We start from the raw sequence: 57,494 nt of genomic DNA on the forward strand, positions 1-57,494 counted from the left end.
TCACATTCGGGCAATCCACCACCATAATGCGGTCATATACCCATTTGCCGTCATCTCCCCCGAACTTCGGCAGCCGGTTCATGCAGAACCACAGCAATCCATTAAATGTAAATTCAAATGCCTGCTGTCCTTTAAATTCTGCAAAAAGGCTGTCCCCGCCTGTCATTTTCTTGAATGTTTTCAGTTCATCCACAGACAAAAAACTCATATCCGAACTTCCTGCAAGCCTTGTTCCATACACTGCCCCTGTTCCAAACCGGGATTCAATTTCTTTCAGATCAATGCCTATAAAGTTGCCCCTGCCAAGCAGACGCTCCACAAGACTTTTAAGCTGTGACTTTCCTGTATCTCCCTGCCCTACAAGAAATAATGCTTTTTTCATTCGCCAGCCTTTCACATTGGAAATACAGACACCAATAAATTCCATCAACAGCTGCTTTACCATCTCATCTCCGTTGGTAAGCGTGTCCATATAAGAATCAAATACAGGTGTATCAATATACTCATCCGACCATTCACAAGGAAGTTGTATAGTGGAAAGTATATCTGCTGAATGTGGTATCAGTTCTGTATCAGTTGCAGTAATCTTCAAAATTCCATTCTGGAAATTGATGATATCCTCATCTGCATTCAATGCATCCTGACTTACATATGTAAGATCTGTGGTAATATGCAAAAGCACCTCATTGACCTTACTCATCTTCACAAGTTCCTCATCATAATCAGCAATATACTTCTTTATGATTCCAAGCAGCATATTATCTGCATAAAGCCTGTAACATCCACCTTCATATACATATTTCAAAAGTCCCTGTTTACCATTGTCACGGACTAAAATATATTGCAGATGTTCTCTTACATATTTTGCAAGAAGCGGTACACTCACATATGGTTCTCCTGTCTGTTCATTAAACTTTATGAAATCAGGATGTTCCATTTTCGACCTGTGAAATACACCATTACAGGCTGAAATTCCTGCATTGATTGTATTTTCCCTGTAATCGTTCCTTTCCCATTTGCTTCGATATAAAGCAGAGCTGCGAAACACTTCATCAATCGCATCCGGGTCTGCTCCTGTCCTAAATGCTATCAAAGCACAAAGGGCAGCATCCGCCTCAGACTGGGAACCATATTCACTGAAATCACCTTTATCATAAAGCCGGATGAACTTATCTCCGTTCTTCTGCTTACGAAGATCACAGACAATATCAAATACTGCCCTATCTCCATCACGCTTTGCACTGTACTTCGCTTTCGGCTTTTTTCTCATTTCCTTATCCAAGGTGGTAAGAACCGCCTGTGTACAGTCAGCTATTGGCAGACTGTTAATCGTATTTCCTGTAAAAGTGCCATATCGGTTTGTAATATCACCGATATAAAGTTCCAATCCAATATCAGAACGTTTCTGATAATATTCACTGTCCAGCACAAGTTTCTTCCTTCTGTCATCAAAATGTACCGGAAGTTTTGTAATATCACACTGACCAATAATATGAATCCCTTTGCCACTTGGAGATACTTCTGCATAGGAAGAAAACCGAGATAACATAAGCTGTGCAAATGGATCTGAAATAACCTTATGGTCTATATCTAATAAGAAGAAGCCTTTCGGAATCTTCAAGCCAAGCCCCGATGCCTGAAACTGATTTCTGGCTGATTCTGCATCATCAAAAGATACCCATGTACCCTTATGTGCATCATCTGTTCCTGTAGCTCCTCCGTTTGCTGCGAATGGAACTTTGGTAACTTTCCCATTCCTGCCGGATTTTGCTGACCATAAAAACCACAGCTTTTTATCCTTTAATTCATCCACTGTCATATCTCCCATCCTGTTCACCTCCTCCTTTTCTGCAATCCTGTTTAATGATTAATAGATGTTCTTACAAGCCATTCTTTATAGGCTTCAATCGGAATCAGAATTCTTGCTCCGATTCGTATTGTCGGAAATCCCGGTGTCTTTACCAGTTCATATGCCTTTGGCAGGCTGATTCCCATCTGTGCAGATAATTCCTGTACACTCATAGTTGTTTTCTCCATAAGATGTTGCTCCTTCCGTAGAGTTGGTTATGTCCGTCTCTTCAATAATTGTTTCTCTGCTACCGCTCATGGCGGCTACCAGTCCCCGCAGTAACAAAGGCTTGTTCATTGAGAACGGGATGAAATTGTCAAGGTACAAATCCGTTACAGCATTTTGTGTAACTTTTTATTGTTTTCATGAATATTTTAAGCTATAATGTAACCGAAGTCAAAAAACTGACGGTAACGCTAACGGTTACGAATTAACGATTGGAATGAGGTATGATATGCCATTAAACTGGAATGATGAAACGATTCCATCAGAAGCAGATAAAACAACAGATATATTAGGATTTAAAGAAATCGGTGGTATCGGGCAACTGATTTACCACCCTTTCCGATTCAAGAAATATGAACTTGATATTGATAAAAGCGATGATTATTGTGCAACACCATTTTGCCGCCCCGGATATGAACCCATCTTTCCTAAAGAAGATTTTCTTTCCGGACAGGGACTGCTTACCAGCCTTTGCAATCTGGCAATGCAGATAAACAGCTTTGATAATAAAATTCCATATACACAGCTTATCATGGAATGGTGTACAAATAATATGCATCCATATAATATTGATTTCATTTATTCTGAATTGAATGAATCGCTTGATATAAATAGCTTCGATGCAGAAATGGTAGAAAAAGACGGAACATTCGAGATTAACAACTTCTTAGATGACCTCGGGAAATTATATAATGCAGTCATGTTTTATGTTGCTCTCGAAGGTGTCTGTATTGCCGATGACGAAGCTGCATATGATTTATCCAAAGAAGGAAAATACTTTGAGGGCTACTCTTTCTTTGATAAATATAAGCATCCTATCGTTGCAATACCGGATGACTTAGATTATGGGGAGGCAAAAGGAAATCTCATAGAAGAAATGCGAATTGATAATGAGTACATTAAAAATCATCCGGCAGAAAAACCTCCAACCGGAGAATTTGCTACTACACCATATGACGATTACGATGAATTGCGGAATGCGCTTATTGACATCATTCCGGAATTTACCATAAAATTAAAGGTAGATCCCCGCACTAACCGATTAGAATTTTCTACCGATATTAATTCTGTATTTGATATTGCATGGTTGACACTTGCAAGAATGCTTTCCGAGGATCCTGCACCAGAAGATAAAGGGAAATCAGATAATCGTCCAGAAGGCATTATGATTCGTTGTCGGAACTGTGGTAAATTCATAATACGCAAGAGCAACCGACAGGAGTTTTGTGATGCTGAAGAATGCCAGAAGGCTCGGAATGCCCGAAAGCAAAAAGCCTATCGTGAGCGAAAAGCTATTGAAAAGACTCAAAAAAGCAAGAAAAAAGCACATTAATTTATATGATTTGGCGAAAAGACAAATAAAACATTGTATCTAATATTAGCCAGTTATATGCAATTATGTGCTATGATATTATATTAAATATGTTAAAAGACACTGGGATTCCCCCTATGCAATTTCGCGAAAAAACGTGTTTGAGTGGGCATCGGTCTTTATGATAAAAAGACACAGAGATAATACTCCCCCTTGGGATAACTATAGATATAAAAAGGAGTTTTTGTTTTGACAACAGATTATACAGAACAGATTCAAAACTTTGTACTCAACTCTATACAATTGATAAATATACAATTACAAAAATTGACAGGACAAAATTCAATCACAATCAGTAATGTATACCCTCTTTCATTTGAAACAACATTCCAAAAATCAAATAATCTACATATCGATTCTTCAGATAATCTTTTTGATGCATTAGGTAAATTATATGAGAGTACGCTTCCTAAAAACTTGCGCAAAGATTTAGGACAATTCTATACTAGAGATGATTCACTTATAACTCAAATGATTTCAGACTCTGAACTGTTCAAAGGATTGATTTTAGAACCTTCGTGCGGTTCTGGTTTGTTTATGGTACATATAGCAAACAGAATTATTGCAATTATGAAAAAAGAGGGAAATACAAGTGAAGAAATATTGACATATATACAAAAGAATCTGTATGGGAATGATAATGACTTGCTCGCGCTACAAATCACTGAAATAAACCTACTTACAACTTTATTGCCTCTGATTGCAGATGCACTTAATACCAACCCATTTTTTAAATTAAATAAGTTAAACTTGACATCATTCGACTTTACACAAAGAGATGTTTTTTCAAAAAAATTCTCTTTAGTAATCGGCAACCCCCCATTTATTACGATGTACGGAAAAAGAAGTCGAAATATGACAGAAGAAAAAAGAGCATACTTCAATACATTTGATTTCGTACAAAATAGAAATGGAAATAATAAGTTTAATATATCCATGTTCTTTGTCGAAAATGGCTTAAAACAACTTGAACCAAATGGACAGCTTATATTTATACTGGATATAGCATTTTTTGAAACGGCTTATATAGATTTAAGAAAATACATCATTGAAAATTATTATATAAATAGCATCACGAAAGGCCTACAGGCATTTGAAGATGTTGCTAGTGGTCAAATCATAATAAATATAAGTAACCGTAAAGAATCCAATGATTCAGTAATATTTAAAGATATTGAAAATAATATTTCTTGCCAAATCAATCAAGCCATTTGGGACGATTCAAAAAACAAGTATAAAATTTTCATTCCTTTAGTTCATCAAGCAAAAGATATCAACGATAAAGTAATGAAGTATCCTCGTCTGGATACCTATTACCCTGGAAAGGCTCTACGAACATGTTGTGCACTTACTGGTAAAACAGAGGAATTTGTTGTTAATCCACTTATCGAAAAAAAGCATTTGGTATTCCCATATATCGAAGGTTCTAAAGGATTAAAATGTAAATTTGGGGAATTAACACCAACATGCCATATCAAATATGATTATGAGCTTCAACTAGCCATTTCTGAAGAGTTCAAAAAAGAATTAGAATTAGCTGGTGTAAAGAATAAAAAAAGAGTAACTCTCGGAGATAAAGATGCTTATTTGTCACCAAAGATTTTTATACGTCAAAGTGCGACAGAAATAATTGCAACTTATACTGAAGATCCTTTTGCCGCCAACAATAGCATCTATGTATTGAGTAACAAATCTAACGCCAAGCAAGATACCGACATGCTTAAATATGTTTGTGGAATATTAAATTCCGAATTAATAACATATTTCTGTCGAATAAATAAAATAATACGTGTAGAAAAAGGTAAAACTCCGCAGATAAAAACCTCAGATTTAAAAGAAATACGTATTTGTATATCAGATGAATATTATTACCCAATAATTGATTTAGTTGAAAAGCTATTGGAATGTCAAAATTCAACATATTATAACACTCTAAACAATTATATTTATTCCATTTACAATATAACAACTGATGAACAAAAATTTATAAAAACATATCTATATGCTTAAAAAGAAAAGGCTTCATCCCAATGAGAGACGAAGTCTTTTCTTTTTACATTAATCCTGCGTATAATATTCATTAATTTGATTTTCCAAAGAAGCAAAAATATCTGGCAATTCTTTTTGTTTTTTCTTCTGTTTTTCTAAATTACGCTTCACAGATTCCATATATTTTTTATAAAACAACTTGACAAACTCTTCTCTGGTTCTATATTCTTCCTGCTCAGTAATATTTGCTTGAAATTGGGGTTTAGGATTAATTCTAAATTTCCCCATATCTTTCAAGAAAACACAATGCACATATTTTTCGTCATCAAATTTAATTAATTGGATATATCCATCTTTAGTTGGCTTATACTTCACCAAAACATATAGTATGTAAAAATGACCATCCTTAATAAAATCAATCACCTTTTTAGGAGTTCCCAAATCTGGATTGCTTCCTGCACCAGTACTTTTTATTGCTTTTATATCACCCCAAACTAGATCATCAAAATCATGATATTCTTCATTCTTATAGTTAAAGCAAAAATCAAACGAATTTTTCGTATTCTCCTTTGGAGCACCCTGAGGATTATATATTCTATCATGTGGATGTTCCAACACATATCCAACAAACCAATCCTCCAAATAGTCGCTTACCTCTGCTCCTGCTCTTGCGTGGGCACTAATGGGCAACGTATAATTATGTTCTGATAAAAATGAATTAAAAATATGCTCTATATCGTCTTTCATCTTCGTTTCAAATTCAACAACCTGCATATTTATTATCTCCTTTTATTGTTTTCCTTCAGTAATTTTCTTTGCATATATGAGTAATCTTTTTCCCAAATCATCAAATCTGCTATCCAATTCAGCTTTTTTCTTTGTCTGTTTTTCAATAATACGATCTATAGACTCTTGGTATTTAACATAAAATAGTTCAAGAAACTCTTCTCTAGTTCTATACTCTTCTGGCTCATTAATATTTACTTGGAACTGTGGTTTCGGATTTATCCTTACAGTGTGATTAATATCCTTTAAAAATTGACAATGAACATATCTACCATCATCAAACGGTCTGAACTTTGTCTGATTATCTTCAGTCGCGTCATATTCCAAAAAAACAAACATTAAATAAAAATGTCCATCCATAATAAACTTAATTATTTTTTCTGGAGTTCCTAAATCCGGATTACTATCCGCATATGAAAATTTTGTTGCTTTAATATCTCCCCAAATCAAATCGTCATAGTTGTACTCTTCACACTTATAATTAAAGCAAAAGTCATATGGATTTTTAGTTGCCCCCTTAGGAGCACCTTTGGGATTATATATCCTAATATGAGGATGATTATTTAGATATTCAACAAAGCTGTCCTCTAAATAATCACTTATTTCTGCTCCACTTCTCGATCGTGCACTTATAGGAAATAAATAATTATGTTCAGCTAAAATATTAGTAAACACCTCTTCAATATCTGACTTCATTATATTTTCAAATTCTCTGACATCCATCTTTAATTTCTCCCTCAATACTTATTGTTCCTCTACCACGACAAAAAGAGCTGAAACTGACATTCCAAATCCCTCTGCTATCTTACAAATATTCTGAAGAGATATATTTCTTTTCCCAGCTTCAACAGAAGCATAATATGTTCTATCCATACCAATGGATAACGCAAATTTTTCTTGGCTAAGTCCTGTTTCTTCTCTCAATTTTTTCAAGGCAATTCCAAATTTTTTTTGCATATCAAAAAATACCTCCATATAATATTATATTTTTTGTGTGTTTTTAAGACAACGGATTATAAGTCACAAGCGAAAGCATAAAAAGAACCACAATGCTGATAGTCTCCCTACCAACGATTGTGGCTTTTTATGTTCAAAGTTTTGTATATGTGCCATCGCTTAGTAGTCCATTACTACTAAGGATTTCTCCCAACACGTTTGCATTTATCTCGATTCCGCCCATGAGCCTTAGTAGTCGAAACCGTAGTAATTCCAAGTCTTTCCACCATATTCTGCCCCATGTTGCCCCAGTCTGCGAAGGTATGCATTATCATAAAACTGGAGTGCCGTGACAGATGAATAATACTTTTATCATAGTTTTGATTTACTCCTTTTTTCCCTAAAACGCCTTGATTTGCAAGGGTTTTAGGGGATTTTGTTAAACGCTCTGAAATTACGGATTGTGGCAAATCAGATCAGAACTGAGCATGTTGTTACTACCTGTTAGTAGTAAAATTGGTAGTAAAACGGAAAGAGTTACTACTAAGAATTTTGCTCTTGATTTTGAAGTTTCTCAATCATCTGTCGAAAAACATTCATAGGAAGTACACAATCTTCATCAAGATGCTTTTCTAACTTTATCCAATCTAAGTGCTCATCCATTACATAATTTTTAACATCGTCAGAAACATTTACTCCAATCACCTCTAACACAGCAATGACTCAAATCCATTTCTTCTGAGAATATTCCGTAACCTGCTCGACATTTCAATATCATCATAATTTGTTTTTTCAGCGTACATAAAAGTTCCCTTTTGTCATTTTATTTGTCATATAACTTATCAACTTCTGCTTCATATACTGATTCAGTATGAGTATCAAACAGCACCCATTCCACCAAATCAAAGCTGTCCGGATTATCCTGCAAGAACCCGTTTACTGTATGTACTGCAATCTTTGCTGCCAACTCAACCGGAAAACTATATACTCCCGTTGATATAGAAGGAAATGCAATAGACCTGATTCCATTATCCATTGCCAGCTTCATGGAATTAAAATAGCAGTTAGCAAGAAGTTCCTCTTCTCTATTCCTTCCACCATTCCATATCGGTCCTACAGTATGTATCACATAATCACATGGCAGATTATAGGCTTTTGTTATCTTTGCTTCTCCAGTCTCACATCCGTGAAGTGTCCTGCACTCCGCCAGAAGCTCCGATCCTGCTGCTCTATGAATCGCACCATCTACACCGCCTCCACCAAGAAGAGAGTTGTTTGCTGCATTCACGATTGCCTGCACCTCTGTTACTTTTGTTATGTCTCCCATTAAAGTCTTAATTAAGTACATTTAGTTCCATCCTTTCCAGATATCCGGCTGATAACCAAGTGTTGATTGCTTTCCGTTTCTTACTACTGGTGTTTTAATTACCTGTGGATTCTCAAGCACCTTGTCGAGCTTATCTTCATCTGCGATATACTTAATAAGAGCAAGTAAATCCTTGTCCTTGCCACCCCTATTAACCATATTTTCTAATCCACCATTTGCCTGAGCTACTGAATTAAATTCTCCTTTGCTCATACCTTTTTCTTTCATATCAATGAACTGATACTTTATGCCCCGCTCCTTGAAAAAACGCTCCGCCTTCTTAGTATCATTGCATTTCTTTGTTCCAAATATCTGTATATTCATATCAGTATTCCTTCTCTATCTCTCCATTTATTCCATACATTTTCTTGAATGCATCAAGGTCCGCCTGGTTCTTAATCAGCATAATCTCTTCTATCTTACCTGTATGTATGTCCTTAAAGCCTGCAACCTGCTCGCCATTACATATGCTCGCTTTGATTACTGGTTTCTTATTTTCTTTATCATATGTCTTTGTAACTATCTTTTTCTTAAATAGTCCCACTCTGAGTACCTTCTTTTGACTTTGCCATCAGTATAAGTTTTTCAAAGGACTGTGCAAAGCGTACATTATCTTCTTCTGTACGCTTTCTCGGTCCTTTCATATGATTCTTATGAGAGCTACGCCTTGCCTTCTTGTTAAGATGTCGCTCCATAAGCATCTGATCTATGTTCTCATTCGTGTACCACTTGCCTGATTGGTGAATAGCATATGCACCTTTTCCAAGAGCCATAGCAGCGACACCATAATCCTGAGATACTACTACATCCCCTTTATGGCAAATACTAATCAGCTTATAATCTACAGCATCTGCTCCTGCACCTACTACAATCACCTCGCTGTAATCAGAATACAAAATATGATTCGTATCACACAGCAATGTGGTGGAAATATTGTATTTTCCTGCTATTGTCTCAACAATGTCCACTACCGGACACGCATCTGCATCTACAAATATCTGCATATTTTTCCTCAAATCCACATCATATCAGTTGTGATTAACTGGTGTTCGTACTTCTATAAGATTTCCTGATGGATCATAAAATCTTACAAGCTTCTGTCCACCTTCAAGTTCCATTAATTCCGTAACATAACTTACAACATACTTGCCAGACTCCAGTTTTTCAATAATACCTTCTATATCATTATCTTCAAAATAAAGTTCTGTCATATTGTTATGTGGAGTTGTAGGTATTTCTGTACTGTCATACCATACATCTACATCCTGTAATACAAGCCCCTCAGACATTATTACATTACCTTCCAGCCTTGTAATCACACGCAATCCAAACAGTTCTTCATAAAAATCAATTGATTCGTCAATATTATCAACAATGATCAATACATTTTTCAAACTCATATTTTTTGTTCCTGCCTCTCCATTTCTCGTTGAATCCATGTCATAATTACATCTACAAGGTAATCCTGCTGCACCTGACTCAATTCCTTGCCTGGCTGCATTTTATGCCACTTTCGTATGCACTCCCTACAACATGTTGCCGTTGCGTGCTGAGCAATAAATACTGGGTGACCTTTCATCGGTGTTTGTTTACCATCATTCGCTATATATGCGGGAGCTTCTCTCTTTGCAATAAATTCCTTTACATGTTGCCGGATTGTATCCAACCCTTTTTCATGTATGTAATCAATATCTTTCTGTTTCAGATAAAAACTGCTTCGGAACTTTGAATTATCCAGTCGCTCAAATAACTGCCTGTACCATTCATCCTTAGTCATTAAAACTTCACTACTTCCAGCTCATGGGATGGACCGGTTGTGACACTGCCGCTCGACGCTTCCCCCTCCTTTGAGATCGGCATCGCCGCCCCCGTACGGGAAATGCAGTCGCCTGCGGCAGCAGAACTGATGAAATTTATGCAGAAGGATCTGATTCATGCCTTCGAGTAATCTATACGAAAATCCGCTTTTTATACATTACTCGTCCTTCTTCACCTGCCGCAGCACCTCCTCCGGCACCGAATCCAGCAGATAATTTTTATGTCCGCTATGCGGTCGGTTGGTATGCTCACGTGTCTGATTCTTCACACGGTCTACCTCTTCCTCAAAATCCCGCGCCGAATACAGCCCGCAGCCCTGCCCACGGATGATGATCTGTTCCAGACGGTCGGAGGTCGCTACCATCACCGTATATTTCCGCCCATTTTCATGGGCAAATTTCTCGATGTACTGGTCAGCTGTCTCCGCCTCTTTCGTAAAGACTACATGAATGTTGTGGTAATCCGTCACCTCCGTCCGGTGTCCCTGCACCCGGTAGGCGTCGAACACCGCTATCACCTCGATACCGCGGCTTCCCTGATAATCGCAGAGAATATCCAGCAGCTTACCACGGGCGCTATCAATGTTGATCTTCGCCAGCTCATTTAACTCATCCCAGGAGAAAATAATGTTGTAGCCATCTACCAGCAAGTATTCCCGTACCGCCGATGCCATTTTCCCTTTGGAGCCGCCGGTTCTGCTGCCCGCTCCGCCACTTTCCGGCGCTTTGCCTGCATGTTCCAATTTTCCTGCATTTCCAGCCACAGAACTTCCCGATTTTCCTTCACTTCCAGATGCCAAAGTTTCAGCTGTCCCGACTTTCGAATCGCTCTTCTGTCTCACCGCTTCCTGCCTCCGCGCCGTCTCTCCGTACACTCCGGCACCATAGGTTTCCGCCGGGCGTTTGCTCTTTCCGCCCCACCGGCGTTTTCCGCCGTCTTCCTTTTTATTTGCATGGTAGGTGCGAGCGAGAATCGCATCGACCTCGTCCGTTCCGATCCACATTTCTTCCGAAGCGCCGCCGCCCTGTCCATCCGAGGAGCGCGCACCCAGCTCAGAGATCGCATCCATCCGCCGTTTTCCATTGGAATCGCCCAGGCAGCTTTCCAGATGCATGTAATCTTTGACCTCATCCCAGTTGACGACAAATCCCGCTCCGTGCGTACAGAAAACAGATCCGCTCGGGTTTGCCAAATCCGCATCCGCATCATACCCGGCTGCCGCAATGATTTCTTCTTCATTGTGGCATGGTCCGTAGCCATCGAGCGTGCAGATCATCTGTCCCAATCCGCCCGTGTACGCCGTCACCTCCGTCTGATATCCATCGAGCGCCGATACCGGGGCACGTCCGGTTAATATTGCCTCCCCGTCCTCCAGCACCGGTCCCTCAAAAACGGCAAACCGACGCTCCAGATCGGTCATCGCACGTCCTACCATCTTGTCCGGTATCGTCAAATGAAAAGCATAAAACGGTTCCAACAACACCGAATGCGCCTGCATCAACCCCTGACGAACCGCCCGATACACGGACTGTCGGAAATCGCCGCCTTCTGTATGTTTCACATGGGCACGTCCCGATTTCAGCGTAATTTTCATATCCGTGATCGGCGCCCCGATCAGAACGCCCCGGTGTACCTTTTCTTCCAGATGCGTCAGCACCAGCCGCTGCCAGTTTTTACTTAAAATATCTTCGCTGCAATCGGTATCAAACACCAGCCCGCTGCCCGGCTCTCCCGGTTCCAGAAGCAGATGTACCTCCGCATAATGGCGCAGCGGCTCAAAATGACCGACGCCCTCCACCGTATCGGTGATAGTCTCTTTGTATACAATACTGCGTCCGCCAAAGCGCACCTCGACTCCAAACCGCTCCGCAATCAGGCTTTTTAAGATCTCCATCTGGATCTCGCCCATGATCTGGGCGTGGATCTCCTTTTTCTCCTCTTCCCACACGATATGCAGCTCCGGCTCTTCCTCCTCCAGCTGCAGAAGCTTCGGAAGCATAGCCGCCGCATCTACATCATACGGAAGTTCCACCCGGTAGGTAAGAACCGGCTCCAGCACTGGTTCTGCTCCCATCTCACAGCTTCCAAGCCCCTCGCCCGGTTTCGTGTGCAAAAGTCCCGTTGCCGCACAGATCATGCCCGCCGGTGCCTCGCTCACCGCCTCATACTTATCGCCTGAATACAGGCGGAGCTGATTTACCTTTTCCTCGCCGATCCGGTCTTTGACATGCAGCACGCCGCCCGTGATCTTCATATAAGTCAGGCGTTCGCCCTGGTTGTCGCGCACAATTTTAAATATTTTCGCCCCAAATTCGTCCGGATACACTGGTTCCAGCATATACTCTTCCAAACCGCGCATAAATTCTTCCACACCCGTATTTTTAAGCGCCGAACCAAAATAACACGGAAACAGATCCCGGCTGGCAATCCGGCTGCGGATCGCATCTTTAGACACCTGTCCCGTCTCCAGAAATTCCTCCAATTCCGCTTCGCCGCTGACTGCTGCCTCTTCATAGAAACTTTCCGTCCCGTCCGCACCAAAATCAACGAAGTTGCCGCCCAGCGACTCTTTTAGGTCGCGCAGGATCTCCTGTTCCCGTCCCAGCGCCAGATCCATTTTATTGATAAAAAGGAACGCCGGAATCTGGTAGCGCGCCAGCAGCCGCCACAGCGTCCTTGTATGCCCCTGCACGCCGTCTGAACCGCTGATGACCAGCACCGCATAGTCCAGCACCTGAAGCACCCGCTCCATTTCCGCTGAAAAATCCACATGTCCCGGCGTGTCCAAGAGCGTCACATCCATATCATCCCATGCAAGCCGCGCCTGCTTGGAAAAAATCGTGATTCCGCGCTTTTTCTCCAATTCATATGTGTCCAGGAACGCATCGCCCTTGTCCACCCGCCCCAGATGGCGGATCATGCCGCCCGCATAGAGCATCGCCTCTGATAATGTTGTCTTCCCCGCATCTACGTGCGCCAGGATTCCCACCGCCAGTCTCTTCATGTATGTTACCCTCATTTCCGTTCTATATAAAAATCACTTTATCTGTTATGATACCATGTATGTCACTGATTGTAAAATACCGCGTGCTGACCAGCCCGCTTCTATATCACAAAAAAAAGTGCCTCTATTTTACTTTTTTTCGTGATTTTTCGGATTGCCAATTTTATGTATTTCTTATAAAATCTACTCTCAGAGTTTTATAATCGTTTTTTAGAAAGGATGGTTTTTCCATGAGCCGCTCTTCGCAACGCTCTACCATAAAAGATATGACAAACGGGAGCCCGGCAAAGCTGATTCTGGGCTTTGCGGTTCCGATGCTGATGGGACTTTTATTCCAGCAGTTTTACAGCATGGTCGATACGATCATAGTTGGAAAATTTCTCGGCGTTGATGCGCTGGCTTCGGTCGGTTCCACCTCTGCCATCAACTTTATGATTAACGGTTTCGTCATCGGCGTCTGCACCGGCTTTTCCATTCCGGTTGCACAGCGGTTCGGCGCACAGGATTACAAGGATATGCGCCGTTTCGTCGCCAATGCCGGATGGGTCGCCTCCTGTTTTGCCGTGATCATGACCGTGATCGTCTGCCTGATGACACGCCAGATTCTCGTCTGGATGCAGACGCCGGACAATATCATCGACGGCGCGTACAGCTACATTTTCTTCGTATTTGCAGGCATCCCGGCGACCTACCTGTACAATACGCTGGCGGGCATCATCCGTGCGCTCGGCGACTCCAAAACGCCGGTCTATTTCCTGATTTTATCCAGCCTTTTAAACATTGCGCTGGATCTGCTTTTCATCGTACAGATCGGAACCGGCACCGCCGGAGCTGCCTATGCAACTGTTATCTCTCAGGCAGTATCCGGTATTCTCTGCCTGATCTATATGAAGAAAAAATTTGAAATCCTGCATATGCACCGTGAGGAAACGCGCATCAGCGGCAGACACATTTACATTCTCTGCAAAATGGGTGTGCCGATGGGACTCCAGTATTCGATTACCGCGATCGGCTCGGTTGTCATCCAGACTGCCATCAACTCCTTAGGTTCCATCGCGGTTGCCTCCGTCACCGCAGGTCAGAAGATCGGCATGTTCTTCTGCTGCCCGTTTGACGCGCTGGGCGGCACGATGGCAACCTACGCCGGACAGAACGCCGGTGCCGGAAAGGTAGACCGCATCCGCCAGGGCGTCCGGTCCGCGACTCTCATCGGCGGCATCTACTCCATTGCGGCGTGCATCGTGCTGACCGTGTTTGGCGGCGTGATTCCGCTTCTCTTCGTCGATGCCTCGGAAACAGTTGTAATCCATCAGGCGCACCTGTTCCTGACCTTCAACTCCCTGTTCTACATACCTCTGACAATCGTCAATGTATGGCGTTTCACGATTCAGGGAATGGGCTACAGCCTGCTCGCCATCCTGGCAGGTGTCTGCGAAATGATCGCCCGCGCCATGGTCGGCTTCCTGCTGGTACCGATCTTTGGCTACATCATCATCTGTTTTGCCTCGCCGCTTGCATGGCTGCTCGCCGATGCATTTCTGATTCCGGCATTCTTCTATTGCCAGAAACATTTGCTGTCTGAGAAAGCACGGATGGACTAAAACAAAATAAATAATACAACTCAAAAAAACTCCTCAGAAAGCTTTCATTTTGACCACTTTCTGAGGAAATTTTTGATTACAGATTCTTATTTTGGGCTTTCGCCAATTTGATTTTCAAAGATTTTTATTGTTCCGTCTATCCTTACACAAGCACAGTTCTATGCAAATGATTTCATTTTTGTACAGACAGAGTTCACGCATTTTCACTTTCCTCCGGCTCATTCTCACTCCACTTATCCCGCATTTCTATCTCTTCTATTTCCCTCTTCTCATCCCGCACGTCCCTATAAAATGCCGCAAATGCCGCCTCCTCATATGGGCGCAGAAACAGATAGCCAATATTGAGCGGTCCCATCAGCCCTACCAGAAACAGCACGGTCACACCGCTGAGCCTTCCCTGTGTATACAAAAGAACCGCTGGTATTATATATTGAATGCTGCAGATCAGCCGCCAGCCGATAAAGCTAAAGGTCAGGCAGAATAAATTCCATTTTTTCCCATCCATCAGGCGGCGCGACTCGGTGATCGCCTCGTTGGCGGAATATTCTGGATGTTCCATCAGCACATATGGTGTCATCGCATAGCTGTACGTCTTTATGAAACCCGGAACGAAAAACAGGCAGGTCCAGCAAAATATATAAAAGCCGCGCACAAATACCATCGCCACGCCATCTGTGATCCGCGAAAGCTGGGAAAATAAATCAGAAAAGGATGCTTCCTTTTTCTCTGCCAGATTCAGATGGAAACGGGCGTATCCCATCTGCCCCGCACCTCCAATAATAACCACCATCAAGCCCCAGATAAGCAAAAGCACCAAGGGCAGAAGCATGCTGCGCATCAGAAATACCTGCGTCAGCACATTCTTCACTTCCGGTCGTGCCTGTATCACTTTTTGCAGCTCTGATATTCCATTTGGCGCCGTATCGGCAATCTCCGCACCAATCAGGGACGCTGCTAATCCCGTTCCCATCGCAAGTTTCCAGTTTCCGCGCAGTGTCTCACGCGCCATTTGCCTAAATTCAGATGCACTTCTCATGCTTTTGCCCCCTTTCTTTCTGAAATCATTGTATCATTTTTCCATTTTGACCGTCAATATGCCACTTCAAACCGTAAATAATTTGTAATAAGGTCGTAATGATTCTACTGTCGTCAAAGGAAAATTCAGAATGCCGGAATCACTCTCCCAGCATTCTGGGAGCTGATTGAGCTGGCGATCCGCTGGCACTTCTCATCTTCCAAATCTGCCCTGCTTCCCGCAATCTTCAACTGAAATTTTTAGCCTGCATCACAGACAGGTTGTTTTCATTTTCCCCTACTTCACATACCCGCGCAGCTTCACATATTCCTTGATCAGCTCCGCCGTCTCGTCCAGTCCGAGGCGGGTCGTATTGATCGGAAGATCGTAGTTCTTCATGTTTTTCCAGTCATTTCCAGTAAAATATTTATAATAATTCTTCCGCTCATTCTCAATCTTCCGGATGCGCTTCTTCGCTCTTTCTTCACTGATGCAGTCTACTTCCATAACGCGCTGCACGCGGCGCACACGGTCGGCATAGACAAAGATGCGGACCAGATTTTCGATCTCCTCGTCCTGATCCAGCACATAGCCAGCCGCACGGCCCACAAATACGCACGGTTCCTGTTCTGCCAGCTCCCGCATCACCATCGCCTGGAATTTAAACAGGTTATCCGGCGATGTCACATCGCCTTTCAGGGACGGCTTTCCGAACACATCTGCCTTCTTCGCGCCAGCCAGACGGTGAAGCAGGTTGTTTCCCGCTTTCTCATCCGCTAAACGGAAAAATTCCTCTCCGACCGCACTCTTCTCCGACGCCATCTTTAAGATCTCATCGTCATAGAAATGAAGCCCCAGCTCCTCTGCCAGCTTGCGTCCCACAATACGTCCGCCGCTTCCATACTCCCTCTCGATTGTGATAATCAAATTTTTATTTCCCATAAACTCCACCGCCTTTCCAGGTCCCAATTTTTAGATGCGCTCGCTCACGCAGATCGCGCCGTGCGGGCGGATGCTCATGCGGTATACATTGCCCTCTCCGATCGCATTTTCAATGTATTCTGTATACTCGTCCACCAGATCGTTCGGAATCATCGCCATGATAACACCGGCAAAGCCGCCGCCATGAACCCGGCACGCGCCGCGTCCTTTTTTCGCGATAAACAATTCCGTCAGCGCCAGTGCAATGCTGATGCCCTGCTCCTGCACGTCTGCAGTCGTGTATACATTCTGAAGCCATTTCCAGGAAGAATTGCCCGAAGCTGTGATTCCCTCCAAAAAGGCAGCAAAATCATTTTCCCGAAGGGCCTTTACTTCCTGCTCCACTCTCTTATTTTCCTCAAAGAAATGGAACGCACGCATCACGGAACGGTCTCCCGCAAATGCACGCACTTTCGCCAGGTTTGCGATCACCTCTTCCTCGGAAATCTCCGCGCAGACCTCTTTGCCAAAGTACTGCGCTACTTTTTTCATCTCGTTTGGAACGGAAGAATAATCTGCGCTCAGATCCGCGTGGCCTTTTCCCGTATTTACAATCATCAGGCTGTGATCCTGCGCGCCGAAATCAAAATCAATCTTCTCCACAACCGGCGCTTCCGGATTTTTAAAATCGATCGTAATCAGACCGCCGACCGCGCATGCCATCTGATCGAGCAGACCCGACGCCTTGTTCCAGAACTTGTTTTCTGCATATTTTCCGATGTGGGCGTAGGTGACAACATCCATCTTTCCCTCGTTAAACATCGTATTTAACATAGAGCAGATCAGCATCTCATAGGAAGCCGAAGAGCTGACGCCCGCCGCGCTGATAACATTGCTGGTAATGTATGCGTCAAATCCGCCGACCTTGTATCCTCTCTCCTCAAAGCCCTTTAAAATGCCCTTTGTCAGGTCGATGGTGCCGCTCATACCCGTGCTCGGTTTCAGGTCGCTTAAATGGATGCTGAAATTTTGATGAAATGTCTCACTTAATATGCGGATCGTGTCGGTTCCGTTCGGTGCCGCCGCGCCGACGCAGTCCAGGTTGATACTGCCCGCCAGCACCTTGCCATGATTGTGATCGGTGTGGTTGCCGCTGATCTCCGTCCGTCCCGGGGAAGTAAACAGCTTGATATCACGTTCCCCATATGTTTTCTCAAAGCGCTCTGCCACATAGCGGTAACGCGCCCGGTTCTCCTCCGCTTTCTCTGCCCCGTATAATTCTGCCATCAGCACTTTCGTTTTCTCAGATTCCAGCTGTTTCAGTGTTTCTTTGACTGACATATCCCTTCTCCTTTTCCCCAAATTGTTTGTTACTGTTCATGCATACGCGCCCAGTAACGGAATTTGCCGTGGCTTCGCATATTAATACGGCAAATTCCTGCTGCCACCACGTTTTCTTACGGCACTTTCGGTTCCAAAAGTGCCTACCCGTGAACAATTGTTTCCTTTATATGATTATGATTTCAGATATTTTGATTTAATCTGACTTCTTGTATGTATTATATCATAACTCACGAACCCGCGCTATCGCGCTCTACCGCCCTGCTTCGCATGGCTGTTCGTTCGTTAATGGCGCAAGAAAAGAATATGTCTGCTTCGCAGCCGCATTCTTTTCTTCTGCGCTCATTATATCATTTTCCTCAAAATGCCTCAATACGATATTCTTTCGTGTATTTACAAAATGCTGTGGTTCTGGTAAGCTTTCATTTATATAGTAAAACACAGGAGTCCGTATGAAGCAAACCACTCAAACATACCTATCATTACCCGAAACATTCCATCCTGCATCCACCACCTCCGGCAAACAGCCGGATTCCTCCATGCCCCGCTGCTACTCCGACGGTCGTCCCTACTATTCGTTAAACGCATGGCTGAAAGACCAATTTGGGCAGAAAATCTACAAGCTGGCGCTCGACGGCGGCATGACCTGTCCCAACCGGGACGGTACGCTGGGAACGGGCGGCTGCATTTTCTGCAGCCACGGCGGTTCCGGCGATTTTGCAGAGCCGGCTCACACCTCCGTGACCGAACAGATCGAAGCGGCAAAGGCGCGTGTCGCAAATAAAATAAAGGGTGGAAAATATGTCGCATATTTCCAGTCCTACACAAATACCTATGCGCCTGTCTCCTATCTGGAGCCGCTTTTTTCCGAAGCAATCGCCCACCCGGATGTGTCTGCTCTGTCCATCGGAACTCGCCCGGACTGCCTGCCGCCGGATGTCATGGAGCTTCTCGCCCGCTTAAACCGTCGAAAACCGGTCTGGGTGGAACTGGGACTTCAGACCATCCATGAGGAAAGTGCCGCGCGCATCCAGCGCGGTTATTCCCTCCCGGTCTTTGAAAATGCCGTCCGTGAACTGAAAGCCGCCGGTCTGACCGTCATCGTCCATGTCATTCTGGGGCTGCCTGATGAAACGAAAGCCCAGATGCTCGATACCGTCCGCTATCTGGCCGATTTCCAGCCCGCCATCGACGGCATCAAACTTCAGCTTCTCCACATTTTACGCGGCACGAAGCTGGCAGAGCTCTACGAACAAGCACCTTTTCCGGTCTTTTCAATGGACGAATACATTGAGCTGCTGATCGAATGTATCCGCCTGCTGCCGCCCGATATGGTCATCCACCGGATCAGCGGCGATGGACCGAAAAAATTGCTGGTCGCACCGGAATGGAGTGGAAATAAGCGGGCGTTTTTGAATGCGTTTTCCAAGGCACTGCGGGAAAGCGGGTGTTTTCAGGGGCAGGATTTCACGAATTGATTTTACTGCACCTGCACCTTTCCATTCTCATCAATCTGCACGCCGTCCGAAAGCCCCTGTATCTTCTGGTAAAACGCCTCTTTCTTCCCCACGTCCAGCTCTCTCGTATATCCGGCAGATGAAGTTGCAGGCACAATTGAAAGCGCCGTCTCTCCCTGTGCATCTACCGACGCCTGCACCAGCATTGTCTCCGGAATCGAGCTTCCGAACACAAAATTTCCCAGACTGTACAGAATCCATTTTCCATGATACAGCTCAATCCCCTGCAGCACATGTGGATGGCTGCCAACCACCAGATCAGCGCCCGCGTCGATGTACTGATGTCCCATCTCCCGCTGGTACGCCTCTGGCTGCGTGTTCCGCTCGATACCCCAGTGGACATAGACAACCAGATAATCACACTCTTTCTTTACCTTCTGGATCTCCTGCACGACCGAAGCCGTGTCATACGCCGAAAACATACCCGGATGCGACGATCCTGCCGCCCATCCGCCCGTCGGAAAGACGCGCGACGCGCCCAGAAAACCGATCTTTTTTCCATTTTTCTCAATGATCTGCGGCTGTTTCGCCTCTTCCAGATTTTTTCCCGCCCCAACATGCAAAATCCCGGCACTGTCCAGCGTATCGCACGTGTCCAGCAGTGCGTCCGTGCCGTAATCTAGCGCATGGTTGTTCGCCACCGTCACGATGTCTGGTCCGATCTCCTGTAAAATAGACACGCGGGACGGCGATACCCGGAACGTAAACTGTTTATCCGCCGCCTGTGTTCCCCGGTCGCTGAACGGAAATTCCAGGTTTGCCATAAAAATATCAGACTCCGCGATCGTCTCCCGCAAGCTCTCTCCGAGGACGCCACCGATACCTCCCATACGGTCGTAGGCATTTAAAACATGGTTGGAAAAATAGATATCTCCGGCAAACAGAAGCGAACACTCATTTGAATCATTTTCTCCCGGTTCTGACTCAAGTTTGCCAGATTCGTCCTGCCCCTGCATTTCCACCCCCAGTTCCGCGCCATCTACCTGTTCTGACTCCACCTGCCTGTCTATATCTGTTTCCGGATCAAGCGTTTCTTCCGATACCGTTTTGTCTTTTGGCTCCAATGAGATTGTCTCTTTCCATATGGAACCTCCCGCCTGGCATCCGCCAAGCAAAAGCGTCATTCCTGCCAAAATTGTCAAATTTCCAATTCTGGATAAAAGAAATGCCGTCCGGTATCTGAACGGCATTTTCGTGCATGTACTAAAAAATGTATGCTTCATTTTTCCTCAATCAATCGCAGCTGTCCAGCGTTTTCCACCTTTCCAGCTGTCATCACCCACTCTTTCTCCCTACAGTGTCATAATGATTCCGCCGTCGCCCGCATACACGGTTGCAACGCCAGCCGTATTCGTGATCACTACCTCACGGAAGTTTGCCCGTTTACACATGATCTCTTTCACGTGCTCAGCACGTTCCGGGTTATTACAGTGTGCGATCACCAGACGTTTGCTTGCGGTATCGCCGCCCTCTTTGCACGCAATCTCCGCCATCCGGTCGAGCGCCCGGGTCATGCCGCGCGCCTGATCAAGCTTGATGATCGTACCGCTGTCCGCGCCCATAACCGGCTTGATATTCAGCGCCGACGCGATAAAAGCCGTCAAACCGGTCAGACGGCCATTTTTCTTTAAGAAATCAAGCGTCTCAATGACGAAATACGTGTTCATCGAATCCCGATATGCCTCCGTCTGCCTGCAGATCTCCTCAAACGGAAGACCTTTCTCGCACAGATCCCGGATGAACAGCGCAATATTTAACTCGCCCGCCGACGCCGACAGGGAATCAATGACTGCAATCTTCTTCCCGTCCGTTCCGTTCTCTTCCTCATAAAGGCGTTTTGCCAAAGCCGCCGAATTGTAGCAGCCGCTCAGATGGTTCGAAAGCGTTACCACGAAAATATATTCTGCCTCGCCCTCAAATGCTTCCTTGAAGCTCTCCGGCGATGGACACGCCGTCTTCGGGCACTCGGGACTTGCCTTTACCTTTGCCAGAAACTCCTTCTGGTTAAATGTCTCATCATCCGTTACCTTGTAATCCCCTATCTGCAGGGTCAGCGGAATCATCTGAAAATGCGGATCCAATTTCAGTTCCTCCGTCAAATCCATGCAGCTGTCACCAATAATTTTATATAACATAACGTCCTCCCGTTACGCAATTCACATCACGTAGTATTCATTACTATTTATTATAGTAATCACACAGTAGGAAGTCAAGCAGAATCCCGTGAAATACATGCTGAAATACATGACAAACACATGAACAGTGTTATTGTTCACGCACACGTGCTCAGTAACAGATTTTACCGTGGCTTCGCATTTAAATACAACAAATTCCTGCTGCCACCACGTTATCTTACGGCACTTTCACTTCCAAAAGTGCCTGCTTGTGAACAGCAGCTGACCACCACATCATCTCGACAAGAAAAACGCCATCGTAATCAAACTTACCAGAATAAATGCCACTGTTCCGAGATTCCCATACATTGCCCCACATATATTGCGGAATTTCACTCCCTCTGGGAGTGCCCCATCGGACAGCTGGATTTTCCGGAAATTGAAAATCAGCAGAACAAACGCCCCGATGATCGTGCAGCCCATAAACCCGGTCATCAGAAACGTGATAAACAGCGGCAGCAGCGTATCCTGTGTTCCAAGCATCGCTATCACTAACGACCAGCTGTTGATCAGAATATGCAGCAGACAGTTATAACGCATCCGTCCCGTCTTCACCGCCACATATCCCAGAACCACGCCAATCACCGCCGCATAGAGAAACTGCGTCACATTTCCGTGCATCAGACCAAACATCAGCGCCGTGTAGGTGATCGCCGCCTTATCGCCAAAACGGCGCAATCGGTTTAAAAGTTTCCATCGAAAGATATATTCCTCAATAATTGGTCCTAAAAACCCTACATATAAAATCATTACCGGCGAGAGCGAATCCAGCATCTCGTTGACCGGGTTCATCGCGGATGCATCGCCGCCGCTACTTGCCGCCACCGCATCATTGATTGCATTTCCCAGCAGGTTAAAGATAGTTCCAAATCCCTGTGCCAAAATAAAAAACATACAGAACTGCAGGAAACTAATCTTCATTTTCTCTGCCCGTTCTTCCGGGACAAGGCGCAGAATTAAAAATACGAATGGAAGAACCAGCGCATAGATGACCAGCGTGCTTCCGCCGTCCTCATACCACGCTGCATTTACCATCCGGTTCAAAAACGTACTGATCACGCCTCCGTCCGCCCATACGTTGCCAGCCACTTCCAGAAGTATGCTGACAAGCACCGTCATCACGCTGAAAAATGCCAACGCCCAGCCGAGGACATTGCAGACACGGCGCACCTCGCGGCGGCAGGTTTTTCGGATTTGTTTCGGACTCTGAACCGCATTCTGCAGCTCAGGTTCCGTTTGCAGACCATTTTCATCTGCCTCCCACTGCCAAAGATCCGATTCGTTCCAGTTTCCCTCTCCCATTTTCTCTCCTTCGTCATTCAGGCCTTTCATTCCCAGAAAATACCTGTTTTATCTTCCGGCGCTTTCTATCACACGGCGCGCCTTTTCCTCCTCTGCTTTCTGCACATAAAACAGATATTCCCGTTCCGATGCCGCATTTTCTCCCGCACTTCCCAGCCTCGCCCGCTGATTGCCGGAAAGCACGCCCGATTTCAGACGGTTCTGCACCTTGACCTGATACTCAATTCCCGCCTGTTCCAGCTGCTCCCGGATCGCCGCCTGCCGTTTCATATCAAACGTCGCGCCAACCTGTTTCCATCCTCCGATTCCAAACATACACGCACCTCCCCGTCAAATCTGAAAAAACCTTGCTAAGTGCTCCTATTCTATCATAAATAGTAAATTCGTGAAATAGTGAATCCCATTTGCTCTCTTACGACAGGTAATAAAAGAGCTGCCACATTTACGTGCAGCAGCTCCGTTATTATATCATATATGATATTTTAACATATTTTCCTATATAAAACAGTCCTAAACCAGACGCCCTTAGTTCAGCATCATACCCATAATCTCATTCGACCGTGCGATAAACTTCGTCATGCGCTCCGGTGTCAGGGAACCGTGGCTGAGCTGTGCCAGGTCGTAGAGCTGTTCGCAGATCTTCGGCGTATTCTCGCTATCCGTGTGCTCTAAGACGTACTGAACGAGCTTGTTGTTCGCGTTGAGTACCAGCACCTGACCGCTGCCGCCGAACATCGACGCGTCCATGCCCATGTTGTACATCTTCATCATATCCTGCATACGGCGTGTTTCCTCCGACAGGGTGATCATCGAAGAAATCTCAGCATCCTTCAGCTTCTCAACCTTTACCTGCAGCTTATCATCGCCCAGTGCTTTCTTGAAGGTCTCTGTCAACGTCTCTTCCTGTTTCTTGAGCGCTTCCTTGTCCTCTTCCTTCACTTCCTCGCGCAGCGTGTCATTGACATCGGCATCAATACGCAGGAATTTCAGGTTCTCATGCTTCTGCTCTTCCTGGCTGATGAATGGATTATCAATGCTGTGAGACATGATGATCGCATCCTGTCCGTTTGCCTTGAACATGTTGATGTACTGGCTCTGCTCTTTCTCATTTGTTACATAGTAGATCTGGTTCTCATGACCTTCCTCTTTCGCCTTATCCATGCAGTCTTTCAACGTCAGATATTTTCCGTCCAGATTCTTGTAAATGATGTAGTCATCCATCTTCTCAGCAAATTTCTGATCCTTTAAGCAGCCAAATTTGATAAATGGAGCGATATCGTCCCAATATTTCTCATAGGTCTCACGGTCTGTCTTGCACATACCGGTCAGCTTGTCCGCTACCTTCTTGGTGATGTAATCGGAAATCTTCTTTACAAATCCATCATTCTGCAGCGCACTTCTCGATACATTCAACGGCAGATCCGGGCAGTCGATCACGCCCTTTAAGAGCATCAGGAACTCCGGAATAACTTCCTTGATATTATCCGCGATAAATACCTGGTTGTTGTACAGCTTGATAGTGCCCTCAATGCTCTCGTACTCCATGTTGATCTTCGGGAAGTACAGAATACCTTTCAGGTTGAACGGATAATCCATGTTCAGATGAATCCAGAACAGCGGTTCCTTGTAATCCATAAATACCTTGCGGTAAAATTCTTTGTATTCTTCCTCGGTACACTCGTTCGGATGCTTGTTCCACAGCGGGTGAATGTCATTCAGTGCCACCGGACGTTTCAGGATCTTATATTTCTCGGTTCTCGGAGATACCTCCACGGTCTCTTTTGTGCCGTCCTCTTTCTCCTTTTCCTCGGTCTTTGCTTCCTCGACCACCGTCTCAACGATGGTGTCCTTGTCGGTCAGCTGATCCTTCTCGATCGTCTCATACTCCGGCTCTGCCGTTGCATTTTTCAGGTAAATCTCAACCGGCATGAAAGAGCAGTACTTCTGGATGACTTCACGTGCGCGATACTCATTACAGAACTCAGTGCTGTCTTCATTTAAATAAAGGACAATCTTGGTACCATTGCCTTCCTTATCGCCCTTATCCATCGCAAACTCAGTGCCGCCCTCAGACTCCCAGTGAACCGGCTCTGCGTCTTTCTTATAAGAAAGAGTATCGATCGTAACCTTGTCCGCTACCATGAATGCAGAATAGAAACCCAAACCGAAATGACCGATGATCTGGTCTTCGTTTGCTTTGTCCTTATATTTTGCCAGGAAATCCTGTGCACCGGAAAATGCGATCTGGTTAATGTACTCTTCCACTTCCTCGGCAGTCATACCGATACCATTATCCTCGACGGTGATCGTCTTGTCCTCAGAATTAACGGTAACCTGAATCTTATACTCCGTCTCTCCCGGCTCCTCATACTCGCCCATCAGCGCCAGCTTTTTCAGCTTCGTGATCGCGTCGCATCCGTTGGAAATCAGCTCACGATAGAAAATATCATGATCGGAATAAAGCCATTTCTTAATGATCGGGAAAATATTCTCGCTGTTGATTGATAAACTTCCTGTTTTTGCTGCCATATCTATACACTCCTTTTGATTGCAAAATACAGTGGATATCCGCTCCCGGAAATGGAGTCTGGCAGTTTCACTCTGCCGCGTCCAATCCTGCTATCCAGCTACATAAATATACGCTTGTAAAATTCTTTTTTTTGTGATTTTCCATCACCGTGACTCTTATTTTAATACCAGCGTTCCAAGATGTCAATAGAAAATTAGCACTCATTTTTGTTGAGTGCTAATAAAATTTTAAAATTCTCCGTCTTGCCAATAAGAAGTCACTTGCGTCCCCCTCCCGCCTGCGATAAAATAGAATCTACGTTATTGTTTCTACATTACACAGAAAATAACGAATTTACCATCTCAGCGAGGACACATATGATTGCCTGCAATATCTGTGATATAAAATTATTTACCAAGAAACTGTTCATCGGAGAGACATTTGACCGCTTTCTGCTCAAGGAAGCGGAGATCGTAACGTTCAACACCTTCTCCATCGACGGACGCGTCCATAAAAGCTTTTATTCCGAAGAAGAGCGTGCCGAGGGGCAGATTGAAGAATATTCAACCTGGAAAACTCTGCGCCCGTTCTGTTTTTCCCTCATAAAAGGAAAAAAGCTTCCGGAGCGCTTCTCCATCATTTTGAAGCTTCCGAAGGCTGCCACCGAACAGTTTCTGACCGCCCGCAAAAGCCAATGGCTCCCGGAGCAGGTCGGCGGACTGTTCTTAAATATTCATTATGAAAACCAGCATTTAAGCTGTGTCACCGGGCTGTCGCTCAACCAATTTACGTTAGACAAGACGCTGGAACGCGAGTGGGACGAGTCGATCCGGACATTTTTGCGAAAAGAAGAGCTGCCGTTTGAGGAATAACGGCAGCCCTGTTTTATCGGAATTTCCAGTTACACATCTTCGATTAATTCTCCCAGAGAATCAGTCCATTGTCATTCAATGCCTGTTCGATCTTTTCAATATTCTTCGTGGATTCCGGTGCGGTCCGTCTTCCCAGTTCACTCATGAGCGCCTCCGTTACCAGCATCAAAGCAGTATCACCGCTCGGATGGTTCACAGAATTCGTATCAATCACTACATCTGCGATCTTTACCAATGGATTTAAGCTTGTATTTGTGATCAGTATCATCGGGATTCCCAGGTTATGTGCTAACTCTGCCACACGAATCGTCTTTTTCGTACATGGCCAGACCGAATACACTAAAAGCACATCCTTCGGCGTCGTATTGATTGCAATCCGGTCATAGACAAACTCTTCCTCCCGGCTGAGCTGGCGGATATGCGGATAAAAGCGCTCTGCCACATATTCAAAATACAGCGCCAGCGCCTTGCTGGAACGCATTCCCAATATATAGAGCTGATCTGATTCCAGCATCAGCTGGATTGCCGCCTCAAACTGGGAAATGTTTGACGGCGTACAGAGATTTTCAAGCACCTGGATTCCGTCCGCGATCGCCATATGGAACGTATCCCGGCTCGCCGTCTCCGAGGTACGGGAAAATTCTTGCCGCAGGCTACGGTACGGCGTTGTATTTTTCAAAAGCGATTCCTGTGCCAATGCTTTCTTAAATGTAGTGTAGCTGTCAAAGCCCAGAAGCTGTACCAGACGCATGACTGTCGTGCTTCCCACACCCGCATTTTCCGCCAGTTCCGCCACCGTCATCACGCCGATCTTTTCATAATTCAGCGCCAGATAATTGCAGAGAATTCTCTGTTTTTTCGGTACGGCGTCCTTGATTTTTATGATCTGTTCCAATACTTCATTGCCCATCGTTTATCCTCATTCATTCCAAGATTCTCACTCGATTTTCGTTTGGTTTTATTATATACTTTCCTTACAAATTCGTCAATTTGACATTTGTTTTTCGTCAAAGCAGACAAATTTCGGAGGATTTCTTTGTAAAAAAGGTAAATTTGTTCTTTATTATTGTATTTTTGGTTGATTTATTCCTTTATAAATTCTATAATTATATCATAAATGTCGTTTATGGAATAAATATTCTATTTTAGGAAGGGGATACTCAAATGCAACAAACTCGATCACCTTACCAAATCGCCATGCTCCAGATGGACTGCGATTTGTTCCATGTTTCTAATAATCTTGACAAAGCAGAGAAACAGATCCGGGAAGCAGCCGCTCACGGGGCAAAATTGATTTGTCTGCCAGAGGTATTTAATGTCGGCTATCTCGGCACCTGCATCCCAGATATGATGAAGCTCGCCGAAATCGAAGATGGACCTTCCTTGACACGGATGCGTAGTCTGGCAAAGGAACTTTCAGTCTTTATTCTGGCTCCGATTCTTTTTTCCACCCCATCTGGAGTCGAAAACTCTGCTTTTTTGATCGATGATACCGGCACGATTCTCGGGCATTATTCAAAAACGCATCCCGTCGGAGACGAACGAACTTATCTGCAGCGCGGCACCCAGTACCCGGTCTTTGAGACAAAACTCGGAAAGATCGGCGTCGTCATCTGCTACGACGTATGCTTTCCAGAAACCGTCCGCCTGCTGACACTGGCCGGTGCCGAACTGGTTTTAGTCCCGGCCGCATGGCGCGCCAGCTACTATTTCAAAGAATGGTGGGATTTAAACCTTGCGTGCCGTGCCCTGGACAATCTTGTATACATAGCCGCAGTCAACCGCTGTGGATTGTCCGGCGATGAGATCTTCGCAGGAAAAAGCCAGCTGGTAAGTCCTATTGGAGAACGGATTGACAGCTGCGGCGTCCAGGAAGAAGCTATTTTATATGGAAGCGTTGATTTAAACCGGATTGCAAAAGAACGTGATTTTAATACCGTTCTGACCGACCGCCACCCGGAGGACTATCGTCCTATCTGGGATACACCCTACAAGGAGGAATCATAAATGACTGATAAAAATGCTAAAAATGAAAACTCAAAAATTCGCATCATGACCTTTTTCCCGCCATTTATTATTCTGGTCGCGTTCCTTGTTTTAAGCCTTGTCGATCAGGAAACTTTTCTGGGAGTCATCAATAATATCAACAACTGGATCATCAAAAATCTCGGCTGGGCTGCCAGCATTCTCGCCCTTGCAATCGTAATCGTCGCCGTTGTTGCCATGTTTTCCAAATTTGGCGATGTACGAATCGGCGGTGAGGACGCCAAACCAGAACTAAGCAATTTTTCCTGGTTTACTATCGCCCTCACAACAACCATGGCAGCCGGTGTCCTCTTCTGGGGACCGGGGGAGCCGATCGCGCATTACGCGTACCCGCCGACCGAATTATACGGCGTTGAACCTTCTACCAGCGGTTCCCTGAAATTTGCCATGGAAACCATGTTCCTTCACTGGACGATCGTTCCATATTGTATGTATACGGTTCCGGCGGTTGTATTTGCTTTCATGTATTACAACGCGAAAAAGCCGTATTCCATCGCCAGTGAAGTTTCCCCTCTTCTGGGTGACCGCTGCTACCATCCTCGCTGGATGCAGACCATCGACGCAATCACCTTATTTGCCATCGGTGCCGGTATGGCTGGTTCTGTTGCACAGGCATTCATGAATATTTCCGGTGGTATCTCTAAAATGCTTGGACTTCCATCTAATGCCCGCCTCTGGTTTATGGTCGGTATTGTCGTTGCCGCTGTCACGGTTGCTACGGCTGTTTCCGGTATCCAGAAAGCTATGAAGCATGTTTCCAATATCAACGTATACGGCTTTGCTATTTTCCTGATTTTCCTGCTGGTATTTTCAAATGCCTCCTTCCTGTTCAACCTCTCTACCGAGGCATTGGGCGGTTTCGCAGGTACCTTTATTGAACGTATCCTGATTACTGGTGAATCCGTTGGAACCCAGTGGCCGCAGTGGTGGACCACCTTCTACTGGTTCAGCTGGATGGCATGGGCACCTACCTCTGGCGCTTTCATGGGACAGATCGCTTATGGACGCAAGGTAAAACACGTGCTTGGATTATATGTAGGTCTTTGTGCTTCTGTCAGTGCCCTGTGGATGGTTTTAGTCAGCGGTACCTCTCTGTGGGTTCAGACTTCTGGACTGTTCGACCTCGTTGCATCTTATGACCGCGGCGTTGAGAATGTTCCTTATGATATGTTAGGAGCTCTTCCGCTTGGAAATCTGATCATCCCATTATTCGTTGTTCTGATCTTCCTCAGCACCATTACCGCCTGCAACTCCAACTGTATCGCTATGGCAGGCATCTCCACTCAGGGTATCAACCCGGATTCCCCGGACTCCCCGATGTGGTTAAAGCTTGTGTGGTGTGTCGTTCCGATGGCAGTCGGCTACATCATGATCGCAACCGTTGGTGTCAATGGTGTCAAGATCATCGCAAACTTCGGCGGAATGTTCGCCGCCCTCATCATGATCGGCGCCACCGCCAGTCTGGGAATTCTGATTAAAAATTATAAAAAATTTGATAAAACAGGATCTGGCAGTTCCGATAAGGTATAGCTTTTCAAATTAAAAGCGTTCGCACAAAATATAAAAACATATAAAAATTAAAGAAACCTCTGCAATTCTTCCTTGATTACAGAGGTTTCTTTGACATATATTTCCTATATTGAACCATTTATCATATAATCATGTTGAAAGGAACGTCATGAAATTTGCACAAACTAATCCAATCCTAGGAGCTATCCTATACAACTTCTTATTTGGCATTTCTTATTTACCGCTAAAAATCTTAACTGCACGCCTAAATGGAGATACCGCACTACTAATTGCACTTCGTTTTGCAATCTGTCTTGTGCTACTTTACGCCTTAAAACATACCGAACGAATTCATCTACGTTCTCTTCGTGATATGGGCATATGTATTCTTCCTATCTGTATTTTCCAGTTGCTTAATGGCTTTTTTGAAACCACCGGCATGTGCTTCTATCCTTCTGGGAAAGCAAGTGTGATTCTGGCATTAATCCCGCTAATCACCACCTTGCTTGCCATTCCGTTTTTTCACGAAAAGCCCTCTGCAGGACAATTTTTCTTTATTCTTCTTAGCTTTTTAGGTATTTTCATTGTTGCCGGAAATTCTGAGGATAAGGCTGCAACCGTATGGGGCTTTTTCCTGTTGTTAATGGCTGCCTTTATGTCCTCTTCCTTAAATCTCTGTATCCGGAAGCTCGGAAAACATCTGACACCTCTGGACATTACCTATGCTATGAGCTTCGCTATGTTCGCCGTTTATGGAAGCATTTCTCTGATAACGCACCTTGTTTCCAACGATCCCATCGAGTTATTTCGTCCGCTCGCGGATCCTGTTATCGTTGGCTGTCTTCTTGCCTTATCCATCGGGTCCTCACTTTATGCTTCAGCACTGCGGAACATAGTTTTTACCCATATGTCCATGGCTACTGCATCCAGCTTCAGCGGCATCTCCACTGTTACAGCTGTATTTACAGGCGTTATTATTCTTAGCGAGCCTTTCGGTTTCCATGAATTTTTCGGTATTGCTCTCGTCCTTCTGGGAATCTGGGGAGTCAATGCACTTCACCATAAAAATGAGAGATTTTCTTTCTCTCATCATTCTCCTCTATTTCACCTACATTAGTCCGAGGCGAACTTTCTATCAATAAAAAATGTGTGGCTGTTCATTTTCATGTCCAACCACACATTTTTCAGAATATACAAAGACTTATTTACTTATGACCTCTGCTTCACCTTCCCGAAGCTCATTCATCCTCTCATTATGTACACCAAAGCATTTTGCACATATCAGGAAGAGCACCACAGCAATTCCCGTTTCAATCACACCAACTGCAATACATCCCATGGAAACCGTCAAAATTGGCGTAAATGCGATGATAAAGACCTCAATCACGGACTGCAGCGTATACGAATATCCATAGTCATTCAATGTGCCGCTCTTTCCTTCCGGATCTACAATTCGAAGAAGCGTAACACCGATTGCCACCACTCCTGTTGTCCATCCAAATACAAAAATTGATCGTTCAAACCAGAAATTGCGGAACAGCTTCTGTCCAACTACAAATACTAAAAACAGGGATGTCAGCATTCCTAATACACATAAAACTAAAATCGGACCTGCAAATTCAAGTACAATGGAAATCGAAATAGATGCCACACCAAAGCCAACCAGATAATCGGTTACCATCGAACCAATCCGTCCTTCCACATGCTCATCAATACTGTCTTTAAAACGAGTATGCCCTATAATCGTGTTAATAATGACACCAAATATCATTGCCAGGCACATAACCGGTAATTCTACATTCGGTAAGAACTGTTTATAAAAATCGTAGAACTTATAACCACACAGTGTTGCAGTCAGCGTGAGTGCAAGATGAAATGCCAACGGATCCATACTCATTGGATTGATGGTTTCTTCTCCCATCGAATTTCTCTTACCTACTGGAACGATTCCTGTGCGGCACTCTTCCGGAAGAGATTCCGCTTTTTCTACCAGACGTGTTCCTCCATGTCTGGTTGCATAGTTAATACAGGCAATTCCTACAAACAAACCAACTAACAGGCCCACGGTTGCAAACGTCTGCCCCAGTACAACGCCATCTTCACGTCCCAGTGAATTGTTAAGTGCCGTTCCAATCGTTGAAGCATAGCCATGTCCACCGCAAAATCCAGATGGCATCAGCAGGGCAATTTCTGTAAATACATTTGGAAACAAAATTTTCATCAGTGCACCGCCTACCAGCAATGCAATACCAAAACAGAAAAATTCAGCTCCCATATTGACACAAAAGGAATCGCCCACCTTTGTCAGAATCTGTTTTACATTGGTTTTATCTTTTTTCCCCAGGAACAAACCGCCAAATAATACACATACCAGCATATAAGCATAACTTCCTATTTTACCGCTCCACGGAATCACGTTTAAAAACTGCGGTCCCAGGACAAGTCCCATCAGACCTGCCAAAACAGACGCTGGAATATAAAACATCTGCAAAAATTTTATACGGGAACGCAGGAACTGGGCTATAATCAGCAGCAGCGACATAAATGCAAAATCATATAGAAACGACATATTGGTATATTCCATAGATATCCTCCTTCCAGTACACTATATTATCCCTTACCTTCTTAAAAGTACTTCTCGAAAAAAATAAAAAGGTCAAGAATTCTTATAAGTAAACTTATAATTGATTTTTGACCTTTTTATTTTTTCATATTCAATTATCAAATTTACTATAACTCTCCCAGCACCTTCCGGGGCACCGTATGCGTCATCACATAAATCTCATCTTCCGTGATTCCCTCATCCAGCAATGTCTGCATAAACAACTTCATCGCTTCCACCGGGTGTTCTCTTGAAGTCTGCCCCCGATCCGTTACCATAAAACAGTGTTCTGCTCCGACTACCCGGATATGGTCTGCCATCTCCTGCGCCGTGCATTCCTTTTCTGCCACATTATACCAGCATTTTTCAATATAAACGCCCAGAGCTGCCAGCTGTTTCTGCGTTTTTACATCGACACGCGTCCGCGGAAATTCTGGATGTGTCAGAACCATACGGTTTCCCTGCCGGATTCCCTCCTGACACAGGAGAATACTTTCCTCCGGGCTGATGTGCCCGGTCGCGACTGCCGCATCATACTTTCTGGCAATCCTCAAAATCTCCAAAACCTCCGCCCTCAGCTCCCCTGTTTCGGTCAGGATAGAGATTCCAGAGCGGTCAAAGAAATCTCCCGGCATATTCCCGGAACACAAAGAGTTCTTTGCGTCCCGGGTCGGCATCCACACGATACGGCATCCGCGCTTCATCGCATTTTCAACCGCATATGGATTGAGTCCTCCGACTGGCCAGTTTAACACCAGACCGCCATAGGCTTTCGTACACGAAGCACAGTGGATATTAGCCAGAATTGCCCGCGCAATCGTGGACTCATAGTGAGATTTCAGCATAATTCCTGCCATTCCGGCTCTCCCGGCTTCTTCTAACAGCCCGTAATCATCCAAAACTCGATGAAAGGGGGACGGGGCTGCGTGCATATGGAGGTCATACGCTCCCTGCATTAAATATGCAATCTCTTTTTCTCTGTCCATAGATTATTTCTGTAAACCAAACTGGAATGCTTTCAGATTCTCCTTGTAGAATGCTGCCAGCGCGTCAGCCAGTGCCTGGAACTTCGGATCGTCGTCGAACATCCACTCATTGTGCTTGCCATCTACATAGTATAACTGCTTCGGCTCCTGTGCCAGACGGTATGCTTCTTCCGCCTCTACACGCTGATGCAGCTCGTTATAATAGCCATGACCTACAAAGACAGCACGCGGTGCGATTCTCGGAAGCAGGTCTTCTACGTTGAAACGGATGAAGCTCTCGCCGATTGCGGTGCTCATCGGGGTCGGGAACTCCTCGCCATTATCCTTGTTGACAGAATCGCCGATACCGCCGTTGATCTCTTTTAATACATGGTCTGTATAGAAATCGCCGCTCTCTGTGATGTTCGGATAATCGGTGTACGGATGCATCAGAACCGGATCGTTGGTTGTAATTCTCTTGATACGGTCTTCTCTGAGGCGTGCAACGCTCTTTCCAAACTTATCATTTCCCATGCCGTCACGCATCCAGCGCTCGCCATTTACAAAGCTGTTCAGGGTTGCAATCGCTTTTACTTCCTTGTCACGCGCTGCAACGGTTACGCATACAGCACCGCCGACACCCCATCCAAGAAGTCCGCAGCGTTCCGGATCTACTTCCGGCTGAATCTGCATAAAGGTAAATGCGTTTGCCACGTCTTCAACCTCTGTCTCAAGGGTTGTGTACTTCGGCAGGCATGGATGAACATTCTCACTCGGCTTAAATCCTCTGTAATCGAAGCCCATGCATACAAATCCTCTTGCTGTTAAAGCTCTTGCAAACAGTGCCGGATAGCACTTATTAACGCCGGTCCATCCAGAGTTACACAGAACTGCTGGTCTCTTCTCGCCCTCTTTGTAATCATCCGGGAGATAAATATCTCCTACCATCTTTGCGCCTTCGCTGTAGAATACAACTTCTCTTGTTTTCATGTTGAAATCCTCCATTTCATTCAATTTGTTCTTTTTTGTCGTTTATGGAATTTTTGTTCCTTTTGTGATTTTATATTAGATCATGTTGCAGAATTTGTCAACCATATTTTTGAAAAAAGAATGTATTTTCCATTTTATATAGTTTTAGCTTCCTGTTTTTGTTGATTCGTTCCAAATCTTGAAACAAAAAAGGATGTACGACCACTTCCAACTCCAGTCGCACATCCTTTTTCTATCTAATCTTCATTTTATTCCATCATCAATGTGTCGCCACATAATATCCCAGCGTTGCCGGGACTGCCTTATTCTGGTTCCAGATCGCCGGATATTCCGAGAAAGATACCGGGCAGGTGGAACGTCCTACCTCGATCGTGATACCAGGGATGCCTGCTGCCTGCTGCAGCCAGTCCTTCAAGCCGCCGACGCCCTTGCTTCCAAGAACGGAATAACCATTTAAGGCATGAACAGCGTTTGCCAGCGCCTTGGACTCTGCCGCTTTCTGGTTGTTCTGCGTATCCCAGTAAATCACATTTCCCATCGCATGATAGTTGATAACCGCATTGAATCCCGTTCCCTGAATCAAGTTCGCGATTGCCTGGCTCTCCGGCTCTGACAGTGGGTTGGTTCCCTTATAACCATTTGCAGACGGATGGGTTAAAGACACATTGATTCCCTCCCAGTTTGCTGCAAAGTTATAGTTCAGATCGACACCGCGTGCATTCGCCTTCCAGCGTCTCATGTACTCTTCATAGCTGACCGTTGTCCGACTGGATGCCTTGTCCGCCGCGTACGCCGCCTGCATCGTCTGGCGCAGTTCCTCCGACTGGATACCATTCTCGCCCATCTGGCTGATCGTGACTCCATCCGGATTCAGCATCGGCACAAAATGAAATGCCACCTGTCCCAATATATTAGAAAGCGGCTGCGTCATATAGGTACCATTATTCGTAAATCCAGCTGCCAGATACTCGAGCTGCTGCATCATCAGCGGTACAACGATATACTCTCTGGCATGAATCGCCCCCTGGAACAAAATCTTCTTGGATGCGTTCGGATTGCCGACAATCACATCGTAGATATCACGTCCGTCCGCCGATTTTCCAATCGTTTTCACGGTCACTGTTCCCGGATAACGGCTTGCCAGCGCCGAAATATCGTTTACCATCTGGCTATAGGAATACTTGTCCACCGGATTAACAACCGGATTAGATAACGTCTGATTATAATAGGAATTATCCGCCTGCTGTCCCGCATTCGCGTTCGTGTCAGTTCCTGCCGCCGCATTATCGGTCGTGGTTCCCGGACCGCCCGGTCCGATCACTGGTGCTGCCGCTGCCGGATCATCCGCCGGTCCTGCATACGCTGTAACTGCCGATAAGCTGCTGCACACAACTGACAGGGATAAACAAGTTGCCAAAGCGCCTTTTCGCAGCAGGCGCTGAATTTTATTTCGTTGACTCATTCTCATGTCTCCTTCTGGCCCTTTCAAACTCTTACAAACAATGTTTCTATTATAGATTTACCTCTGTCGAATGTCAACGAACTGCATAAAACTGAAAGAAAAAAGAAAGATACTTTTTCCAATTTATATTTTACTTTAACTTACCTAAAATCAGCACCACTGCCGTAATAATCAGGACAACGACGAAAATTCCCGCCATTCCTTTTCCCATAATTGCCAGCGAAATCAAAAAATTATTCCACATCCGATATTTTCCTCCATCTCAATCAGTGCAATGGCTGTCTCTTGATTTTTCATCATTCAAGTGCAGCCTTCCTTTTCCATTTTATCTGCCCGACAGACCTATATTACAAATACTGGCTTACCAGCTTAATAACCAGTCCGCCCGCGATGACCGAGGCGATCTGCCCCGATACATTGGCGCCGACCGCATGCATCAGGATAATATTTCCCTTTTCCTCCTCCATCGCCAGCTTCTGCACCACGCGTGAGGACATCGGGAATGCGGAAATGCCCGCCGCACCGATCATCGGATTGATTTTCGTCTTCAAAAACAGGTTCATAAATTTAGCAAACAGCACACCGCCGATCGTATCAAAGATAAATGCAATCAGACCGATTCCCATAATCAGAAGTGTGTCAACCCGCACAAACGCATCCGCACGCATACTGAACGAAATCGTGATGCCAAGCAGCAGGGTAATCAGGTTTGCCAGCTCGTTCTGTGCCGTCTGGGAAAGTGCCGGAAGCACGCCGCACTCGCGGATCAGGTTTCCAAACATCAGAAATCCGACCAGCGCCACCGATGCCGGAGAAATCAGTCCGACAATGATAGTAACTACAATCGGAAATGCGATCTTGGTCGTTTTGGACACATTTTTCGGACTGTAGGTCATGTGAATCCGGCGTTCTTTTTTCGTCGTCACCAGACGGATCGCAAATGGCTGGATGATTGGCACCAGCGCCATGTAGGAGTACGCCGCCACCGCGATCGCGCCCACATAGTTGGAATGCATGATCTGGGAAACCAGAATGGAAGTCGGTCCATCCGCCGCACCGATGATTCCAATCGATGCCGCATCCCTGAGTTCAAATCCCATCAGCGATGCCGCACAGATCGCAAAGAAAATGCCAAACTGCGCCGCCGCACCAAATAAAAACATGATCGGCTGTGACAGAAGCGGTCCAAAGTCAATCATTGCCCCGATTCCGATAAAGAGCAGAATCGGAAGCGCCTCCGACGCGCTGATCGTCGTCTCAAACAGCCACTGTATAATACCCTGTGTCTCCCCGATGCCCTCCGTCACCTGGTTAATGACGCCGGATAATGGCAGGTTTACCATGATCGCGCCGAATCCCATCGGCAGAAGCAGCGCCGGTTCGTATTCCTTTTTGACCGCCAGCCAGATCAAAAGTCCGCCGATCAGATACATCACAAACTGCTGCGGCGTGATCGCCATGACGCCTTCCCATAAAAATTCCATATTGTTCCTCCTGTTAATTTTGTTTTCCTTCATAAATATCCTGTTTCCTGGAGCCCCTTGCCAGGATACACCTGCTCTGGCAGCTGTCTTTCTTCGCGCCAGACATGCATCCATGCGAGTGTTTTTGTTTCATAGGACACAATTTCCTATGAAACATGAAAAGAATGTGCCTTGGCACATTCTCGCGCCGAGCGCGTTCGCTTGCGACATGTTTCTGCTTCGCGCGAGTGCGCATCCTCGCGGAGCGTTTTTTGTTTCATAGGACACAATTTCCTATGAAACATAAAAAGAATGTGCTTTGGCACATTCTCGCGCCGAGCGCGTTCGCTTGCGACATGTTTCTGCTTCGCGCGAGTGCGCATCCTCGCGGAGCGTTTTTTGTTTCATAGGACACAATTTCCTATGAAACAAAAAAGACTTTCAGCATACGTTTCATCCACATATGCTAAAAGTCTTGTTCCTCACATTTGAATCATACGGCACACGCTTTTTGTTACAAAAGCACACTGCCATCTGACTTACACAAGGCATGTAACCATGAGGTTTACTATCCTCAGGGTCTGTTGGTTACATGGTTATAACTACTCCCTTTTAACGCGATCATCATATCATACGGTTTTTTCCCCGTCAAGGTCAAACTGAGTATTTTGTGTTAAGAAAATGAAAAGCTACGAAAGCACTAAACCTGCTATGCTTCCGCCGGCATATTGACACCCGCGATCTTAATATTAACTTCCAGAACCATCAGACCGGTCATATTTTCAATCGCTGTCTTTACTTTGTCCTGCACCTTTTCACTGACTGCCGGGATGCTGTAGCCATATTTCATATTTAAGGACAGATCCACAACCACGTGATCCTCGGTTACGGTCACTTTCACGCCCTTGCTCAAATTTTTCATGCCGAGCTTTCCGACCAGTTCATTTGTGATATTGCCAGCCATCGAATCGACACCGTCTACCTCGGTCGCTGCCAGACCTGCGATGATCGCCACTACCTCATCGGCAATTTTCACTTCTCCAATGCGGTCCTTCTCATATACGATATGTGTGCTTCTATCTTCTGCTTCTCTCGCCATTCCAAATCCCTCCTGACCTCTTTCATGTACGCCCGGAATCTTCTCTTCCCACGAAAAACAGATGCTCGAATACTTCCAGAAATACATTTCAATTAAGTGTTTTTATTATACCAAAAATACAGGAGTTTGCAAAGGCATTTCCGGTTCGAATCTCATCCGAGTTACTGTTCACGCATACGTGCCCAGTAACGGAATTTGCCGTGGCTTCGCATTTTAATACGGCAAATTCCTGCTGCCACCACGTTTTCTTACGGCACTTTCGGTTCCAAAAGTGCCTACCCGTGAACATTAACTCATCCAAACTTCCTCAATCTCCCAGGTTTAAAAGGGAAATCACGATATTTTCCGCCGATATCTCGGTTTTCCGTTTTACAATATCCTCGATCTGCGCGCGCTGCGGATCTGTGATGGACGGCGCGTTGACAACGACATCCACTTTTCCATCCGTGATGCTGACAACCGGATCGGCAAATCCTTTCGCCATCAGAAGCGTTTCCGCTGCATTTTCCTTCTCCGCTATCGCATTGAGTGCCAGCATATCCTGAACGGCTGCCTCTTTTGCCGACGCATCCAGATTTTCATTGTTAATCAGGGCATTCAGCGCTTCGCGGTTCTTGGCGCGGATCTGTTCACGGCTGAGCTGTACATTGGCTATGTACTCTGCCACGCCGGTTCCGCCTGTCAAAACCGCCTCGCCCGGGTTATCGACTGCCGGATTGTCCGCAGATGCCTCCTCTCCGTCCGCCGCCCCCTGCGCTGTGCCCTCCTCACTGCCTGCTGCCAGCGGATCTCCCTCTCCCGGATCGTCAAGACTTGCAATCTCCTCATATTCACCGTCCGCCACGCTTCCGGACACCGCCTGATTTTCCGAATATATATCGCTATCTGAAATCTTGGTCGCCCCCGCTTCATATGTATCCGCCCCCGGCAGATCGGATTTTCCCGCATAGTTGAGATACCCCGCCGCCGCAATCATGATCGCCAGCGTCGTGATGATGATTTGATTTCTCCTGAAAACGCGTTTCATCTTCATTCTCATATTTGCATACTCCTTTATTCCACCCGCTTTAATACTTTTATTTTATGTGCCGGCAGTCCGAATAATGCCTGCATCGCTTCCGAAATTTCCTTCTGTACCGACGCATTTCCTCCTCCCTGTGCGCTGATCACGATACCGGAAATCTCCGGTGCCAGCTCTTTTTCAACTACCGGTTCCCCGCTGCCTGAACTTCCCGCCAGCACGGTGCTCTCCCGCAGCGATTCATCCGCCTGCTGCCGCGTACCACCCGAAGAATCCGTCTCCGAGGTGGACGCCCGGCTTCTCTCCTTATCCACCCGCAGCACCTTTTCCGAAGAAGAAAACAGAGTCAGCATCACATCCACCTCACCCACGCCGTCCACCTTCTTTAAAACGTCCCGGATCCGCTGCTCCAGGCGAAGCTCGTAGAGGCGGTTGGTGTCCTGCCTGGATGCAGTGCCTGGCAGACCTGTTTCGACATCCGAACCACTCTCTTCTGAACTTCCATTTTTGTCCTGCCCTGCTCTATTCCCAGAGTTTGTTCCTGTTCCACTCTCCGCCCATCTTTCCCCTGACTGCCAGACTCCCGTCTCACTCGTCTTCTTCCCAAACGGCGCATATAAGATCAGAATTGCCAGCCCAAGCACCAGCAAAATCAGCCATTTTTCATTTCGTTTGACCCATTCCCTGTCAAGGTTCCATCCTGACTTCCACATGATCCGCCTCCACCTGATAAAACGATGCCAGCCGCTGCTGAAGCTCCCAAATCTTTTCCCCATTCATCCATGAAACTGCCTGCGCGGCGGCGGGTTCTCCCTGCTTCTGCTCCTGTTCAAGTGAAATTTCAATCGGGGAAATTTTTTCTATTTCAATCATCGAACTCGGAGCCTCCTGTTCCGCCGCTTCCATCCCCGCCTCACTTCCCGCCACATACACCGTCACACTCCGCACCGAGGCAAATTGCTCCGACTCCGGATCTTTTTCCAGCTCTACGTCCGCCTTTTCCACGGAAAATCCCGCTTCCGCTGCCACCCGCACTGCCTCCTTGGACGCTTCCGCCTCATACTGGCTCAAAACCATATTTCTACGCCGCACCTCTATCTCATCCATCTCACGTTTCAGCTCGCCCGCTTCATTTTCAAACGAAAGAGATGTAAACAGATAATTCAGCCGCTCCTCCAGACGCAGCCCGTCCGTCAGCGGCTTCAGCACAATCAGAAGCAGGATACAGCCCGCAAACAGACGGATATATTTTTCATACTTATGTGCGGGCAAAAGCCCGGTCAGAACGGTCAGAAACACTAGATAACTGACGATATTCCCCGCCCAGTGAGTAATTACTTCCATCTTCTACCCCGCAAAATAAGCCGCGTTCGTGCTCGCACACACCACCGCGATCGAAAGCGCAAATAACACCACCGCCGAACCAGCTGCTGCCAGCAAAAAATAAAATCCTTTCGCCACTGCGCCGACTGCCTCCACCACCCGGCTGTCACTGACCGGCTGCAAAAGCGCCGCGCTTCCCTGGCACCCCAGATAGAGGATTAAAAGTTTCAAAAGCGGCAGAAGCGACACCGCCGCCAGCACAAGCACTCCCCCGATGCCCACCGTATTCCGAATCAGGACGCTGCTTCCAAGAAGTACCTGCGACACTGCCGCCGCGCCCTGTCCGATTCCCGGTATCAGGCTGACCGCCCGCCGCAACGCCGTCTGGCGCACCGAATCTGTATACGGCGCAATCATTCCCTGCAGCACATGAAAGCCCAGCACCACTCCCAAAAGCGCCTTGCTGCCCCAGCGCATCCCCTGTTCCAGCAATTCTAACGCTTTTGAAAACAAATCCTTCGAGCTTAAATGTCCCGCCAGCGACAGCAGGACATACAACTGGGTGCATGGCAGAAACAACTGTAAAAACACCCATTCCGCCACATTGACAGAAGCAAGTGTCCACGCATATCCGGCTGCTGCCGAGGTACTTCCCCCGGAAAAGGAAACAGCCAGAAAAAAAGCAGGAACCAGCACCCGGACAAATTCAAAGAGCTGCTCCAACAGTGTCCGCGTGATCCGCACCCCATTCAAAAAACTGGCGGCAAGCAGTGTAAAAATCAGAAGATACGTGACATAAAAGCCCATCTCCGATACCTGACTGTCGGCAAAGAGACTCGAAAAGCTGGCGAACACCGCCCCTAAAATTCCCAGAAGGATGATCTGCCCCATCCATCTGCCATTTTCTGAAATTTCCCGAAATAGGGCTGTCCGGCAAAAATCCATCAGCATCCGAACCGCACTCTGATAATTGCCAGAGAGAAGCATCGAAAGGATTTCCCGGAATGAAAGCCCCGGGACTGCCGAACCTCCCGCTTCCCTTAAAAATGCTTCGATTCTGCTTAAATCCAGTGAGTTCAGAAGAGAATCCATGTTCTCGCCAGAAACACTGAAATCCGAATCTTCGGATATCTTTTCACCATTTGCCGCCGACACCGTTAAATGATTTCCTGCCATCAAATATACACTCAAGAACATAACGCTCACTGCCCGCACAACCATCTTTGTTCCCACCGTCACCTGCTCTCACCATCTTTCCGCTTTTCTGCACTTACCACTTCCCTACGCCAAAAACTGCTTCACCGTCTCCAACAATGCCAGCAGAATCGGCATACTGACCGCCAGAATGGACAGCTTCGCAAATATCTCAATCTGTGTTCCCAGCGAACCGTACCCGGCATCCCTGCAAATCCCGGAGGCAAATTCGGCAATATAAGTGATTCCCGCCATTTTCAAAAGCACCGACAAATACACTGGACTGATCCCGATGCAGGATTCCATCGTCCGAAGTGTTTTCAGAATCACTTCCAGCTTTCCCGCCGCATAGAAAAAAAGACACAGCCCCGCCGCCATCACAATGTACGTCCCATACTCGCTGCCTTTTCCCTTGAGCTGGACTGCCAGAAGAACTGCCGTGATCCCAAGAACCGATACGGTTAAAATTGACATTTTTTACCGTCCTTCCCTGCAATGTACTCTCGGAGTTTTTCCTGCACTCGCTTTTGCGGCTGATTTTTCGCCAGCTGCACCCGAATTTCATCAACATACGCCTCAGAAATTTGGGCACAACTGACAAAAAATCATCTCACAAAATCAAGCACAGAAAGATTCCGAGAGTACATCACAACGCAAACAATTCCTTCATCGTCTCAAACAACTGATAAATATACGGCACCATCCAGAACAGTACCAAAAGAAGACCCGCAAGACTTGTGAGAAATGCCTGTTCCTCCCGCCCGCTGTGTTTGAGGATCTGGCAGAGGACGGAAACCAGGATACCGACTGCCGCAATCCGAAATATTAGATTAACTCCCATTTTCTTCCCCCACTTACATCAACAACACTGCCAGAAACAGCCCGCCTAGTATCCCAAGCCCCCAGCACAGCCGTTTCTTCTCCGGCTCTTCCCGCCGCAGCTGCTCAATCGCCCGTTCCAATTCTTCCAGATACAGTGCCAGCGTCTTTTGCTGCATTTCCAGATCGAGATACCCGATGCTGTTTCCAAACCGGCACATCAGCTCCCATTCCTCTGTTCCTAACATCGGACGAATCCCCTGCTCTTCCAGAACCGCTTCCCAGATACGCCCAAACGGACACTCTGGATTCGCTTCCAGCCGCTCTCCTGCCACCAAAAATAGCTTCCCCGCTTTTCCATCCCCGCGTGCCCCCGCCCGGCACAGTACCAGAGGAAGAACTGCCTGTGTATACCCAATCTCTCCCCGCAGTCCCGCGGCAATCCGTTTTACTTCCTCCAAAAAACGCCTCCGGCCAATCAGGCGCAATGCCTCACCCCCGCCAATCCCCGCACACGATACACATACAAGGCAGATTCCAAGCAATTTTATCCACATATGAGCTCCTCGCCAGCTGCATCATATACCGCCTCCACCGTTCCCGGTCCGCGTCTATTTCCCAGCACCACATACCGCTCAAACCGTTTTTCTTGCAAAAAAGAGGACAAGCCCGGTTTTTCCCGGATGTCCTCCATCGAATTTCCATGTACGGTTGCCAGAATCCTGCAGCCACAGTTCATCACATAGCGAAGCGCCTCCAAATCATTCTCACCGCCGATCTCGTCCACCGCGACCACCTCCGGTGCCATCGAGCGGATCAGCATCATCATTCCCTCCGCCTTGGGGCAGGCATCCAGCACATCTGTCCGGCAGCCAACATCGTTTTGCGGGATTCCCTGATAGCAGGCGGCAATCTCCGAACGTTCATCCACCACCCCGACCGTCTGCGCCCTCACTTTTCCACCATGCTGCTTCCTCATCTCCACCATTTTTCCAGCTTTATTTTCATGTCCTGCACCTGCCTTAGACCGTTCAAAGCTCCCCCTCAAAGCAGAGCCCCTATCCTTTCCCTCTTCTCCATCTGATACCATCCGGATCAGATCCCGCAGAAGTGTTGTTTTTCCGCATCTCGGCGGTGCAATCAGAAGCGTATTCCGGATACTTCCCGTCCCTGGATCCGTCAAAATCGACCGTATTTTTGCTGCACATCCTATCATCTGATGCGAAAAACGGACATTTAAAAAGGTTATCGGATGAATCGCCTTTATATGTCCGTTTTCCACTATCGTCCTTCCAGCCACGCCAATCCGGTGTCCGCCCTGCACGGTCAGAAACCCCTGCCGGATTTCCTCCCCGTAAGCATAGAGGGAAGAACGAGCCGCGCATTGCAGCGTCTCGTCCACATCCTCCCGGCTGACCCGGAATCCACTTCCGGCTGTGTACTCTTTATTTTTATATATGTAATACAGCGGCGCGCTAACCCGCAGCCGTACCTCTTCCATTCCATCCGCCTCAAGCGGAAGCGCCAGAAGCTGCTCCCGGATATTCCGGGAGAAAAAATGAAACAGCGCCCTCACATCCTGCTTTGATTGTTCCTCCTTCATCAGCCCGTCCTCCTTACCTCAATATATGAAGGACTGGCTAAAATATACCATCCGCCTATGCATGCACGGACGCACTTTCCATCCGTCGCAGCCGTCTCACCTCCACGCCTGCCATCGCAAGCGCCACCACGCCCGCCACAAAATCCGCGATCGGTCCGGCATACATGATGCCGTCAATGCCGATAAACAGTGGCAGAATCACAATCAGCGGCAGCAAAAAGAGAATCTGGCGCGTCAGGGACAGGAAAATACCCTTTTTCGGTTTTCCAATCGCCGTAAACAGGTTCGACGCAATCGGCTGCACACAGTTTAAGAACGTGAAAAACAGGTAAATCCGGAAATATTTTTCCGCAAACTGGAAATACATCTCCGATCCTTCCCCGAACAGCCCGATGATCGGACGCGGAATCAACTGGAAACACGCAAAGGACACCGCCGACACCGCAAATCCCCACCTGAGCGCCAACCCATACACCTGCCGCACGCGCGCATAATTTTTCGCGCCATAATTGAAACTTGCGATCGGCTGCATGCCCTGCGAAAGACCGATGACGATCGAAAAAAACACCTGATTGACCTTCGTGATAATGCCGGCACACGCCAGCGGAATCGATTCCCCATAGTCCGAATGCGCACCGTAGTAGGTCAAGGATTTATTTAACACGATCTGCACCACCAGCATCGCAAGCTGGTTGAAAAATGCCGCTGCCCCCAATGAGGTAATCATGCTTACATATGTTCTCTGGGGTCGAAGATGCGCCGCTGTCAGCCGTCCGTTTTTGTAACGGCGCAGATACCGGATAATCAGGATTCCTGAAAAAATCTGTCCAATGATCGTCGCCAGCGCAGCACCCGCCATTCCCATATGTAATCCAAAAATAAACAGCGGATCGAGCACTGTATTGATCAGCGCCCCGGATAAATTGTAAAGCATCGCATTAAGCGGGCTTCCGTCCGCCCTCACCAGATGCCCGCCGCCGTTGGTCAGAATCAGAAATGGAAATCCCAGAGCCGTGATACCCGTATACGTTTTGGCATACGCCAGCACATTGTCCGGCGAACCGAAAAAGCGCAGCATCGGCGTCAGGCAAAAAAGCGCCACAGTCCCCAGAATCACACCGCTTCCAAACAGAAGCGTCGCCGCATTTCCAATATAAAATAACGCCTTTTCCCGATCGCCGCCTCCCAGCGTCAGGTTAAAGGACGCCGCACCGCCGATTCCAAACAGAAGCGCCAGCGCCACACAGGAGATCGTCAACGGAAACGCCACGTTCGTCGCTGCATTCCCCAGCTCTCCCACGCTTCTTCCGATAAAAAACTGATCGACGATATTATAAAGGGCGCCTACCAGCATCGCGATAATACTTGGCACCGCAAACTGCCGCAAAAGCCCGCCGATCGGCTCCGTGCCTAGTATATTTTTCTTCTGTACCTGTTCCATGAATCTTGATTCTCCTGTCTACGTTACTGCGAACAATTATCAGTCTACCTCTCGTTACTGATAATTTTTCCTCTTTACATGCCTTCCCCGCGCATGATACACTACCATCAGTTATTAAAACGGAAAGGACTTAATCACATGAATCTTTCATCCTTACTGCAATTTCGGGACGAGTGGGCGCGTTTCAAAGCCCGCCACCCTAAATTTTCCCCTTTTCTGAAAGCCGCCTACACCCGCGCGCTGCGCGAGGACAGCGTCATTTCCCTAAAAGTGACCGCCCCGGACGGAACCGAGGTGGCATCTAACTTAAAGGTCAAAAAAGAGGATCTCGAACTGCTCTCGCGCATTATGAATAGCTGATTTTTAATCACCCATCATGCATTATGTCTACTTATGATACGGTTCTCCTTTTATAATCCGGAAACTCCGGTAAATCTGTTCCAGCAAAATCACGCGCATCAGCTGGTGTGGAAAGGTCAGGCGCGAAAAGCTGATCTTCGTGTCCGCACGGTTTAACACCGCCTGCGACAACCCCAGCGAACCTCCGATGATAAACTGCAGATGGCTCTCACCTCGCACGCCCAGGTCTTCCATCCATGCCGCCATCTCCTCCGAGGAACGCTGCTTTCCATCGATCGCAAGTGCAATCACATACGCGTCCTCCTTGATATGCGCCAGAATCCGCTCGCCTTCCTTGTCGCGGATCTGCGCTTCCTGCAGCTCACTCGCCTTATCCGGCGTTTTTTCATCCGCCACCTGCACGATCTCCAGACGGCAGTAACGCCCCAGCCGCTTGCTGTACTCCGCGATCGCCGCCTCCAGATATTTTTCCTTAATTTTTCCTACTGTCACTAACGTAATCTTCACTTTTTAAGCTCCCGTTTTAAAAATGCCAACAGATTCAGCCGCGCCCGGTCTTCCGTCTCTTTGCGTCTCGTTTTTACCTTTTTCACGACCGTTCCCTCCGGCTCCCGATGAATCCGGTAGATGATCCGCAGATATTCCGCGACCTCTTCCCATGCCTCGCGGCTCTCCGGAATCAGGTCGAGTCCCATCTGAAATACATGGAACATCCCGTCATAGACCGAGCAGCGCACCTTGACGCCCTCGGCGCGCGCCTTTTTCGCTGCCGCCCTCGTATCATCTAAAAGCACCTCATACGCGCCCACCTGCATCAGCATCGGCGGAAATCCTTCAAAATCTCCAAACAGCGGCGACAGATACGGATTTTTCGGATTGGCATTCCCGATGTAGCTGCACTGGTACAACATATTTTCCTTCGAATTACCAAACAGTGGATCGATCGTATAATTTTCCTCATACGATGCCCCGCTCAGACTTACATCCGTCCACGGCGACATCGTGATAATGCCCGCAGGAAGCGGCAGCCCGTGATCTTTCGCATACAGACAGAGCGCCAGCGCCAGGCCGCCGCCCGCCGAATCCCCGGCTACCACGATCTGGGACGGCTGGTATTTCTTCTCTTCCAGAAGCCATCGGTACGCGTACACCGCATCCTCCAGCGCCGCCGGATACGGATGCTCCGGCGCCACCCGGTAGTCCGGCGTCAGAACATCCGCGCCGAAGCTGATCTGTGAATACTTAACCGCAAACCGCCGGTAAATATTTTTCATCGGACCGATATACCCGCCGCCGTGCAGCTGCAAAATGACGCGCCCCGTCACCGCCTGCTTCGGCTTCAAATATTCCATCACAAACTGTTCTGTTTTTACCAGCTCATAAATATATTCCGCCGGACATCTCCACGCCGGTTCGACCGGATTTTTCCGGAATTCGCCGGTCTGGATCGGCTTCTTTAACGATGTCTCCATCACGTCACTCATCATATCACGCGTCAGATTGCCTATCATGCTGACTGTTTTCCGACTCATGCTTCTTCCCTTTCTTTCATCCAAATTTTCAATCTTCGTATTTTTATAGATCGTTCCTTTACTGTGACCGATTTTCCTGCCATTTACACATGAAACCGCCTCTTCAATTCCCGCTTCACACTCCGGTCGCCCAGAATCACCGTCGCCGCCAGCGCTGCCACCGACACACCTGCTGCCAGCACCGTCAGACGCGGATGATGCGTCCACCCGATTTTCCAGAAAATCAACGGCACAAAGCTCAGAAATGTAATTGTGATCTGATACATAAAATAGCTCTGCCAGTTCATCCGGTTGACTAACATCATCAGAAGAACCGCCGCCACCTCAAACAGTGCGACGCATGGGATCGCGTAGTCCACCGACCACCCCCGAAGCCCTGTAAGCGCGTCAATCAGAAGCAAAATTGCCTGAATTCCCAGGGACTGCCGCACCAGCGTTCCTGCCAGGCTCGCATGCCGCATGACCGAAAACCGTAGCGTCATCGCCACATATGCCGCCGCGCCCGCCGTCAGAAGCGACCATTTAAACGGAATCCGATGATAAGTCGCCAGATTCGTAAGCCCCGCCAGAATCGATACGAGCACCAATGACACATAAAATCCCCGCACCGCACGGCGCACGCGCTCTCGATCCTGGGCAATCACTGGATAACGTCCTTTATCATGCTCCGTATCCGTGATTCCATTGCTCTCTCGCTCTACCCGGATGCCCTTTTCCTCCAAAAAGTGAAAGAAAAACTCCGGAAGCCGGTTCTCTGCCATCGCGCTCGTAAACGACAGGCATAATTTCCCGTCATACGCCACCGCCCCGCATTTCATCCGCTGCTTCGGCGATGCGCCGACAAGAAGCTGAAAGCCCTCGATCGAATCTTTCAGTTCCTCCCGAACCTGCGCCGGTCCGATATTGGAAAATGTCATCGTGTGGGCGCGGCTGGTGTGCAGAAAAATCAACTGCATCGCCAGATGTTTGACAAATAGCGGGATCGCCCGCACATACCATTTTTTCTCATTCGACACATTGTAGGAGATCGTCTCCTCCAGCCGCTCCTTCACGATCTGCTCATCCATCTGGCGACTCACAGACGCAATCACTTCTTCCAATGCCTCCGGCGCCTTTCCCGCCGCCCACGAAATATTCACGACAGCAAAGAAGTTTGCCAGCGTCTCCGACTCAAAAAAATTCCGTAGGTTCACCGGAAGATTGAGCGCCACCGGACGTTTCAGCGTTTTCCCATCCGTCTCCGTCTGGATGATCGCCCAGAGAAGCACCGCCGCCAGATATTTGGTGATGCTGACCCCCACCTTCCTGCATTCCGTCTTCAGTGCCGACACCTCAATCGTCCCCTGCAGCACTGCCATCTGATCAAATGGGAGAAATTCCCCCTGAATCGCAATCGCCGGTCTGCTGTTATAATGCCGATGCGGCAGTTTCCGGTAATGTCGCAGATAATCGTCCTCCCGGAGCGGCGAAAACTCCCGCTCCTGCACCATAACCGGCAATTTTTTCACCAGTTCCAGATAATGTTCTGTAAGCCGTGAAGCAAACCGCAGCGCCCCCAGTCCGTCCGTCAGCCCGTGAAACACTTCAAAATTGATCCTGCATCCATAGTAGCTCACACGGAATGGGAACCGCGCGCCCCGGTGCGGATCAATGAAACGGCACGGTGCACTCTGTTCTTCTTCCACGCCCGGATTCCGGTTGTTCGTCTCAAAATAATACCAGAAAAATCCCTTCCGCAGCTTCACCCGGAAATTTTCAAACTCCGGAAGTGTCCGCACAAGCGCCCTTTGCAAAAGCTCCGGATCTACTTTTTCTTTCAGAACCGCCGAAATCCGGAATACACTGCTTAAATCCTCGCCCGACACCGCCGCAAAGAGCTTCGCCGTGTTATCCAGCCGCCTCCACGCGGCGCCCTGGATGCGGAGACGCTTTTTCTTTGGTTTTTCCTCTCGTTTCTTCTCCACTTTTTCTGAAACTATCTGTCCCGGCTCTTCCTGCTTCCCTGCAATTTCATTCTTCTGATCCTGTTCTTGGTTTTCCTCGTTCATTCTCTGCCCCATCTGCCTTTGTCACCTAAAGAAAAAGAGCTGCTGCCGGGATACACACTCCCCTGCAGCGCCCCTTTCATCCTCTTCTGAGTTCTTTTCTACATTACCGAATCCGGAAGTAGTACCCCACGCCCCATTTCGTATGTACATATTTCGGATCACTCGGACTCGGCTCGATCTTCTCGCGCAGCCGCCGCACATGAACGTCTACGGTGCGGACATCGCCGCCCGCCGCCGCCCGGTTGCCCCAGACAAAGCGCAGCAGCTCCTCGCGGCTGTAAACCTTGCCCGGATTGCACACCAGGAGCTCCAGAAGGTCAAATTCCTTCGCGGTCAGATTGATCTCGCGGGAAGCGATAAAGACCCGGCGGCTGTCCGAATCCAGCGTCAGATCGCCCGCCTCGATGACTTTCTTTGTCTGCTGCGGCTCCTGTCTCGATTTCTTGGAATTGCGGCGCAGGATCGCCTTGATGCGCGCCTTTACTTCCAAAATGTTAAATGGCTTCGTGATATAATCATCGGCGCCGTATTCCAGCCCCAGAATCTTATCCATATCGTCGCCTTTTGCGGTCAGCATAATGATCGGCATCTCGGAGAACTCCCGGATTGCCTGGCAGACTTCAAATCCGTTCAGCTTCGGCAGCATCACGTCCAGAAGAACCATATCATACTCCATCTCCTTCGCCATCTGAAGCGCTTCCTCCCCGTCATAGGCGCAGGCAACTTCAAATCCATCCTGTTCCAGACTGAAACGGATTCCTTTTACTATTAATTTTTCATCATCTACCACTAATACCTTCGCCATTCTCCACCTCAACCACTATGCTTCTATCTCTCTATACTGTAATCTTATCTTTTATCTTCTGAAATGCCGCGTTCTTGATGCCAGGCACCTTCATAATATCCTCAATCGTCCGGAAACCGCCCTTCTGATCCCGGTAAGAAAGAATCGCTTCCGCCCGCGCCGCGCCGATACCGTTTAAAGTCATCAACTCTTCTTTGGAAGCTGTGTTTAAATTAATCAATGCTGCACTACTTCCAGATTTCTGCGAAGCTGACTCGCTGCCATTCCCAGCAGCGCCTCCGGCTCCCAGAAACCCGGAGACATCCTTCCCTGTTTCCTGATATTTCCGAATCTCTTCCCGGCTCGGAATCCGAAGCTGCTGTCCATCCTCGATCGCCTGCGCCAGATTTACATATTCCTGCGCCGCCTCCGACGTCATCCCGCCCGCCTTTTCAACCGCCTCATACATACGGCTGCCCGCCGGAAGCTCATAGACGCCCGGTGCGGCTACCTCGCCGCAGACGTGGATATATAGGATTCTCGGTTCCGGCGTTTGGGGATTTTCTTTTGATTGCCCCTCAGGTGCAGCGTTCTCTGCTGCTTCATTATCCCCATCCACTGACCCGCCGTTTGACCGTTTTGCTGGACGTTCAGAGCTTTCCTGCGAATCATCCACTTCTTTTGAAAAACTATTCTGCGTCTCCAGCACCACCGTCTGCTTCTCTCGCCGGCTCTGCACACCAAAACACAAAACAGCCGCCAAAAATACCACGCCGACTGCCCCTGTTCGCATCCATCGTTTCCGATTTACTGTTTGATTTGTCTGTTTCATCTTCTGCACCCCTCTTTTTCCGAGGCGCGTTTTGTCCGTAATTCTATTCTAACCAAAACCCCCTTTAAACACAAGCAGAAAATTTTTATTCCCATCTGAAAATCACAATCCCCGCAATCGCAACCGCCGCTCCGATCGCCTTGCGCCACTCAAATCCCGCTTTCTCCACACCGAACCAGCCAAACACCTCAATCAGGTACGCCACCAGGATCTGTGCCACGACGATCAGAAGCGCTGATTTTGCCGGTCCCAGCGCGTCAAAGCTCTTGATGACCGTGTACGTGATAAATGCCCCGATCACGCCGCCGGTCAGCATATACCGCGGTTCGATCTGCCAAAGCTCCGATACCGCGCCGCGCCCCGTAAAAAGCCACATCAGCAGGCAAACCACAAACGCACTTATCTGCACCCAGCCAGCCGATACCCACATGCTGGTCTGTTTCATCACGGCAGAATTAAACACGCCCTGTATACTCATGAGTGCGCCGGAAACCAGCGCGGTTATCATTCCCCACATAAAAAATAAACCTCCGCATTCTGTTCTACATTCTCATAAAACAGCAGCCGTTTCCGACCATCCATTTCACACTGTTAGTATCCCAGATATGCGAAGGTTTATACAATTTGTGTTTATTCCCTTTTCCTGTTTAAAATCCGATTTTTCCTCCGAAACCAGACAACCTTTCATGCAGCTGATCCCTATTGAATGGAAAACGTAGCCGACACCTCTGCCTCAACATCCACCTGCCCCGGCATCAGGTTTCTGCCTGCACCCGCATCTTCCATCGCCGTTTCCTTCATCGCCATGCCGCTGCTGTAAGAAGTGTCATAATAACGCGCCTGCTGCCCGCTGCTGTACTCCTGCACATTCGTCATCGTTCCCAGCTTGCAGCCGCCTGCCTCCGCCATCGCTTCGGCTTTCACGCGCGCCGACTCAATGGCTTTTTTGAGCGCTTCCTGATAAATCTCATCAAAATTGCTGCACTGGTACTGGACCGAATCGATCGAATTGATACCCGCATTGACCGAATCGCTGATGATCGCCCCTGCATCCTCAATCGCAACATCCGATACAACCACCTCCGTCGTCATCTCATAACCAGTGATCTTCTTGCCATTGTCCCAGTCATAGATCGGATTCAGCCCCAGACCGCTCGTCTGCACCGAGGTATCTGCAATTCCCTTTTCCTTCAAAAGCGCCAGAACCGCATCCAAATCCGTCTGATTCTCCGACTGGCAGGTGCTCGCATCCGCCGCCTGTGAATAGACACTGTAGGTAATTTCCGCAATATCCGGCTCCGCCTTGATTTTCTCCTGGCTCGTCACCGTGATCCCCGTATTTTCCGCCGACTGCACCGTCACCGATGCCGGTGCGGACGTACAACCTGCCAGACCTGCCGCCGACGTCATTGTCATCGTGCCTGCTGCCAGCAGAAATGCCATCCTGTTTCGCATCATCCCCATTTTTCTCATAAAAAATTCCTCCCGTTTTTCTGTTTCATCCGTGAGTTCCACCCCACAATGAGTTCGGACCTTCCGGAACAACTGCTGGTACACTGTCATTCTTACTATAAGTTATACCTGAAAACGAGAGGAAATGTATTGCTTTTCTCTTAACTTTCTTTCGCTTATTTATTACTATTTTTTTCCTGTTTCATCCGTGCTGCGCGCACCAGATGCTGTGCCAGAACCGCCGTCGTCACGCCGCCGACACCGCCCGGAACCGGGGTTGCCGCCGAAGCAGTTCCTTCCAGATCGGCAAAATCCACATCGCCGCAGAGTTTTCCATTTTCATCTACATTGATCCCAACGTCAATGACAACCGCATCCTTTTTTACATAAGTGTGGTTAATCATCGCTGCTTTTCCCACGCAGGCAGTCAGAATATCCGCCTCCCGGCATACCTCCGGCAGGTTGGCGGTTCTCGAGTGGCAGATGGTCACGGTCGCATTTTCATGCAGAAGCAGCATCGAAAGCGGGCGTCCCACAACCATGCTTCTTCCTACGACTGCCACCCGTTTGCCAGAAAGCGCGATATCGTTCATTTTCAGCATGCATACCACTGCCTCCGCCGTACACGGCGCAAAACCGCTCGTATCGCCGCTGAACACCTTTGCGATATTGACTGGGGAAATACCGTCCAGATCCTTCGCCGGATCGATCATTTTTTCAATATCCTGCTCGTTGATCTGTTTTGGAAGCGGGCGCAGCATTAAAATACCGTCCACCGACGCATCCGCATTGACCGCTGCAAACTCCTTCTTAAATGCCTCGTCCGAGATATCTCCCGGAAATACCTTCGATTCCACCTCAAGCCCGAACGATGTCAGCTTCTTCGTTGCGCCTTTCTCATAGGAAATATCATCCGGATTCTCGCCCACCCGGATAATCGTCAGTTTCGGCACCCATGTCAGGGTTTCCAGCCCTTTTTCCACCTGCTCTTTCAGCTTTGCCGAAACAGCGGCTCCCTTCATTGTAATCATCTTGTCTGCACCTTTCGTTTTTATTTATGATGAATTTCCCGCGCTTTCGCGCATATTCATTTTAAATTTTTCTTAAAATGAAAGCGACGCCAAAAGACCGGCTCCGCCTGCCATCTCAAGCAGGTAAACCGTCACAATCGCCGCGATCGCCACTACCACCAGGCTCTTTCCCTTATATCCCAAAATCACCGCTACGATCGTTCCTCCGACCGCCGAATAGAGGTGTCCTGTGGAGGTAAATACATCCGGAAATGTCAATGCTCCCAGCACTGCATACGGCGTATAATCTAAGAAAGCTCGGATAAACTTCGAACGGATCTGTTTCCGGAAAATCGTAACCGGAAGAACACGTGGAATATATGTAACCAGTGCCATCAAAAGGACACAGGTCAGCACGTATTTCATATCGAGTGTTCCGGCTGCTCCTGCTGCCTCTGCTGTATTCATCATTCTGCCCCCTCTTTCTGACTCTCGTCCTGACCGGCTTCTTTACCGTCCGGATCATGCGGGAATTTCCATGCACCGAACGCCGATGCCGCGATCGTAACCAGAATCACCCGGAAACCGGAGGAAATACCGGCAAAAACCGGAACATATTTTAAAATGCACACCATCACAACTGCCAGAATGATGACGCAGCACACCGACCGCGATTTGCGTGCCGCCGGCAGAATCAGTGCAATAAACATCGCGTACAGGGCAATTCCCATCGCATTCTGCAGCGCCTGCGGCAGAACCGCCGAGATCGCGCCTCCCAGCCAGGTTCCAAGATTCCACCCCAGAATCGGCATCGTGATAAGTCCCAGCATATACGACGCTTTCAAAATGCCCGGATGCAGGGAACTGACGACAAACGTCTCATCCGTGATGCCGAATGCCAGTGCCAGGCGCGCCCCGGTTCCCGTCTTTTCATCGAGCTTCTGGGACAGGGACAGTGACATCAGCATATAGCGCAGGTTGATGACAAACGTCGTCAATGCCACCTCAAAGTACCCAGCCCCCGCCAGAATCAGGTTTGTCCCTGCGAACTGTCCGGCGCTCGTTAAGTTCGTCAGCGATATAAAAACTGCTACCCAGACCGGCAGACCGCCCGACACCGCCAGGAAGCCAAACGTAAAGGAGACCGGCAGATACCCCAGTCCAATGGGGATACCGCTCTTTAGCCCCTCATAAAATGTCTTTTTCCAACTCATTCTACTTTTTCACTCTTTCTGTTCACGCAACCGTCTATTTTTCAGGCTTCACATACCGCGCATGCTGCCCGTTCAGCCACTCTACCCCGCTCACAATTCCTTCTTCCGAAAATGGAAATTCCTCGCGGGTCTTCTCCTCTTCCGGCGTTGCGTCGTATCCATATGGTTCCGGCCACGATGTCACAGTCAGGACTGTCTCCTCGACCGTCTCGCCATCTGCGCCGTCTTCTTTCGGTACTTCGCGCTTTGTCATCTCCATCCGGTAGCGCATCCCGGTATCACTTCCGGTAAATTTTTCTTTTTTCAGGAAATTGACCGGCATCACATCTTTTCTCGTTATCATGCCATTTACCCCCGGAATTTATAACGGCGGATCACCGCCTGCAGCGTTTTTCTTCCATTGTACTCATTGATGTCCGGATAATACACGACGTCGATCTCCCGCCGTCCGGCGCGCTCTTCCTCAAACGCCGTTCCGTCACCGAAATATAGCGCCTCGATCGCGTGTCCGTCTGTCTCTTCCAGCGTCATTTTTACGACATTCCGGTTGCGCCCCAGTACGCGACTCGCCCGGATGCGGAGTGATTTCTCTGCAAACAGCGGCTTTTCGTTGCCCTGTCCAAACGGTTCGAGACAGGAAAGCTCCCTCACAAGGCGTTCTGTCACATATCCCACCGGCATCGGCACATCGATCCAGACTTTCGCTTTAAAATCTTCCTCCGTCAGCCCCGCATTTTCATTCAGTCTGCGCCGGAACTCGTCAATGTTCTTCTCTTCCAGCGAAAGCCCGGCTGCCAGCGGATGCCCGCCAAATTTGAGCAGCAGATCGCTGACCTCTGTCAGCTTTTTAAACATATGGTACTCGTCAATGGAACGTCCCGAGCCTTTGACCGCCTCCTCGCCGCGCGTCAGCACGATCGCCGGCTTCTGATAATATTCCCTCAGGCGCCCTGCAATAATGCCCGCCAGCGATTCATGGCATTCCGGCAGAAAGACCACCAGCACCTTGTCCTTCTGGTACCAGCTCTCTACCTGCAGCTTCGCCGCCTCAGTCCCCTGCTCGGTCATATCCTTGCGGGTATCATTTAATTCCTTAAGTTCCTCTGCCAGGCGTTCTGCCTCTTCCTCACTCTGCGCCCGCAGAAGCGCCAGCGCTTCCTTTGCCGTTTTTAATCGTCCGCCCGCATTCAGGCACGGTCCAATGACAAATCCGATATGGTATGCTGTGATTGCCCCCAGATCAAGATTATTTTTCTCCGCCAGTCTGCGAAGCCCTAGATTTTTGGTCTGCGCCATCTTTTTAAGACCGTATTTTACCAGAATCCGGTTCTCATCCTGCAGCTTCATCACATCACCGACCGTCGCAATCGCGGCAAATTCAAGCAAATCCAGCCATTCCATCTGCGGCACGCCCCGGCGGGCATATAAAACCTGCACCAGCTTGTACGCCACCACTGCGCCGCAGATCTCCGGAAATGGGTACGGACAGTCTGCCTGTTTCGGATCGATCACCGCATCCGCCGGGGGAATCTTCTCTTTTTCCCCATCTAAGGGCACCTCATGATGATCCGTGATGACAACCGTCATGCCATATTTCTTCGCCAGCTCCACCTGATGGAACGCGGAAATACCATTGTCACAAGTCAGAATCACCTCCACGCCGTCCGCGTGCGCCTGTTCGATGATCGATTCATTGATTCCGTAGCCATCCTTGATGCGATCCGGTATCTCAAAATCTACATCACTGCCCAGCCGTTCAAATGCCTGCAATAATATGTACGTCGAACAGACGCCGTCAATATCATAATCACCGACGATCCGTATCTTCTTTCCAGTATCCACAGCCTCGCACAGGATGGAAACGGCACGCTCCATATCTTTTAACAGCATCGGATCATACAGATCATCCAGCGTGCCATTTAAATAGCGGTCGATCGCCGCCTCTCCTTCGATCCCACGGTTCCGGATAATACGCGCCGTAACCGGATCGATCCGAAACCGCGCCCCGATCTGCTTAAAATCTGCTTTCTTGGTCTGAAGCATCCAGACTTCTTCTGCCATTTTGTTCCTCCTATTATCTAGATGTACTCTCGGAGTCTTTTTTGCACTTGCTTTTGTGGCTGATTTT

General features: G+C 47.5%; 59 protein-coding genes (1 of these 59 running past the window's edge). 10 read left to right on the plus strand and 49 right to left on the minus strand.

Translation table 11 applies throughout. The features are described 5' to 3' along the window. On the minus strand, window positions 1-1,828 hold the 5' portion of the coding sequence (locus DXC57_RS08710; RefSeq protein WP_207665177.1) for a phage/plasmid primase, P4 family. The gene continues 476 nt to the left of window position 1, outside the view; 1,828 of the gene's 2,304 nt are visible here — the first part of the coding sequence; the start codon lies at window positions 1,826-1,828; its stop codon lies beyond the left edge, outside the window. A 32-nt stretch (window positions 1,829-1,860) separates the two neighbouring features. Beyond that, a complete protein-coding gene (locus DXC57_RS08715) occupies window positions 1,861-2,037 on the minus strand; it encodes an excisionase family DNA-binding protein (protein ID WP_072523206.1) in 177 nt (58 codons plus the stop codon). 266 nt (window positions 2,038-2,303) lie between these two features. On the opposite strand from DXC57_RS08715, the gene DXC57_RS08720 reads away from it, so the two are divergent. Together DXC57_RS08720 and DXC57_RS08725 are read left to right on the plus strand one after the other, a co-directional pair. Then, on the plus strand, window positions 2,304-3,407 hold the full coding sequence (locus DXC57_RS08720; RefSeq protein ID WP_118652105.1) for a hypothetical protein: 1,104 nt from the start codon (window positions 2,304-2,306) through the stop codon (window positions 3,405-3,407). Window positions 3,408-3,635: 228 nt separating this feature from the next. Next, window positions 3,636-5,456, plus strand: coding sequence for a TaqI-like C-terminal specificity domain-containing protein (locus tag DXC57_RS08725; protein ID WP_118652107.1), 1,821 nt, complete (start codon window positions 3,636-3,638; stop codon window positions 5,454-5,456). Between the two features lie 48 nt (window positions 5,457-5,504). On the opposite strand, the gene DXC57_RS08730 is transcribed toward DXC57_RS08725, so the two are convergent. From DXC57_RS08730 to DXC57_RS08775, 10 genes are all read right to left on the minus strand, one after another. Continuing rightward, on the minus strand, window positions 5,505-6,209 hold the full coding sequence (locus tag DXC57_RS08730) for a hypothetical protein (RefSeq protein ID WP_118652109.1): 705 nt from the start codon (window positions 6,207-6,209) through the stop codon (window positions 5,505-5,507). A gap of 15 nt (window positions 6,210-6,224) precedes the next feature. After that, window positions 6,225-6,944 (minus strand): hypothetical protein, encoded by a 720-nt coding sequence (locus tag DXC57_RS08735; protein ID WP_118652111.1) that lies wholly within the window; start codon window positions 6,942-6,944, stop codon window positions 6,225-6,227. A 21-nt stretch (window positions 6,945-6,965) separates the two neighbouring features. After that, window positions 6,966-7,178, minus strand: a complete 213-nt coding sequence (locus tag DXC57_RS08740; protein WP_118652113.1) for a helix-turn-helix transcriptional regulator — start codon at window positions 7,176-7,178, stop codon at window positions 6,966-6,968. 522 nt (window positions 7,179-7,700) lie between these two features. Continuing rightward, entirely contained in the window at window positions 7,701-7,871 is a 171-nt protein-coding gene (locus tag DXC57_RS15510; RefSeq protein WP_182457250.1) for a hypothetical protein, read from the minus strand. A 109-nt stretch (window positions 7,872-7,980) separates the two neighbouring features. Next, entirely contained in the window at window positions 7,981-8,505 is a 525-nt protein-coding gene (locus DXC57_RS08750) for an O-acetyl-ADP-ribose deacetylase (RefSeq protein WP_118652117.1), read from the minus strand. After that, the gene (locus DXC57_RS08755) at window positions 8,506-8,847 is read right to left on the minus strand and encodes an arsenate reductase family protein (RefSeq protein WP_118652119.1); all 342 of its coding nucleotides are present in this window, start codon (window positions 8,845-8,847) and stop codon (window positions 8,506-8,508) included. Window position 8,848: 1 nt separating this feature from the next. Beyond that, on the minus strand, window positions 8,849-9,067 hold the full coding sequence (locus tag DXC57_RS08760) for an aspartate dehydrogenase (RefSeq protein WP_118492477.1): 219 nt from the start codon (window positions 9,065-9,067) through the stop codon (window positions 8,849-8,851). Beyond that, a complete protein-coding gene (locus tag DXC57_RS08765) occupies window positions 9,054-9,527 on the minus strand; it encodes a YaiI/YqxD family protein (protein ID WP_118652121.1) in 474 nt (157 codons plus the stop codon). The genes DXC57_RS08760 and DXC57_RS08765 overlap by 14 nt, the downstream gene beginning before the upstream one ends. A 24-nt stretch (window positions 9,528-9,551) precedes the next feature. After that, on the minus strand, window positions 9,552-9,962 hold the full coding sequence (locus DXC57_RS08770) for a VOC family protein (RefSeq protein WP_337376326.1): 411 nt from the start codon (window positions 9,960-9,962) through the stop codon (window positions 9,552-9,554). Further along, a complete protein-coding gene (locus DXC57_RS08775; protein ID WP_118652123.1) occupies window positions 9,920-10,300 on the minus strand; it encodes a DUF4186 domain-containing protein in 381 nt (126 codons plus the stop codon). Before DXC57_RS08775 ends, DXC57_RS08770 begins: the two co-directional genes overlap by 43 nt. Before the next feature lie 39 nt (window positions 10,301-10,339). Between DXC57_RS08775 and DXC57_RS15840 the strand changes: the two genes are divergently transcribed. Then, on the plus strand, window positions 10,340-10,471 hold the full coding sequence (locus DXC57_RS15840) for a hypothetical protein (RefSeq protein WP_279221096.1): 132 nt from the start codon (window positions 10,340-10,342) through the stop codon (window positions 10,469-10,471). Between the two features lie 27 nt (window positions 10,472-10,498). Here the strand turns inward: DXC57_RS15840 and DXC57_RS08785 are convergent, their stop codons facing one another. Next, complete coding sequence (locus tag DXC57_RS08785; RefSeq protein WP_243101390.1) at window positions 10,499-13,345, minus strand: TetM/TetW/TetO/TetS family tetracycline resistance ribosomal protection protein; 2,847 nt, start codon at window positions 13,343-13,345, stop codon at window positions 10,499-10,501. Window positions 13,346-13,575: 230 nt separating this feature from the next. Between DXC57_RS08785 and DXC57_RS08790 the strand changes: the two genes are divergently transcribed. Further along, on the plus strand, window positions 13,576-14,946 hold the full coding sequence (locus DXC57_RS08790; protein ID WP_118652125.1) for an MATE family efflux transporter: 1,371 nt from the start codon (window positions 13,576-13,578) through the stop codon (window positions 14,944-14,946). Window positions 14,947-15,139: 193 nt separating this feature from the next. On the opposite strand, the gene DXC57_RS08795 is transcribed toward DXC57_RS08790, so the two are convergent. The 3 genes from DXC57_RS08795 to DXC57_RS08805 all read right to left on the minus strand — a co-directional run bounded on the left by DXC57_RS08795 (window position 15,140) and on the right by DXC57_RS08805 (window position 18,223). Continuing rightward, a complete protein-coding gene (locus tag DXC57_RS08795) occupies window positions 15,140-15,982 on the minus strand; it encodes a DUF975 family protein (protein ID WP_118652127.1) in 843 nt (280 codons plus the stop codon). Window positions 15,983-16,258: 276 nt separating this feature from the next. Then, a complete protein-coding gene (locus DXC57_RS08800) occupies window positions 16,259-16,903 on the minus strand; it encodes a cytidylate kinase-like family protein (RefSeq protein WP_118652129.1) in 645 nt (214 codons plus the stop codon). A 30-nt stretch (window positions 16,904-16,933) separates the two neighbouring features. Then, window positions 16,934-18,223: a galactokinase family protein gene (locus DXC57_RS08805; RefSeq protein ID WP_022359915.1), complete on the minus strand. Its 1,290-nt coding sequence runs from the start codon at window positions 18,221-18,223 to the stop codon at window positions 16,934-16,936. A gap of 539 nt (window positions 18,224-18,762) precedes the next feature. On the opposite strand from DXC57_RS08805, the gene DXC57_RS08810 reads away from it, so the two are divergent. Next, window positions 18,763-19,701 (plus strand): TIGR01212 family radical SAM protein, encoded by a 939-nt coding sequence (locus tag DXC57_RS08810; RefSeq protein WP_118652131.1) that lies wholly within the window; start codon window positions 18,763-18,765, stop codon window positions 19,699-19,701. A gap of 2 nt (window positions 19,702-19,703) precedes the next feature. On the opposite strand, the gene DXC57_RS08815 is transcribed toward DXC57_RS08810, so the two are convergent. The 5 genes from DXC57_RS08815 to htpG form a co-directional block, all read right to left on the minus strand. After that, window positions 19,704-20,804 (minus strand): CapA family protein, encoded by a 1,101-nt coding sequence (locus tag DXC57_RS08815; RefSeq protein WP_243101394.1) that lies wholly within the window; start codon window positions 20,802-20,804, stop codon window positions 19,704-19,706. A gap of 228 nt (window positions 20,805-21,032) precedes the next feature. Further along, complete coding sequence (locus DXC57_RS08820; RefSeq protein WP_118638339.1) at window positions 21,033-21,875, minus strand: DegV family protein; 843 nt, start codon at window positions 21,873-21,875, stop codon at window positions 21,033-21,035. 273 nt (window positions 21,876-22,148) lie between these two features. Next, window positions 22,149-23,216 (minus strand): type II CAAX endopeptidase family protein, encoded by a 1,068-nt coding sequence (locus DXC57_RS08825; protein ID WP_182457252.1) that lies wholly within the window; start codon window positions 23,214-23,216, stop codon window positions 22,149-22,151. A gap of 48 nt (window positions 23,217-23,264) precedes the next feature. Further along, complete coding sequence (locus DXC57_RS08830) at window positions 23,265-23,531, minus strand: DUF2007 domain-containing protein (protein WP_118473033.1); 267 nt, start codon at window positions 23,529-23,531, stop codon at window positions 23,265-23,267. Between the two features lie 210 nt (window positions 23,532-23,741). Further along, entirely contained in the window at window positions 23,742-25,745 is a 2,004-nt protein-coding gene (gene htpG / locus DXC57_RS08835; protein WP_118652137.1) for a molecular chaperone HtpG, read from the minus strand. A 357-nt stretch (window positions 25,746-26,102) separates the two neighbouring features. Between htpG and DXC57_RS08840 the strand changes: the two genes are divergently transcribed. Continuing rightward, complete coding sequence (locus tag DXC57_RS08840; RefSeq protein WP_107001332.1) at window positions 26,103-26,597, plus strand: DUF5721 family protein; 495 nt, start codon at window positions 26,103-26,105, stop codon at window positions 26,595-26,597. A gap of 43 nt (window positions 26,598-26,640) precedes the next feature. Here DXC57_RS08840 and DXC57_RS08845 read toward each other — a convergent pair whose 3' ends face one another. After that, window positions 26,641-27,507, minus strand: coding sequence for a MurR/RpiR family transcriptional regulator (locus tag DXC57_RS08845; protein WP_107001331.1), 867 nt, complete (start codon window positions 27,505-27,507; stop codon window positions 26,641-26,643). 254 nt (window positions 27,508-27,761) lie between these two features. Here DXC57_RS08845 and DXC57_RS08850 point away from each other — a divergent pair, with 254 nt between their 5' ends. The 3 genes from DXC57_RS08850 to DXC57_RS08860 all read left to right on the plus strand — a co-directional run bounded on the left by DXC57_RS08850 (window position 27,762) and on the right by DXC57_RS08860 (window position 31,269). Then, window positions 27,762-28,604, plus strand: coding sequence for a carbon-nitrogen hydrolase family protein (locus DXC57_RS08850; RefSeq protein ID WP_243099737.1), 843 nt, complete (start codon window positions 27,762-27,764; stop codon window positions 28,602-28,604). After that, on the plus strand, window positions 28,605-30,173 hold the full coding sequence (locus tag DXC57_RS08855) for a BCCT family transporter (protein WP_118468524.1): 1,569 nt from the start codon (window positions 28,605-28,607) through the stop codon (window positions 30,171-30,173). It begins immediately after the preceding gene. 148 nt (window positions 30,174-30,321) lie between these two features. Beyond that, window positions 30,322-31,269: a DMT family transporter gene (locus DXC57_RS08860; RefSeq protein ID WP_118522943.1), complete on the plus strand. Its 948-nt coding sequence runs from the start codon at window positions 30,322-30,324 to the stop codon at window positions 31,267-31,269. Window positions 31,270-31,353: 84 nt separating this feature from the next. Here the strand turns inward: DXC57_RS08860 and DXC57_RS08865 are convergent, their stop codons facing one another. From DXC57_RS08865 to DXC57_RS08935, 15 genes are all read right to left on the minus strand, one after another. Then, on the minus strand, window positions 31,354-32,736 hold the full coding sequence (locus DXC57_RS08865) for a sodium/glutamate symporter (protein ID WP_118652139.1): 1,383 nt from the start codon (window positions 32,734-32,736) through the stop codon (window positions 31,354-31,356). A 146-nt stretch (window positions 32,737-32,882) separates the two neighbouring features. Beyond that, the gene (locus tag DXC57_RS08870; RefSeq protein WP_118293910.1) at window positions 32,883-33,740 is read right to left on the minus strand and encodes a DUF6282 family protein; all 858 of its coding nucleotides are present in this window, start codon (window positions 33,738-33,740) and stop codon (window positions 32,883-32,885) included. Between the two features lie 3 nt (window positions 33,741-33,743). Further along, window positions 33,744-34,709: an alpha/beta hydrolase gene (locus DXC57_RS08875; protein WP_107001326.1), complete on the minus strand. Its 966-nt coding sequence runs from the start codon at window positions 34,707-34,709 to the stop codon at window positions 33,744-33,746. A 259-nt stretch (window positions 34,710-34,968) separates the two neighbouring features. Continuing rightward, complete coding sequence (locus tag DXC57_RS08880; protein ID WP_118652141.1) at window positions 34,969-36,171, minus strand: M14 family zinc carboxypeptidase; 1,203 nt, start codon at window positions 36,169-36,171, stop codon at window positions 34,969-34,971. Between the two features lie 347 nt (window positions 36,172-36,518). Further along, a complete protein-coding gene (locus DXC57_RS08885) occupies window positions 36,519-37,655 on the minus strand; it encodes a sodium ion-translocating decarboxylase subunit beta (RefSeq protein WP_118522942.1) in 1,137 nt (378 codons plus the stop codon). 688 nt (window positions 37,656-38,343) lie between these two features. Continuing rightward, entirely contained in the window at window positions 38,344-38,733 is a 390-nt protein-coding gene (locus tag DXC57_RS08890; RefSeq protein WP_118468531.1) for an Asp23/Gls24 family envelope stress response protein, read from the minus strand. Window positions 38,734-39,040: 307 nt separating this feature from the next. Then, window positions 39,041-39,766 (minus strand): SpoIIIAH-like family protein, encoded by a 726-nt coding sequence (locus DXC57_RS08895; protein WP_107001501.1) that lies wholly within the window; start codon window positions 39,764-39,766, stop codon window positions 39,041-39,043. A 20-nt stretch (window positions 39,767-39,786) separates the two neighbouring features. Further along, window positions 39,787-40,467, minus strand: coding sequence for a stage III sporulation protein AG (locus tag DXC57_RS08900; RefSeq protein ID WP_118652143.1), 681 nt, complete (start codon window positions 40,465-40,467; stop codon window positions 39,787-39,789). Next, a complete protein-coding gene (locus tag DXC57_RS08905; protein WP_118652145.1) occupies window positions 40,442-41,098 on the minus strand; it encodes a stage III sporulation protein AF in 657 nt (218 codons plus the stop codon). The genes DXC57_RS08900 and DXC57_RS08905 overlap by 26 nt, the downstream gene beginning before the upstream one ends. Window positions 41,099-41,101: 3 nt before the next feature. Beyond that, entirely contained in the window at window positions 41,102-42,310 is a 1,209-nt protein-coding gene (locus DXC57_RS08910) for a stage III sporulation protein AE (protein ID WP_118652147.1), read from the minus strand. 48 nt (window positions 42,311-42,358) lie between these two features. Next, on the minus strand, window positions 42,359-42,745 hold the full coding sequence (locus DXC57_RS08915; RefSeq protein WP_118652149.1) for a SpoIIIAC/SpoIIIAD family protein: 387 nt from the start codon (window positions 42,743-42,745) through the stop codon (window positions 42,359-42,361). A 172-nt stretch (window positions 42,746-42,917) separates the two neighbouring features. Continuing rightward, window positions 42,918-43,112, minus strand: a complete 195-nt coding sequence (spoIIIAC, locus tag DXC57_RS08920; protein WP_022359269.1) for a stage III sporulation protein AC — start codon at window positions 43,110-43,112, stop codon at window positions 42,918-42,920. 13 nt (window positions 43,113-43,125) lie between these two features. Beyond that, the gene (locus tag DXC57_RS08925; RefSeq protein WP_118468539.1) at window positions 43,126-43,647 is read right to left on the minus strand and encodes a stage III sporulation protein AB; all 522 of its coding nucleotides are present in this window, start codon (window positions 43,645-43,647) and stop codon (window positions 43,126-43,128) included. Next, complete coding sequence (locus DXC57_RS08930; protein ID WP_118652151.1) at window positions 43,638-44,693, minus strand: stage III sporulation protein AA; 1,056 nt, start codon at window positions 44,691-44,693, stop codon at window positions 43,638-43,640. Before DXC57_RS08930 ends, DXC57_RS08925 begins: the two co-directional genes overlap by 10 nt. Before the next feature lie 55 nt (window positions 44,694-44,748). Then, window positions 44,749-46,134 carry an MATE family efflux transporter gene (locus DXC57_RS08935; protein ID WP_117796871.1) on the minus strand — a complete coding sequence of 462 codons (1,386 nt, stop codon included), beginning with the start codon at window positions 46,132-46,134 and terminating at the stop codon, window positions 44,749-44,751. Window positions 46,135-46,272: 138 nt separating this feature from the next. Between DXC57_RS08935 and DXC57_RS08940 the strand changes: the two genes are divergently transcribed. Beyond that, window positions 46,273-46,494, plus strand: coding sequence for a hypothetical protein (locus DXC57_RS08940; RefSeq protein ID WP_107001315.1), 222 nt, complete (start codon window positions 46,273-46,275; stop codon window positions 46,492-46,494). 27 nt (window positions 46,495-46,521) lie between these two features. Here the strand turns inward: DXC57_RS08940 and rlmH are convergent, their stop codons facing one another. The 12 genes from rlmH to recJ all read right to left on the minus strand — a co-directional run bounded on the left by rlmH (window position 46,522) and on the right by recJ (window position 57,427). Next, window positions 46,522-47,001 (minus strand): 23S rRNA (pseudouridine(1915)-N(3))-methyltransferase RlmH, encoded by a 480-nt coding sequence (rlmH, locus tag DXC57_RS08945; RefSeq protein ID WP_022359275.1) that lies wholly within the window; start codon window positions 46,999-47,001, stop codon window positions 46,522-46,524. Then, window positions 46,998-48,026, minus strand: coding sequence for an alpha/beta hydrolase (locus DXC57_RS08950; protein WP_107001314.1), 1,029 nt, complete (start codon window positions 48,024-48,026; stop codon window positions 46,998-47,000). Before DXC57_RS08950 ends, rlmH begins: the two co-directional genes overlap by 4 nt. A gap of 83 nt (window positions 48,027-48,109) precedes the next feature. Further along, window positions 48,110-50,086 carry a DUF6320 domain-containing protein gene (locus DXC57_RS08955; RefSeq protein ID WP_243101399.1) on the minus strand — a complete coding sequence of 659 codons (1,977 nt, stop codon included), beginning with the start codon at window positions 50,084-50,086 and terminating at the stop codon, window positions 48,110-48,112. A gap of 91 nt (window positions 50,087-50,177) precedes the next feature. Next, window positions 50,178-50,879 carry a response regulator transcription factor gene (locus DXC57_RS08960; protein WP_118468546.1) on the minus strand — a complete coding sequence of 234 codons (702 nt, stop codon included), beginning with the start codon at window positions 50,877-50,879 and terminating at the stop codon, window positions 50,178-50,180. Window positions 50,880-50,910: 31 nt separating this feature from the next. After that, window positions 50,911-51,690 carry a helix-hairpin-helix domain-containing protein gene (locus DXC57_RS08965; protein WP_118652153.1) on the minus strand — a complete coding sequence of 260 codons (780 nt, stop codon included), beginning with the start codon at window positions 51,688-51,690 and terminating at the stop codon, window positions 50,911-50,913. An 85-nt stretch (window positions 51,691-51,775) separates the two neighbouring features. Next, window positions 51,776-52,207, minus strand: coding sequence for a DMT family transporter (locus DXC57_RS08970; RefSeq protein WP_022359281.1), 432 nt, complete (start codon window positions 52,205-52,207; stop codon window positions 51,776-51,778). Window positions 52,208-52,389: 182 nt separating this feature from the next. After that, complete coding sequence (locus DXC57_RS08975; RefSeq protein ID WP_243017868.1) at window positions 52,390-53,163, minus strand: SIMPL domain-containing protein; 774 nt, start codon at window positions 53,161-53,163, stop codon at window positions 52,390-52,392. Window positions 53,164-53,318: 155 nt separating this feature from the next. Then, window positions 53,319-54,173: a bifunctional 5,10-methylenetetrahydrofolate dehydrogenase/5,10-methenyltetrahydrofolate cyclohydrolase gene (locus DXC57_RS08980; protein ID WP_118652155.1), complete on the minus strand. Its 855-nt coding sequence runs from the start codon at window positions 54,171-54,173 to the stop codon at window positions 53,319-53,321. A gap of 72 nt (window positions 54,174-54,245) precedes the next feature. Next, on the minus strand, window positions 54,246-54,578 hold the full coding sequence (locus DXC57_RS08985) for an AzlD domain-containing protein (RefSeq protein WP_118524759.1): 333 nt from the start codon (window positions 54,576-54,578) through the stop codon (window positions 54,246-54,248). Between the two features lie 41 nt (window positions 54,579-54,619). Then, the gene (locus DXC57_RS08990) at window positions 54,620-55,366 is read right to left on the minus strand and encodes an AzlC family ABC transporter permease (protein WP_117796867.1); all 747 of its coding nucleotides are present in this window, start codon (window positions 55,364-55,366) and stop codon (window positions 54,620-54,622) included. 34 nt (window positions 55,367-55,400) lie between these two features. Further along, window positions 55,401-55,709, minus strand: coding sequence for a hypothetical protein (locus tag DXC57_RS08995; protein ID WP_107001309.1), 309 nt, complete (start codon window positions 55,707-55,709; stop codon window positions 55,401-55,403). 5 nt (window positions 55,710-55,714) lie between these two features. After that, on the minus strand, window positions 55,715-57,427 hold the full coding sequence (recJ, locus tag DXC57_RS09000; RefSeq protein WP_118492520.1) for a single-stranded-DNA-specific exonuclease RecJ: 1,713 nt from the start codon (window positions 57,425-57,427) through the stop codon (window positions 55,715-55,717). Between the last annotated feature and the right edge of the window lie 67 nt (window positions 57,428-57,494).

This window comes from Clostridium sp. TF06-15AC, from assembly GCF_003481165.1.
GTDB classification, from domain to species: domain Bacteria; phylum Bacillota; class Clostridia; order Lachnospirales; family Lachnospiraceae; genus Otoolea; species Otoolea fessa.

Excerpts from the sequence above, each read along its gene's own strand:
- DXC57_RS08985 (WP_118524759.1), bottom strand. The coding sequence starts at position 54,578 with ATGAAATACGTGCTGACCTGTGTCCTTTTGATGGCACTGGTTACATAT.
- DXC57_RS08965 (WP_118652153.1), bottom strand. The coding sequence starts at position 51,690 with ATGAAACAGACAAATCAAACAGTAAATCGGAAACGATGGATGCGAACA.
- DXC57_RS08950 (WP_107001314.1), bottom strand. The coding sequence starts at position 48,026 with ATGAGTCGGAAAACAGTCAGCATGATAGGCAATCTGACGCGTGATATG.
- DXC57_RS08765 (WP_118652121.1), bottom strand. The coding sequence starts at position 9,527 with ATGCAGATATTTGTAGATGCAGATGCGTGTCCGGTAGTGGACATTGTT.
- DXC57_RS08865 (WP_118652139.1), bottom strand. The coding sequence starts at position 32,736 with ATGGAATATACCAATATGTCGTTTCTATATGATTTTGCATTTATGTCG.
- DXC57_RS08890 (WP_118468531.1), bottom strand. The coding sequence starts at position 38,733 with ATGGCGAGAGAAGCAGAAGATAGAAGCACACATATCGTATATGAGAAG.
- DXC57_RS08720 (WP_118652105.1), top strand. The coding sequence starts at position 2,304 with ATGCCATTAAACTGGAATGATGAAACGATTCCATCAGAAGCAGATAAA.
- DXC57_RS08885 (WP_118522942.1), bottom strand. The coding sequence starts at position 37,655 with ATGGAATTTTTATGGGAAGGCGTCATGGCGATCACGCCGCAGCAGTTT.
- DXC57_RS08955 (WP_243101399.1), bottom strand. The coding sequence starts at position 50,086 with ATGGGGCAGAGAATGAACGAGGAAAACCAAGAACAGGATCAGAAGAAT.
- DXC57_RS08935 (WP_117796871.1), bottom strand. The coding sequence starts at position 46,134 with ATGGAACAGGTACAGAAGAAAAATATACTAGGCACGGAGCCGATCGGC.
- DXC57_RS08850 (WP_243099737.1), top strand. The coding sequence starts at position 27,762 with ATGCAACAAACTCGATCACCTTACCAAATCGCCATGCTCCAGATGGAC.
- DXC57_RS08785 (WP_243101390.1), bottom strand. The coding sequence starts at position 13,345 with ATGAAGAGACTGGCGGTGGGAATCCTGGCGCACGTAGATGCGGGGAAG.
- DXC57_RS08735 (WP_118652111.1), bottom strand. The coding sequence starts at position 6,944 with ATGGATGTCAGAGAATTTGAAAATATAATGAAGTCAGATATTGAAGAG.
- DXC57_RS08915 (WP_118652149.1), bottom strand. The coding sequence starts at position 42,745 with ATGTCAATTTTAACCGTATCGGTTCTTGGGATCACGGCAGTTCTTCTG.
- DXC57_RS08740 (WP_118652113.1), bottom strand. The coding sequence starts at position 7,178 with ATGCAAAAAAAATTTGGAATTGCCTTGAAAAAATTGAGAGAAGAAACA.
- DXC57_RS08855 (WP_118468524.1), top strand. The coding sequence starts at position 28,605 with ATGACTGATAAAAATGCTAAAAATGAAAACTCAAAAATTCGCATCATG.
- DXC57_RS08730 (WP_118652109.1), bottom strand. The coding sequence starts at position 6,209 with ATGCAGGTTGTTGAATTTGAAACGAAGATGAAAGACGATATAGAGCAT.
- DXC57_RS08930 (WP_118652151.1), bottom strand. The coding sequence starts at position 44,693 with ATGAAGGAGGAACAATCAAAGCAGGATGTGAGGGCGCTGTTTCATTTT.
- DXC57_RS08790 (WP_118652125.1), top strand. The coding sequence starts at position 13,576 with ATGAGCCGCTCTTCGCAACGCTCTACCATAAAAGATATGACAAACGGG.
- DXC57_RS08750 (WP_118652117.1), bottom strand. The coding sequence starts at position 8,505 with ATGTACTTAATTAAGACTTTAATGGGAGACATAACAAAAGTAACAGAG.
- DXC57_RS08845 (WP_107001331.1), bottom strand. The coding sequence starts at position 27,507 with ATGGGCAATGAAGTATTGGAACAGATCATAAAAATCAAGGACGCCGTA.
- spoIIIAC (WP_022359269.1), bottom strand. The coding sequence starts at position 43,112 with ATGGGAGTTAATCTAATATTTCGGATTGCGGCAGTCGGTATCCTGGTT.
- DXC57_RS08860 (WP_118522943.1), top strand. The coding sequence starts at position 30,322 with ATGAAATTTGCACAAACTAATCCAATCCTAGGAGCTATCCTATACAAC.
- DXC57_RS08990 (WP_117796867.1), bottom strand. The coding sequence starts at position 55,366 with ATGAGTTGGAAAAAGACATTTTATGAGGGGCTAAAGAGCGGTATCCCC.
- DXC57_RS08840 (WP_107001332.1), top strand. The coding sequence starts at position 26,103 with ATGATTGCCTGCAATATCTGTGATATAAAATTATTTACCAAGAAACTG.
- DXC57_RS08795 (WP_118652127.1), bottom strand. The coding sequence starts at position 15,982 with ATGAGAAGTGCATCTGAATTTAGGCAAATGGCGCGTGAGACACTGCGC.
- htpG (WP_118652137.1), bottom strand. The coding sequence starts at position 25,745 with ATGGCAGCAAAAACAGGAAGTTTATCAATCAACAGCGAGAATATTTTC.
- DXC57_RS08975 (WP_243017868.1), bottom strand. The coding sequence starts at position 53,163 with ATGAGAAAAATGGGGATGATGCGAAACAGGATGGCATTTCTGCTGGCA.
- DXC57_RS08980 (WP_118652155.1), bottom strand. The coding sequence starts at position 54,173 with ATGATTACAATGAAGGGAGCCGCTGTTTCGGCAAAGCTGAAAGAGCAG.
- DXC57_RS08925 (WP_118468539.1), bottom strand. The coding sequence starts at position 43,647 with ATGTGGATAAAATTGCTTGGAATCTGCCTTGTATGTGTATCGTGTGCG.
- DXC57_RS08830 (WP_118473033.1), bottom strand. The coding sequence starts at position 23,531 with ATGTTTGGAATCGGAGGATGGAAACAGGTTGGCGCGACGTTTGATATG.
- DXC57_RS08770 (WP_337376326.1), bottom strand. The coding sequence starts at position 9,962 with ATGGATTCAACGAGAAATGGAGAGGCAGGAACAAAAAATATGAGTTTG.
- DXC57_RS08970 (WP_022359281.1), bottom strand. The coding sequence starts at position 52,207 with ATGTGGGGAATGATAACCGCGCTGGTTTCCGGCGCACTCATGAGTATA.
- DXC57_RS08805 (WP_022359915.1), bottom strand. The coding sequence starts at position 18,223 with ATGTCAGTCAAAGAAACACTGAAACAGCTGGAATCTGAGAAAACGAAA.
- DXC57_RS08870 (WP_118293910.1), bottom strand. The coding sequence starts at position 33,740 with ATGGACAGAGAAAAAGAGATTGCATATTTAATGCAGGGAGCGTATGAC.
- DXC57_RS08905 (WP_118652145.1), bottom strand. The coding sequence starts at position 41,098 with ATGGAAGTAATTACTCACTGGGCGGGGAATATCGTCAGTTATCTAGTG.
- DXC57_RS08900 (WP_118652143.1), bottom strand. The coding sequence starts at position 40,467 with ATGTGGAAGTCAGGATGGAACCTTGACAGGGAATGGGTCAAACGAAAT.
- recJ (WP_118492520.1), bottom strand. The coding sequence starts at position 57,427 with ATGGCAGAAGAAGTCTGGATGCTTCAGACCAAGAAAGCAGATTTTAAG.
- DXC57_RS08825 (WP_182457252.1), bottom strand. The coding sequence starts at position 23,216 with ATGGGAGAGGGAAACTGGAACGAATCGGATCTTTGGCAGTGGGAGGCA.
- DXC57_RS08800 (WP_118652129.1), bottom strand. The coding sequence starts at position 16,903 with ATGGGAAATAAAAATTTGATTATCACAATCGAGAGGGAGTATGGAAGC.
- DXC57_RS08810 (WP_118652131.1), top strand. The coding sequence starts at position 18,763 with ATGCCCCGCTGCTACTCCGACGGTCGTCCCTACTATTCGTTAAACGCA.
- DXC57_RS08755 (WP_118652119.1), bottom strand. The coding sequence starts at position 8,847 with ATGAATATACAGATATTTGGAACAAAGAAATGCAATGATACTAAGAAG.
- DXC57_RS08995 (WP_107001309.1), bottom strand. The coding sequence starts at position 55,709 with ATGATAACGAGAAAAGATGTGATGCCGGTCAATTTCCTGAAAAAAGAA.
- DXC57_RS08940 (WP_107001315.1), top strand. The coding sequence starts at position 46,273 with ATGAATCTTTCATCCTTACTGCAATTTCGGGACGAGTGGGCGCGTTTC.
- DXC57_RS08775 (WP_118652123.1), bottom strand. The coding sequence starts at position 10,300 with ATGACTAAGGATGAATGGTACAGGCAGTTATTTGAGCGACTGGATAAT.
- DXC57_RS08895 (WP_107001501.1), bottom strand. The coding sequence starts at position 39,766 with ATGAAGATGAAACGCGTTTTCAGGAGAAATCAAATCATCATCACGACG.
- DXC57_RS08960 (WP_118468546.1), bottom strand. The coding sequence starts at position 50,879 with ATGGCGAAGGTATTAGTGGTAGATGATGAAAAATTAATAGTAAAAGGA.
- DXC57_RS08715 (WP_072523206.1), bottom strand. The coding sequence starts at position 2,037 with ATGGAGAAAACAACTATGAGTGTACAGGAATTATCTGCACAGATGGGA.
- DXC57_RS08820 (WP_118638339.1), bottom strand. The coding sequence starts at position 21,875 with ATGTTATATAAAATTATTGGTGACAGCTGCATGGATTTGACGGAGGAA.
- DXC57_RS08880 (WP_118652141.1), bottom strand. The coding sequence starts at position 36,171 with ATGAGTCAACGAAATAAAATTCAGCGCCTGCTGCGAAAAGGCGCTTTG.
- DXC57_RS08875 (WP_107001326.1), bottom strand. The coding sequence starts at position 34,709 with ATGAAAACAAGAGAAGTTGTATTCTACAGCGAAGGCGCAAAGATGGTA.